53 protein-coding genes are annotated in these 55,872 nt (G+C 66.1%); 23 read left to right on the top strand and 30 right to left on the bottom strand.

Translation table 11 applies throughout. The features are described 5' to 3' along the window. Positions 1 to 66: 66 nt before the first annotated feature. Positions 67 to 486 carry a nucleoside triphosphate pyrophosphohydrolase family protein gene (locus tag HA052_RS17550; protein WP_081545066.1) on the top strand — a complete coding sequence of 140 codons (420 nt, stop codon included), beginning with the start codon at positions 67 to 69 and terminating at the stop codon, positions 484 to 486. A gap of 181 nt (positions 487 to 667) precedes the next feature. Here HA052_RS17550 and HA052_RS17555 read toward each other — a convergent pair whose 3' ends face one another. Both HA052_RS17555 and HA052_RS17560 read right to left on the bottom strand, forming a co-directional pair. Then, positions 668 to 1,300: a class I SAM-dependent methyltransferase gene (locus HA052_RS17555; protein WP_081545065.1), complete on the bottom strand. Its 633-nt coding sequence runs from the start codon at positions 1,298 to 1,300 to the stop codon at positions 668 to 670. A gap of 144 nt (positions 1,301 to 1,444) precedes the next feature. Continuing rightward, complete coding sequence (locus tag HA052_RS17560) at positions 1,445 to 2,074, bottom strand: LysE family translocator (RefSeq protein WP_081545064.1); 630 nt, start codon at positions 2,072 to 2,074, stop codon at positions 1,445 to 1,447. Between the two features lie 208 nt (positions 2,075 to 2,282). Between HA052_RS17560 and HA052_RS17565 the strand changes: the two genes are divergently transcribed. Next, positions 2,283 to 3,704: an aminotransferase-like domain-containing protein gene (locus tag HA052_RS17565; RefSeq protein WP_166452878.1), complete on the top strand. Its 1,422-nt coding sequence runs from the start codon at positions 2,283 to 2,285 to the stop codon at positions 3,702 to 3,704. A gap of 1 nt (position 3,705) precedes the next feature. Here HA052_RS17565 and HA052_RS17570 read toward each other — a convergent pair whose 3' ends face one another. Continuing rightward, positions 3,706 to 4,680, bottom strand: coding sequence for a L,D-transpeptidase (locus HA052_RS17570; protein WP_166452879.1), 975 nt, complete (start codon positions 4,678 to 4,680; stop codon positions 3,706 to 3,708). Positions 4,681 to 5,015: 335 nt separating this feature from the next. On the opposite strand from HA052_RS17570, the gene HA052_RS17575 reads away from it, so the two are divergent. The 3 genes from HA052_RS17575 to HA052_RS17585 all read left to right on the top strand — a co-directional run bounded on the left by HA052_RS17575 (position 5,016) and on the right by HA052_RS17585 (position 8,235). Further along, positions 5,016 to 5,237, top strand: coding sequence for a hypothetical protein (locus HA052_RS17575; protein WP_166452877.1), 222 nt, complete (start codon positions 5,016 to 5,018; stop codon positions 5,235 to 5,237). 16 nt (positions 5,238 to 5,253) lie between these two features. Then, positions 5,254 to 6,792 (top strand): 23S rRNA (uracil(1939)-C(5))-methyltransferase RlmD, encoded by a 1,539-nt coding sequence (rlmD, locus tag HA052_RS17580; RefSeq protein WP_166452880.1) that lies wholly within the window; start codon positions 5,254 to 5,256, stop codon positions 6,790 to 6,792. 258 nt (positions 6,793 to 7,050) lie between these two features. Continuing rightward, positions 7,051 to 8,235 carry a NupC/NupG family nucleoside CNT transporter gene (locus HA052_RS17585; RefSeq protein ID WP_081545060.1) on the top strand — a complete coding sequence of 395 codons (1,185 nt, stop codon included), beginning with the start codon at positions 7,051 to 7,053 and terminating at the stop codon, positions 8,233 to 8,235. 42 nt (positions 8,236 to 8,277) lie between these two features. Here the strand turns inward: HA052_RS17585 and HA052_RS17590 are convergent, their stop codons facing one another. Continuing rightward, on the bottom strand, positions 8,278 to 9,174 hold the full coding sequence (locus tag HA052_RS17590) for a LysR family transcriptional regulator (protein ID WP_166452881.1): 897 nt from the start codon (positions 9,172 to 9,174) through the stop codon (positions 8,278 to 8,280). Between the two features lie 95 nt (positions 9,175 to 9,269). On the opposite strand from HA052_RS17590, the gene HA052_RS17595 reads away from it, so the two are divergent. The 3 genes from HA052_RS17595 to HA052_RS17605 all read left to right on the top strand — a co-directional run bounded on the left by HA052_RS17595 (position 9,270) and on the right by HA052_RS17605 (position 13,087). Then, complete coding sequence (locus HA052_RS17595) at positions 9,270 to 10,460, top strand: M20 aminoacylase family protein (RefSeq protein WP_166452882.1); 1,191 nt, start codon at positions 9,270 to 9,272, stop codon at positions 10,458 to 10,460. A 64-nt stretch (positions 10,461 to 10,524) separates the two neighbouring features. Then, positions 10,525 to 11,703, top strand: coding sequence for a porin (locus HA052_RS17600; protein WP_166452883.1), 1,179 nt, complete (start codon positions 10,525 to 10,527; stop codon positions 11,701 to 11,703). 76 nt (positions 11,704 to 11,779) lie between these two features. Further along, the gene (locus tag HA052_RS17605; protein WP_166452884.1) at positions 11,780 to 13,087 is read left to right on the top strand and encodes an MFS transporter; all 1,308 of its coding nucleotides are present in this window, start codon (positions 11,780 to 11,782) and stop codon (positions 13,085 to 13,087) included. A 49-nt stretch (positions 13,088 to 13,136) separates the two neighbouring features. On the opposite strand, the gene HA052_RS17610 is transcribed toward HA052_RS17605, so the two are convergent. Continuing rightward, complete coding sequence (locus HA052_RS17610) at positions 13,137 to 14,354, bottom strand: 6-phosphofructokinase (protein WP_166452885.1); 1,218 nt, start codon at positions 14,352 to 14,354, stop codon at positions 13,137 to 13,139. A gap of 302 nt (positions 14,355 to 14,656) precedes the next feature. Between HA052_RS17610 and HA052_RS17615 the strand changes: the two genes are divergently transcribed. Further along, positions 14,657 to 15,418 carry an alpha/beta fold hydrolase gene (locus HA052_RS17615; RefSeq protein WP_166452886.1) on the top strand — a complete coding sequence of 254 codons (762 nt, stop codon included), beginning with the start codon at positions 14,657 to 14,659 and terminating at the stop codon, positions 15,416 to 15,418. A gap of 38 nt (positions 15,419 to 15,456) precedes the next feature. Here HA052_RS17615 and HA052_RS17620 read toward each other — a convergent pair whose 3' ends face one another. From HA052_RS17620 to HA052_RS17640, 5 genes are all read right to left on the bottom strand, one after another. Beyond that, entirely contained in the window at positions 15,457 to 15,966 is a 510-nt protein-coding gene (locus tag HA052_RS17620) for a GNAT family N-acetyltransferase (RefSeq protein WP_166452887.1), read from the bottom strand. Between the two features lie 63 nt (positions 15,967 to 16,029). Then, a complete protein-coding gene (locus HA052_RS17625; protein ID WP_166452888.1) occupies positions 16,030 to 16,782 on the bottom strand; it encodes a LytR/AlgR family response regulator transcription factor in 753 nt (250 codons plus the stop codon). A 29-nt stretch (positions 16,783 to 16,811) separates the two neighbouring features. Continuing rightward, the gene (locus tag HA052_RS17630) at positions 16,812 to 17,717 is read right to left on the bottom strand and encodes a sensor histidine kinase (RefSeq protein WP_166452889.1); all 906 of its coding nucleotides are present in this window, start codon (positions 17,715 to 17,717) and stop codon (positions 16,812 to 16,814) included. After that, a complete protein-coding gene (locus tag HA052_RS17635) occupies positions 17,710 to 18,012 on the bottom strand; it encodes a hypothetical protein (RefSeq protein ID WP_166452890.1) in 303 nt (100 codons plus the stop codon). The genes HA052_RS17630 and HA052_RS17635 overlap by 8 nt, the downstream gene beginning before the upstream one ends. A gap of 153 nt (positions 18,013 to 18,165) precedes the next feature. After that, positions 18,166 to 19,881: an ABC-F family ATP-binding cassette domain-containing protein gene (locus HA052_RS17640; protein WP_166452891.1), complete on the bottom strand. Its 1,716-nt coding sequence runs from the start codon at positions 19,879 to 19,881 to the stop codon at positions 18,166 to 18,168. 509 nt (positions 19,882 to 20,390) lie between these two features. On the opposite strand from HA052_RS17640, the gene HA052_RS17645 reads away from it, so the two are divergent. The 5 genes from HA052_RS17645 to HA052_RS17665 all read left to right on the top strand — a co-directional run bounded on the left by HA052_RS17645 (position 20,391) and on the right by HA052_RS17665 (position 24,394). Further along, positions 20,391 to 21,119 carry an IclR family transcriptional regulator gene (locus tag HA052_RS17645; protein ID WP_081545053.1) on the top strand — a complete coding sequence of 243 codons (729 nt, stop codon included), beginning with the start codon at positions 20,391 to 20,393 and terminating at the stop codon, positions 21,117 to 21,119. A 25-nt stretch (positions 21,120 to 21,144) separates the two neighbouring features. Then, on the top strand, positions 21,145 to 22,086 hold the full coding sequence (gene hutG, locus HA052_RS17650; RefSeq protein ID WP_166452892.1) for a formimidoylglutamase: 942 nt from the start codon (positions 21,145 to 21,147) through the stop codon (positions 22,084 to 22,086). Between the two features lie 76 nt (positions 22,087 to 22,162). After that, on the top strand, positions 22,163 to 23,368 hold the full coding sequence (gltS, locus tag HA052_RS17655) for a sodium/glutamate symporter (protein ID WP_166452893.1): 1,206 nt from the start codon (positions 22,163 to 22,165) through the stop codon (positions 23,366 to 23,368). An 8-nt stretch (positions 23,369 to 23,376) separates the two neighbouring features. Further along, positions 23,377 to 23,961 carry a HutD/Ves family protein gene (locus HA052_RS17660; RefSeq protein WP_166452894.1) on the top strand — a complete coding sequence of 195 codons (585 nt, stop codon included), beginning with the start codon at positions 23,377 to 23,379 and terminating at the stop codon, positions 23,959 to 23,961. A gap of 67 nt (positions 23,962 to 24,028) precedes the next feature. Then, the gene (locus HA052_RS17665) at positions 24,029 to 24,394 is read left to right on the top strand and encodes a VOC family protein (RefSeq protein ID WP_166452895.1); all 366 of its coding nucleotides are present in this window, start codon (positions 24,029 to 24,031) and stop codon (positions 24,392 to 24,394) included. A 28-nt stretch (positions 24,395 to 24,422) separates the two neighbouring features. Here the strand turns inward: HA052_RS17665 and HA052_RS17670 are convergent, their stop codons facing one another. Both HA052_RS17670 and HA052_RS17675 read right to left on the bottom strand, forming a co-directional pair. Beyond that, positions 24,423 to 24,794: a VOC family protein gene (locus HA052_RS17670; RefSeq protein WP_166452896.1), complete on the bottom strand. Its 372-nt coding sequence runs from the start codon at positions 24,792 to 24,794 to the stop codon at positions 24,423 to 24,425. A gap of 79 nt (positions 24,795 to 24,873) precedes the next feature. Next, entirely contained in the window at positions 24,874 to 26,193 is a 1,320-nt protein-coding gene (locus HA052_RS17675; protein WP_166452897.1) for an MFS transporter, read from the bottom strand. Positions 26,194 to 26,347: 154 nt separating this feature from the next. Between HA052_RS17675 and HA052_RS17680 the strand changes: the two genes are divergently transcribed. Next, positions 26,348 to 27,262: a LysR family transcriptional regulator gene (locus tag HA052_RS17680; protein WP_166452898.1), complete on the top strand. Its 915-nt coding sequence runs from the start codon at positions 26,348 to 26,350 to the stop codon at positions 27,260 to 27,262. Between the two features lie 12 nt (positions 27,263 to 27,274). Here the strand turns inward: HA052_RS17680 and HA052_RS17685 are convergent, their stop codons facing one another. The 6 genes from HA052_RS17685 to HA052_RS17710 all read right to left on the bottom strand — a co-directional run bounded on the left by HA052_RS17685 (position 27,275) and on the right by HA052_RS17710 (position 32,168). Further along, on the bottom strand, positions 27,275 to 28,054 hold the full coding sequence (locus HA052_RS17685; RefSeq protein WP_166452899.1) for a PhzF family phenazine biosynthesis protein: 780 nt from the start codon (positions 28,052 to 28,054) through the stop codon (positions 27,275 to 27,277). After that, complete coding sequence (locus tag HA052_RS17690) at positions 28,051 to 28,770, bottom strand: helix-turn-helix transcriptional regulator (protein ID WP_081545165.1); 720 nt, start codon at positions 28,768 to 28,770, stop codon at positions 28,051 to 28,053. Before HA052_RS17690 ends, HA052_RS17685 begins: the two co-directional genes overlap by 4 nt. Before the next feature lie 11 nt (positions 28,771 to 28,781). After that, a complete protein-coding gene (locus HA052_RS17695) occupies positions 28,782 to 29,207 on the bottom strand; it encodes a DUF2000 domain-containing protein (RefSeq protein WP_166452900.1) in 426 nt (141 codons plus the stop codon). Continuing rightward, positions 29,200 to 29,745, bottom strand: coding sequence for a GNAT family N-acetyltransferase (locus HA052_RS17700; RefSeq protein WP_166452901.1), 546 nt, complete (start codon positions 29,743 to 29,745; stop codon positions 29,200 to 29,202). The genes HA052_RS17695 and HA052_RS17700 overlap by 8 nt, the downstream gene beginning before the upstream one ends. A 95-nt stretch (positions 29,746 to 29,840) precedes the next feature. Continuing rightward, positions 29,841 to 31,034 (bottom strand): serine hydrolase domain-containing protein, encoded by a 1,194-nt coding sequence (locus HA052_RS17705; RefSeq protein WP_166452902.1) that lies wholly within the window; start codon positions 31,032 to 31,034, stop codon positions 29,841 to 29,843. 114 nt (positions 31,035 to 31,148) lie between these two features. Continuing rightward, positions 31,149 to 32,168: a threonine aldolase family protein gene (locus tag HA052_RS17710; RefSeq protein WP_166452903.1), complete on the bottom strand. Its 1,020-nt coding sequence runs from the start codon at positions 32,166 to 32,168 to the stop codon at positions 31,149 to 31,151. 249 nt (positions 32,169 to 32,417) lie between these two features. On the opposite strand from HA052_RS17710, the gene HA052_RS17715 reads away from it, so the two are divergent. Beyond that, positions 32,418 to 33,680 carry a hypothetical protein gene (locus HA052_RS17715; RefSeq protein WP_166452904.1) on the top strand — a complete coding sequence of 421 codons (1,263 nt, stop codon included), beginning with the start codon at positions 32,418 to 32,420 and terminating at the stop codon, positions 33,678 to 33,680. Between the two features lie 41 nt (positions 33,681 to 33,721). On the opposite strand, the gene HA052_RS17720 is transcribed toward HA052_RS17715, so the two are convergent. The 4 genes from HA052_RS17720 to HA052_RS17735 all read right to left on the bottom strand — a co-directional run bounded on the left by HA052_RS17720 (position 33,722) and on the right by HA052_RS17735 (position 37,838). Next, entirely contained in the window at positions 33,722 to 34,666 is a 945-nt protein-coding gene (locus HA052_RS17720; RefSeq protein WP_166452905.1) for an ornithine cyclodeaminase family protein, read from the bottom strand. Further along, entirely contained in the window at positions 34,663 to 35,628 is a 966-nt protein-coding gene (locus HA052_RS17725; protein ID WP_240937414.1) for a threonine/serine dehydratase, read from the bottom strand. Before HA052_RS17725 ends, HA052_RS17720 begins: the two co-directional genes overlap by 4 nt. Continuing rightward, entirely contained in the window at positions 35,625 to 36,230 is a 606-nt protein-coding gene (locus HA052_RS17730; protein WP_166452906.1) for a helix-turn-helix transcriptional regulator, read from the bottom strand. The genes HA052_RS17725 and HA052_RS17730 overlap by 4 nt, the downstream gene beginning before the upstream one ends. A 168-nt stretch (positions 36,231 to 36,398) precedes the next feature. Continuing rightward, entirely contained in the window at positions 36,399 to 37,838 is a 1,440-nt protein-coding gene (locus tag HA052_RS17735) for a PhoPQ-activated protein PqaA family protein (protein WP_166452907.1), read from the bottom strand. 259 nt (positions 37,839 to 38,097) lie between these two features. Here HA052_RS17735 and HA052_RS17740 point away from each other — a divergent pair, with 259 nt between their 5' ends. The 3 genes from HA052_RS17740 (at position 38,098) to HA052_RS17750 (ending at position 40,998) form a co-directional block, all read left to right on the top strand. Next, positions 38,098 to 39,099: a substrate-binding domain-containing protein gene (locus HA052_RS17740; RefSeq protein WP_166452908.1), complete on the top strand. Its 1,002-nt coding sequence runs from the start codon at positions 38,098 to 38,100 to the stop codon at positions 39,097 to 39,099. Beyond that, positions 39,096 to 39,854, top strand: a complete 759-nt coding sequence (locus HA052_RS17745; protein ID WP_166452909.1) for a transporter substrate-binding domain-containing protein — start codon at positions 39,096 to 39,098, stop codon at positions 39,852 to 39,854. Before HA052_RS17740 ends, HA052_RS17745 begins: the two co-directional genes overlap by 4 nt. A 298-nt stretch (positions 39,855 to 40,152) precedes the next feature. After that, positions 40,153 to 40,998, top strand: coding sequence for a glycoside hydrolase family 16 protein (locus HA052_RS17750; RefSeq protein ID WP_166452910.1), 846 nt, complete (start codon positions 40,153 to 40,155; stop codon positions 40,996 to 40,998). 190 nt (positions 40,999 to 41,188) lie between these two features. On the opposite strand, the gene HA052_RS17755 is transcribed toward HA052_RS17750, so the two are convergent. Both HA052_RS17755 and HA052_RS17760 read right to left on the bottom strand, forming a co-directional pair. Next, positions 41,189 to 41,818 (bottom strand): LysE family translocator, encoded by a 630-nt coding sequence (locus HA052_RS17755; protein ID WP_166452911.1) that lies wholly within the window; start codon positions 41,816 to 41,818, stop codon positions 41,189 to 41,191. A gap of 294 nt (positions 41,819 to 42,112) precedes the next feature. Further along, positions 42,113 to 42,559, bottom strand: a complete 447-nt coding sequence (locus HA052_RS17760) for a GNAT family N-acetyltransferase (RefSeq protein ID WP_166452912.1) — start codon at positions 42,557 to 42,559, stop codon at positions 42,113 to 42,115. 199 nt (positions 42,560 to 42,758) lie between these two features. On the opposite strand from HA052_RS17760, the gene HA052_RS17765 reads away from it, so the two are divergent. The 4 genes from HA052_RS17765 (at position 42,759) to HA052_RS17780 (ending at position 47,135) form a co-directional block, all read left to right on the top strand. Next, a complete protein-coding gene (locus tag HA052_RS17765; RefSeq protein ID WP_166452913.1) occupies positions 42,759 to 43,073 on the top strand; it encodes a DnaJ domain-containing protein in 315 nt (104 codons plus the stop codon). Positions 43,074 to 43,203: 130 nt separating this feature from the next. After that, positions 43,204 to 44,652 (top strand): alkaline phosphatase, encoded by a 1,449-nt coding sequence (locus HA052_RS17770; RefSeq protein ID WP_166452914.1) that lies wholly within the window; start codon positions 43,204 to 43,206, stop codon positions 44,650 to 44,652. A gap of 188 nt (positions 44,653 to 44,840) precedes the next feature. Continuing rightward, positions 44,841 to 46,202: an alkaline phosphatase gene (locus tag HA052_RS17775; RefSeq protein WP_240937415.1), complete on the top strand. Its 1,362-nt coding sequence runs from the start codon at positions 44,841 to 44,843 to the stop codon at positions 46,200 to 46,202. 267 nt (positions 46,203 to 46,469) lie between these two features. Then, entirely contained in the window at positions 46,470 to 47,135 is a 666-nt protein-coding gene (locus HA052_RS17780) for a hypothetical protein (protein ID WP_166452915.1), read from the top strand. Positions 47,136 to 47,252: 117 nt separating this feature from the next. Here HA052_RS17780 and HA052_RS17785 read toward each other — a convergent pair whose 3' ends face one another. From HA052_RS17785 to HA052_RS17810, 6 genes are all read right to left on the bottom strand, one after another. Continuing rightward, positions 47,253 to 47,786 carry a GNAT family N-acetyltransferase gene (locus HA052_RS17785; protein WP_166452916.1) on the bottom strand — a complete coding sequence of 178 codons (534 nt, stop codon included), beginning with the start codon at positions 47,784 to 47,786 and terminating at the stop codon, positions 47,253 to 47,255. Between the two features lie 352 nt (positions 47,787 to 48,138). After that, positions 48,139 to 49,239: a type VI secretion system protein TssA gene (gene tssA, locus HA052_RS17790; RefSeq protein ID WP_166452917.1), complete on the bottom strand. Its 1,101-nt coding sequence runs from the start codon at positions 49,237 to 49,239 to the stop codon at positions 48,139 to 48,141. Between the two features lie 31 nt (positions 49,240 to 49,270). Then, complete coding sequence (locus HA052_RS17795; protein WP_166452918.1) at positions 49,271 to 53,122, bottom strand: type VI secretion protein IcmF/TssM N-terminal domain-containing protein; 3,852 nt, start codon at positions 53,120 to 53,122, stop codon at positions 49,271 to 49,273. Further along, a complete protein-coding gene (locus HA052_RS17800) occupies positions 53,119 to 53,883 on the bottom strand; it encodes a DotU family type IV/VI secretion system protein (protein ID WP_166452919.1) in 765 nt (254 codons plus the stop codon). Before HA052_RS17800 ends, HA052_RS17795 begins: the two co-directional genes overlap by 4 nt. Continuing rightward, entirely contained in the window at positions 53,873 to 55,219 is a 1,347-nt protein-coding gene (tssK, locus tag HA052_RS17805) for a type VI secretion system baseplate subunit TssK (RefSeq protein ID WP_346774572.1), read from the bottom strand. Before tssK ends, HA052_RS17800 begins: the two co-directional genes overlap by 11 nt. A 24-nt stretch (positions 55,220 to 55,243) precedes the next feature. Next, positions 55,244 to 55,699, bottom strand: coding sequence for a hypothetical protein (locus HA052_RS17810; RefSeq protein WP_206118947.1), 456 nt, complete (start codon positions 55,697 to 55,699; stop codon positions 55,244 to 55,246). Positions 55,700 to 55,872: the final 173 nt, after the last annotated feature.

Genomic DNA, 55,872 nt, shown 5'->3' on the forward strand with positions numbered 1-55,872 from the left:
TCGCTTGCATCCCGCCCACCCATAAAACACAATATATGGATTATAAATACACAAAGAACCCACATCATGGAAAACTTCTTCACTCTTCGCCGCCACTTCATGAGCCAGTTCGACATTCCCAGCCCGCAGCGGCCGCAATGGCAGCCGCAACAATTGGCGATGTGGGAAACCATGCTGGGCGAAGAACTGGCGGAATTCCAGCAGGCGCTGGCCGATTACAAACGCCAGGACGGCGACGAAACGGAACGAGCGCGGCGAATGGCGGAACTGCTGGCTGAAGGCGTGGACGTACTCAATGTGCTCAGCGGCCTGTTGATGTCGCAAGGCCTGCCGCTGGAGGACATGACGCGGGAAATCCACGCCGCCAATATGCGTAAATGCGTGGACGGCAAGATTGTGCGCCGCGAAGACGGCAAGGTGCTGAAGCCGGCCGGCTGGCAGCCGGCCGACAAGGAGGGGGTGATACGCCGGGCGCTGGAGTCCTGAGAACCTGTTCAAAGTCTGCTGCGCTTCAGCGGTACGGCGTTGAAAACGACTTCAGAATGCTCATGTACCACCTGTACATTCCGCTTCTTCAGCCGTTTCCGCCTTGTCTCGCCCTTGCTCGCGAGACTTTGAACAGGCTCTAAGAGCCTGTTTACGATCTGCTGCGCGGGCGATGCGGCGCTCAATGATCCCGCCGCGCAAACAGCCTGGCAATGCCATGGTAATGCGGCTGGCCATGGCCGACGTCCAAGGCATACTCCTCCTGATAGGCCAGCAGGCTCAACGTCGAGAATTGACCGCGCAACTCTCCCGGCTGGTAGTAATGCTTGACGTAGGAGGCCGTCTCGCTGGCCACCCGGCCCCCGGCGTCGCAGCCCGGATCATCAACCATGAACACCGACACGAACAGATAACCGCCCGGCTCCAACGCGGCGGACATCTGGCGCGCCAGCGCCTCGCCCTCGTCCATGCCCAGGTGATCCAGCGAAGTATTTGCGACGATCAAGCGATAGCGCGCTGGCTCTAGTTCCAGGCCAGCCAGGTCCGCCACCCTGCCGCTCACGTTCAGCCTGCGCTCGTCCGCCGCCTCGCCCAGGCTCGCGATCGCCTCCGCGGAGCCGTCCACCGCCGTCATCGCGAAACCCCGCTGAGCCAGATACAAGGCGTTGCGGCCCTGGCCACAGCCCAGATCCAGGCCGGCTCCGCCGCCCGCCACATGATATTTTTCCAGATACTGGACCAAGGACGGAGACGGTTTATCCCCGTAAAAAGACGTGCTCGAACGATACACGCCGTCAAATCCCGCTGCTGTCATGATGATGCCCCCGTCTCGGCTGCCCGCCTACGACCTACCCCGGCCCGGGTGCGCCCCAGGATACCTGTACGATAGGCCACCTACCCTTTTGGACAGCATAGACAATGTCTGCAGCAAGAACATCCCTATCGATTTAGCTATTCATCAAATCATTTGCGGCAGCGCGTGCAAGGACTGCGCCGGCAGCATTTCCAGCAGCAGCCAGATCGCGGTTCCCGCCAGCATTGCCGCCATGCCGCAATTGAAAACCCGCAACCGGCGCGGCGACGCCAGGAAACGGCGCGCAGCCACGCCGGAGCCCGCCCACAAGGCAATGCACGGCAGGCCGATAACGAAAGTCAGCGCCGCGAACAGCAGACCGGCGTGCCAGGCATTCATCTTGGCCGGCAGAAACACCATCGCGATATTGAAACCCATCAGCCAGACTTTGGGATTCAACCAGTTGAACAGCACCCCACCCCAAAAGCCCATGGGCGCGCCGCCGGCTTCTCCGCTAGCAGGCCCGGAGCGCGCCATGCCCCAGGACAGCCACAGCAGATACAGGCAGCCGGCCATCGCCAGATAAAGCTGCACCGAGGCGATGACGGCGATCAAGCCGCCCAGAAACACCGTCAACAAGCCCACCTGCACCGACAGGCCCAGCGACATGCCCAGCAAGGCCGGTACCGTGCGGGAAAAGCCATGATTGACCCCGGACGAGGCCAACACCAGATTGTTAGGCCCCGGCGTGATCGACATCACCAACAGATAAGTCACCAACGCAACAAAGTTCATTACGGCTCCAAGCCATAACCGGCAGCCGGACAATCCGGACGCGGTTTGTTTTCAATGGTGGCCATGATAACGCCTGGCCCACGATGAATACAGATTCAGAAAAATTGAATTGGAACCATAACAGTTTTATAATTTCAAAACTGTTATGGTCGTTTTTACGGGAAATTGTACCGATGGCGATCCTCACATCTGTCAGCGAGGCCTCTGCATGAGCGACGAACCCCTATACCAGCAGCTAGTCAACGAGTGGATCACCCTTATCCAGACCGGCGTGGTGCAGCCCGGCGAACGGCTGCCCTCGGTGCGCAAGGCCTGCGAAATGCACAAGGTCAGCCCGTCCACCATCCTGCTGACTTACCGCACGCTGGAGGACCGCGGCCTGATCGAGGCTAGGCCGCAGTCCGGCTTCTACGTCAAATCCGCCGCCACCCTGCCGCTGCCGCGCATGCGCCGGCAAAGCGCCGCCCATCACGCAGGCGAAGTGGTGGACCAGATCGAAGCGGTGATGACGGCGCAAACCCGGGAAGATTTCATCGACCTGTCGCTGGCCAGCCCGCGCGGCAGCGACTTCTATCCCACCACCCGCTTCAAGCACATCATGGGACGGCTGCTGCGCCAGCATCCGGAACTGACCACCGACTACCCCTTCCCGCCCGGCTCGGAACGCTTGCGCCGCCAAATCGCCCAGCGCGCGGTCAGTTGGGGCTGCGTACTGGCGGCCGAGGACTTGGTGATCACCAACGGCTGCACCGAGGCGCTGCAACTGGCCTTGCGCGCCTGCTGCAAGCCGGGCGACACCGTGGGGCTGGAATCGCCCACCTATTTCGCACTGCTGCCCACGCTGAAGAATCTGGGCCTGAGCGTGATCGAGATCCCCACCCACCCGGCCAACGGCCTGTCGCTGGACGCTCTGGAATTACTGCTGTCGGAGAAACGGTTGAACGCCGTCGTGGCCATGCCCACCGTGCACAACCCTTTGGGCTGCACCATGCCGGCCGAGGCCAAGCAAAGGCTGGCGGCGCTGGTCAACGAACACCAGGTGCCGCTGATCGAGGACGTGCCGCACGCCGACCTGCACTACGACGGCGCCACCCCGGACGCGGTCAAGGCCTACGACCGCGACGGCTGGGTGCTGCTGTGCTCCAGCTACAGCAAGACGCTGGCCCCGGGCTTTCGCATCGGCTGGATCGCGCCCGGGCGCTTTTTGCGCGAAGTGACGCGACTGAAGTTCGCCAGTTCGCTGGCCCAGCCGCGGCTATTGGAGGAAACGCTAGCGGAATACCTGGAAACCGGCGGCTACGACCACCACTTGCGGCTGATCCGTCGCCATTTCATGAGCCAGATGGAAAGGCTGCGCGGCACCGTCGCCAGTTGTTTTCCGGCGCAGACGCGAGCCACTTCGCCTTCCGGCGGTTGCCTGCTGTGGGTGGAATTGCCCAGCGGAGTGGACACGATGGAGTTGTTCCAGACAGCGCTGGCCGAGCGCATCACCGTCGCGCCCGGCACGCTGTACTCGGCCAAGGGCCGCTATCGCAACTGCGTGCGGCTGTCCTGCTGCTATCCGTGGAACCCTGCGTACGAACGCGCCTTGCGGCGCGTTGGGGAATTGGCGGGAGAGATGGCCGATTGAATCAGGCTGGGCGGCCGTTTCGCGGCGGCTGTCCGCGCACGGCGGCCCGCGAGGAGGACGGGGCCGAGGACGGAGCGACCGCCGGCGCGTGCTGCGGCGCGGATGCCGGCGGCGCGACCTGGGTCGGCAAGGGACCGCCCGGCTCGCGGCTCGCCGGTTCATGCGCAAATTGGGTGTCGTCGGCCTTGCCCGGCGACAACCAGCGCACCACCGCCAAATCGCCGTCCACCTTGGCCTTGGCCACATCCTTGCAGGTCAGGCACACCGGCACGCCCTTGCGCGCTTTCAAGGCTTGATCCACCCGCGCGCCGTACACCACTGCGGACCTCTGCTTCTGCCAGGCCAGCAGCGTTTCCGCCAGCATCGGGAAAGAGGGATCGTCCTGCTTGTAATGGTTGCGATAAGCGGTCAGCCACAGTTCGCCGGCGGCGTCCTGGTTCAGCAGCACGGTCTGATAAGCCACCGTCACCGCGTCGCCGCGGCCCACTGTCCTGGAGAGCAGCAAGGCGTCGTCGTTTTTCATGCGCACGCAGCCATGGCTGCGAAAGCCGGGCACCGAGCCCGGCGCATTGGTGCCATGAAATCCCAAACCCAACTTGGCCTCGCCGAAGCGGATGAACACCGGCCCCAAAGGATTGCTTGGCCCCGGCGGCACCACGGTCTGCACTTCCTTGCCGCTGCGGCGCATTTCTTCCTGGATGGAACGTGGCACATGCCAGGCCGGCGCCTTGTAAATGCCGGTAATGTCGAAGCTGCCGGTCGGCGTCTGGGTCAGCATCTTGCCCACCGCCACCGGATAGATTTTGGACAGCCTGCCATCCTGGTACTGGAACAACCTGGCTTGCGGCAAATTGAGCACCAAATGCAGACCGGTGGGGCTGACTTGCACATCAGGCTCGGGAATCACCGCCGCGCCGACGCCCGTCGCCGCGCTCAATCCCAGCACACCCAACAGCCCAAAACATCGCTTCAACATACCGCACCATATTTGAAATCACTATTGTTCGATTCTAACAGAAAGCGTGAAAAAGCAAGATTCTGACTATTACCAAACGCCTAGCCCCGCCCGGGCCGTCGCTAATATTGTCGGTTTTACGCCAGCATAGCCGGCTTTGGCTCAAAGTTCCGGCCAATGCGCCAAGGGCCAGGCCGTCGCGTGCAGACCAAAGCCGAAACTCGCATGCGCCACAAGGCTGCGGCGTTTTCGCGGCGAAAAAGCCCGCGCCCATCGCCGGCTGCATCCGTAAAAAGAGCGCCGCCGCGCTGGCAAGACCAAACAACAACGCCGATCAAGTATCGCCAGTTGAGCGATTGGTCGAGCAGGCCAGCCTGTCCAACGCCAGCGCCGAAATCATCGCCTACCGCCGCAGCCCTTACCGCGTGCTACTCACCCAGGCGGTGACCGCCTTGCGCACTCGCGGCCTGAACGCCAGGCCGCCGGGCTGGAGGTGGAAACCGGCGCGCCGGCCGGCGCCGACAAAAAACCCCTGCGCGCCGCCGGATAATTTGAGAAAATCGCCGCTTTCCGTTTGATTTTCCAAGCAACACCATGACGCACAAACAGACTATCGCTCAGGTCGAATCGCTGGACCACGAAGGCCGGGGAGTCGCCCACGTCGACGGCAAGACCATCTTCATCGATGGCGCGCTGCCGTATGAAACCGTGGTCTACAGCGCCTACCGCAAGAAGTCGTCCTACGAGAACGCCAACACCAGCCAGGTGCTGAAGGAAAGCTTTCTGCGCACGCAGCCGCGCTGTCCGCATTACGGCACCTGCGGCGGCTGTTCGATGCAACATGTGGAGTTCTCCGCCCAAGTGGCGGTCAAACAAAGGGTGCTGGAAGACAATCTGGCCCGCATCGGCCGGGTCAAGCCGCAACAGGTGCTGACGCCCGTCGCCGGCCCCGCCTGGCATTACCGCCACCGCGCGCGGATGTCGGCGCGGCTGGTGGAGAAAAAGGGCGGCGTGCTGGTGGGCTTCCACGAGAAGCGCTCCACCTACATCACCGACATGAGCGAATGCCACATCCTGCCGCGTCATATCTCTGACCTGATCGTGCCGCTGCGCGAGATGATCTACAAATTGTCGATCAACAACCGCATGCCTCAGGTGGAGCTGGCGGTGGGCGACAGGGTGGACATCCTGGTGTTCCGCAATATGGAAGCCATCAACGACGCCGACCACGCCTTGCTGCGCGCCTTCTCCGACACCCACGGCAGCAAGGAGCGTCCGCTGCAGATGTGGCTGCAGCCCAAAGGCCCGGATACCTGTTATCCGGTCTATCCGCTGGACGCGCCCAAGCTGACTTACAGCCTGCCGGAATTCCGCGTGGAAATGCCCTACTACCCCACCGAGTTCACCCAGGTGAACCCCGAGATCAACGCGGTGATGGTGGCGCGCGCGCTGAAATTCCTGGACCCGCGGCCGGGCGAGCGCATCGCCGACATGTTCTGCGGCATCGGCAACTTCACCCTGCCCATCGCCCGCTCCGGCGCCGAGGTGCACGGCATGGAAGGCAGCCAGCCCCTGGTCAAGCGCGCGGTGGAAAACGCCACCCACAACGGCCTGCAGGACAAGGTCAGTTATGAAATGGCCAATTTGTTCGAAGTCACCGAGGAATCCTTCGCCGCGCTCGGCCGCTTCGACAAGATGCTGGTGGACCCGCCGCGCGACGGCACGGTGCAGTTGTTGAAAGCCATCACCGAAGACACCGCGCCCAAGCGCATCGTCTACGTGTCCTGTAACCCGGCCACGCTGGCGCGCGACGCCAATGTACTGGTGCACACCAAGGGCTACACGCTGAAGGCGGCCGGCATCATCAATATGTTCCCTCACACCGCCCATGTGGAATCCGTGGCCTGGTTCGAAAAGACCGGCCCGTGCAAGAGCCGCAGCGAAATCGCCGCGATCGAAGCCGCCGAGGAAGCCGAGCGCGAAGCGGTGAAGGCCGCCCAGCGCGCGGAGGCGGCGGAGGAAGCCGCCAAGAAAGAGCGGGAATTGGCGGAAAAGGCGGCGGCCAAGCAAGCTCGCCGCGATTATTATTTTGCCGAGCAAGCTCGTCGCGAAGCGGAACAACAAGCGCAGTAGCGCGGAATGAAACAAGCCTCCGGCCATGGCCGGGGGCTTTATTTTTGCCGTCGCCGCGCAGCTTGTTTGATCAAACCGGCTAGTTTGCGACGACGGATAAGCGCACAGTGGCGGGCGAATGCGTTTTACATGGAAGCAGCAATGGCTTCATGTCAAAATTCATCGTTCGCCTCGTCAACAATACCAAGCACACACAGCGGGCGCGCCCGCCAAACGTCGCCGTTCCTGCCTGAAGGACGGCCCATCAAGGCAATAAATATGCACATACTTCAATTCGTCTTCGGACTGCTGGTTGTCTTTCTACTGACCCAAGTGGTGGCGCGCGACCGCAAAAACATCAAGATCCGCTACGTGCTGCAACTGATCGTGGTGGAGTTGGCGCTGGCCTACTTCCTGTTGCACTCCAGCTACGGCCTGACCCTGGTGGGCGGCGTGGCCGGCGTGTTCGACAAGCTGATGAGCTACGCCGGCGAAGGCACCAACTTCGTGTTTGGCGGCCTGCTCAATCAGGGCGAGTTCAGCTTCTTCCTCAAGGTGCTGATGCCCATCGTCTACATCTCGGTGCTGATCGGCATCCTGCAGCACATCCGCGTGCTGCCCTGGGTGATACGCGGCATAGGCTGGGTGCTGGCCAAGATCAGCGGCATGGGCAAGATCGAGTCCTTCAACGCCGTGGGCTCCATGATCGTGGGCCAATCCGAGAACTTCATCGCCTACAAGAACATCATCGGCAGCTTCTCGGAAAAGCGCATGTACACGCTGGCCGCCACCGCGATGTCCACGGTGTCGATGTCCATCGTCGGCTCCTATATGCAGATCATCCAACCGCGCTTCGTGGTCACCGCGCTGATCCTCAACCTGTTCAGCACCTTCGTCATCCTGTCGCTGATCAACCCCTACGACGCCAGCCAGGACGACGACGAGCTGATCAGCGCGGAAGCCTCCCACCGCATGTCCTTCTTCGAAATGCTGGGCGACTACATCATGGCCGGCTTCAAGATCGCCGTGATCGTCGGCGCGATGCTGATCGGCTTCATCGCGCTGATCACCACCGTCAACCATATCTTCGACGCCGTCTTCGGCGTGAACTTCCAGTACGTGCTGGGCTATGTGTTCTACCCCTTCGCCTGGCTGATGGGCATCCCGGCCGCCGACATCATGCCGGCCAGCAGCATCATGGCCACCAAATTGGTGACCAATGAATTCGTGGCGATGATGGAATTGAAAAAGCTCACCGCTCAGCTGTCGGAATACACCATAGGCGTGATTTCCATCTTCCTGGTGTCCTTCGCCAACTTCAGCTCCATCGGCATCATCGCCGGCGCGGTAAAAGGCCTGGACGAGGAACGCGGCAATATGGTGTCCCGCTTCGGCCTGAAACTGGTGTACGGCTCCACCCTGGTCAGCATTCTGTCGGCGCTGATCGGCGGCCTGGTGCTGTAAACCCTTCTCCCGCCAACGGGCCCGGCCGATGCCGGGCCTTTTTCATGCCAGCGCCGCGCGAATGCATTCCATCATGCGATCGGCCGCCCGGCTCATGATCGCCCCCTCCCGCTCCAAAAGCATCAAGGTCAAGCCCGGCGGGCGTACTTCCAAATTCAGCTCCGAGAAGCGCTGAGCGGTCAAGGTGGCGCGCATGCCCAGGGAAGACATCGGCACCACCATGTCCATCGCCATCAGCAAACCGCAAAAAAGCACATTGGACGTGCAGCAAGTGATGCGCTCCGGCGGCGGCAGCCCCTCCTGCGCAAACAGCGACTGGACAAAACGCGGATACATTCCGCTGGCGTCGGCGTGCATCCATTCCGCGCCTTGCAGCTCCGACAGGCTGCGCGCCTGGCTCAGCGGGCTTTCGCTGCGCACCGCGAAGGTGGTGGCAAACTCGTAAAGCGAGGTGCTCAGCACATGGGCGCTCTCCGGCGGATCGACAAAAGCGCCCAACGCGAAATCCAGCTGGCCGCTGCGCAGGCCGTCCAGCATTTGCACGGTGTCCAACTCCAGGAAACTCACCTGCACATCCGGATGGAAGCGGCGAAAAGCGAGAAAAGCCGCCGGCAACAGCTCCAGCCCCGCCAATGGCGTCATCCCTATCCGCAAACTTCTCTCACGCCCAAAACGCAAGCGCTCCATCTCCTGCTGCGCCCGTTCCAGCTCTCGAATCACCAGCCGCGCATACCCCAGCAACACCTGGCCGGCCTCGGTCAACGCCGCGCCTTGGGCGCTGCGCAACAACAAGGGCACGCCTTGCTCCATTTCCAGCTCGCGCAAGGCCTTGGTGATGGCGGGCTGACTGACGCACAAAGCTCGCGCCGCCGCATTGATGCTGCCCTGGTCCGCCACGGCGGCCAACGCTCGCAATTGATGTTGCTTCAACAGGCTCATGGCAATAACCCCTATTTATAACCATCAAGATTCGTGCTTATACACGTGAGAAAGTTTTGCTTAGGATCGAGTGCGTTCCCACTCAGGAGTTCGTCATGGCTCACGCATCCTCCCGTTTCATCCTCCCGGAAATCCTGCAACATAAAGACGCCTTCATCGACATCCGCCGTCAGATCCACGCCCATCCCGAGCTGGGCTTTGAGGAGCAACGGACCAGCGAGCTGGTCGCCGCGCGGCTGCGCGAGTGGGGTTACCAAGTCACAAGCGGCGTCGGCAAGACCGGCGTCGTCGGGCAATTGCGCGTTGGCGACGGCCCGCGCTCGCTGGGCATACGCGCGGACATGGATGCGTTGCCCATCCAGGAGGCCACGGGCTTGAGTTACGCCAGCCTCCATGCCGGCAAAATGCACGCCTGCGGCCACGACGGCCATACCGCCATTCTGCTGGCCGCAGCCCATTACCTGGCGCGCAGCCGCAACTTCAACGGCACGCTAAACCTGATTTTCCAGCCGGCGGAAGAAGGCTTGGGCGGTGCGCTGGGCATGCTGGAGGACGGCCTGTTCCAACGCTTTCCCTGCGACGCCGTCTTCGCGCTCCATAATGCTCCCGGCTTGCCCGTGGGCAGCTTCGCGCTGAAAGAAGGCCCCATGGCCGCGTCCTCCGACAGCGTGGACATCCGCCTTTCCGGCAAAGGCGCCCACGGCGCCATGCCCCATTTCGGCCGCGACCCCATCATGGCCGCCGCCGCCATCGCCATGGCCTTGCAAACACTGGTCTCGCGCAACATCCCCGCCACCGAAGCCGGAGTGGTCAGCATCGGCGCCCTGCACGCCGGCCATGCCCACAATGTGATCCCGGAGCACGCCGACCTGAAACTCAGCGTGCGGGCGCTCAGCCACGACACGCGGCACATCTTGCAACAACGCCTGCACGAGTTGGTTCAGCTGCAAGCCCAGAGCCTGGGGGTTCGCGCCGACATCGACTATCGCCGCATCTCTCCGGTACTGGTGAATACGCCGCGGGAAACCGGAATGCTGGCGGATTTGATTCGCGAGCAGGCGGGCGCGGAATGCCTGCTCCAACCGCCGCAGGGCATGATGGGCAGTGAAGACTTTGCCTGGATGCTGGAAAAAGTGCCCGGCTGCTATGTGCTGCTGGGCAACGGCGTCGACAGCCGCGGCGGCTGCATGGTGCACAACCCCGGCTATGACTTCAACGACGCCGCCTTGCCTATCGGCGCCTCGCTATGGGCGCGGCTGACCGAAAGCTATCTGCGCGTCCAATAGCGCCGCCGAGGCCCCTATCGCTCCTGACCGACCACCGTAGCACACCCTACTCGGGAGAAACGTGATGCCAAGACTTCCTCTGCTGCCAGGCCTGGCGGCAAGCTTGCTCCTGCCCGCGGCCTACGCGGAGCCCTTCCTGCTCTCCCGTCTCTACGGCCTGCCTCAATATAACGGCATGCTGAAGAACGGCGGCGTGGCCATGTACGGCGCCATGGATCTGGGCGTCAACTATCAACAGGCGGGCGGCCATCGCAAGTGGCAAGTGCAAAGCGGCGGCGAATGGACTTCCAAGATCGGCATCTTCGGTCGCGAACTGCTGGGCAATGGCTGGAAGGCGGAGTTCAACCTGGAGGCCGGCTTCAATGCCGGTACCGGCGAACCGCAATTACCCGGCGTCACCTTCAACCGCGAATCCTGGCTGGGCCTGGAGGTTCCCGGCTTGGGCACAGTGCGGCTGGGCCGGCAACTGGCCGCCGGCCTGCCGCTATTCGTCGATGTGTTTGGATCGGTGGGCACCAATTCCGCCTACTCCTGGGCCGGCATGGGCGCGGTGCAAACCCCCGGCGGCTTGCGCTTCAACGGCGACCTTGGCGCCGGCTCCACCCAAGCGGAGCCTCGGGTCGGCAACGCCATCAAATGGATATCGCCACGCTGGCGCGGTTTCAACATCGACGTGCTGCACGCCGCCGCCGAACAAAAAGAGCGCCCCGCCCTCGCCAGCCGCAGCATGGTGCTGTCCCACCTGAGCGGCCCTCATTATCTGGCCGCCAGTTACAACCAGACCTGGCAGCCGCTAAGCCGCGGCAGCCCGGACAGCGTGCGCAACGACTTCTATGGCCTGGGCGCGGTCTACGACAGTGGCAGCCTGGTGCTGTCCAGCTCCTTCAACCTGAACCTGCCTCGTCGCCAGGAAAACGGCATCGCCAGGGTCTACACCTTGGGCGCCATCTTGCCGCTCCAACGTCACGTCTACCGCCTCTCCGTCGTCTATCGGGACACCTCCGGCGCGCGCGGCGCGCAACAACAAGCGATGGACAGCTCCGCGCTGGGCCTGATGCTGGGCTACGACTACAACCTGTCCAAGCGCAGCGCGCTCTATTTGCGCGCCGGCGGCATCCGCAATTACGGCGGCTCCACCCTCGTGCTCAACGGCCAGCCGCTGCCCACCGATCCGGCGGGGAATCCCGCAGCCGGCGCCAGCCCAATAGGCCTCTCCATCGGGATGTATCACAACTACTTTTAGACGCCGCCGCCGTCCACACGGCTCCGCATAAGCGAATCACACGGCTTGAAAATAAAACACCAGAGGAGAGCAATAGATGGATAAAGCCACAACCGCCCACGGCGCGCCCCCCAATTCCGCCGACTCAACGCGCGCCCACGGTCATTCACCGCGCCGCACCATCATTGCCGTCTCGCTGGGCAATTGGCTGGAGTTGTACGACTTCACCGTCTTCAGCTTCTTCGCCGTGCTGATCGGCAAGCTGTTTTTCCCGTCCAGCAGCCAGTACGGCTCCTTGCTGATGGCGCTGGCCACCTTTGGCATCGGCTTCGTGATGCGACCGCTGGGCAGCGTGGTGATTGGCCGACTGGCGGACCGAAAAGGCCGCAAACCGGCGTTGACATTGACCATCTGGCTCATGGCGGCCGGCACTTCGCTGATCGGCCTGGCGCCCACCTATGCCGACATCGGACCCGCCGCCCCGCTGCTGATCGTCGTCGGCCGCCTGCTGCAGGGCTTTTCCGCCGGCGGCGAAGTCGGCGCCGCCACCAGCTTCTTGATGGAATCCGGCCCCAGCCGGCGACGCGGCTTTATGGTGAGCTGGCAAATGGCCAGCCAGGGCGCGGCCGTTCTGGCCGGGGCGCTCAGCGGCGCACTGCTGAACCACTTTCTCAGCCAGGAGGCGCTGGAAAGCTGGGGCTGGCGCTTGCCCTTCCTGTTAGGGCTGTTGATTGCCCCGGTCGGCCTGTATATCCGCCGCCACCTGGATGAAACCCATCATCAGGACGCGGCGCCGCAACAAAGCCTGGGCTCCTTGATCCGCGCCCAGCGCCGCACCCTGCTGCTGGGCGGCCTGCTCATCCTGGGCGGAACCGCCAATATGTATGTGGTGGCGCACTATATGCCGTCCTACATGATCAAGGTGCTGGGCCTGCCGCCGGCCAACGCGCTGATCACCGGCTGCAGCGCCGGTTTGGCCCTCATGCTGCTGTCCCCTCTGGCCGGCCGCCTGGCCGACCGCTTGCGCCGCCGCAAACCGCTGCTGCTTGGCGTCAACCTGCTCAGCCTGCTAGTGGTGTGGCCCTGCTTCGCCTTGATCCAGGCCCAACCCGGCCTGCCCAGCGCGCTGCTCACCGTCGTCCTGCTCACCAGCTTGCTGACGCTCAGCAGCCCGGCCGGCCTCCTATTGATCATGGAAGCCTTTCCGCGCCGCAATCGGGCCACGGGGCTAGCCATCATCTACGCCAGCGGCGTCACCCTGTTCGGCGGCTTCGCCCAGTTCATCGTCACCTGGCTGATCAGCGTCAGCGGCAGCGTGCTGGCGCCCTCCTGGTATCTGATGTTTTGCACCAGTATCAGCCTGCTGGCCCTGCTCGCCTTCCGCGAACATGAGCGGCGGGATTAAGCGCCAGCAAAAACCCGGCTTCCGCCGGGTTTTTGCTGAATAAGGCCGCTCAAACCTTGGGCCAGGCGATGGGTCGGTAATCCGGCAACCCGTCCTTGAACGGCGGAATCCGCTCGCCCTCCATCAAGGGACGCACATAATCGAGGAAGGCCGGCGTCACGCTGAAACCGTCGGCGCCGATGAACTCCGGCGGCAGCCGCTTCTCCTGATCGCCCACCACCGCCAGCGGCACCTCCTCCACATCCCAGCAATAGGGATGGTTCTGGATGCGCTTGATGCCGGCCATCACCCCGCTTTTGCCGGCCAGCAGCCACTCCACCGCCCGCTCGCCCATGATGTAGGCCTGGCGCACATCCATGCTGGACCCCAAGTGACCGCCGGCTCGCTGCAGATAATCCACCTGCGCCACATGCGCGGAAATGCCGCGTTCGCGCAACAGCAGCTGGGCGATCCAGTGGCCGGCCCCGCCCAATTGCTCATGGCCGTAGACCTCTGATTTCTTGGCCTCGGCGACAAAGCGGCCGTCGGCGTCGGTGATGCCCTCCGCCACAGCGATCGCGCATTGACCAAAGCGCGCCAATCTATCGTCCACCGCGGCGAGGAAACGCTCGGCCTCGAAAGCCACCTCCGGCAGCAGCAGCAAGTGCGGCGCTTCGCGTTCGTTGCGCGCCGCCGCCGCGCAGGCCGCCGCCAGCCAACCGGTGTGACGGCCCATGGTTTCCATGATGAACACCCGGCCCCAACCCATGCTGGTCATGTCCAGGCCCACCTCTCGCATCGCGCTGGCCAGGAATTTGGCTGAGGAGCCGTAGCCGGGGCTGTTGTCTGTGCCCACCAAGTCGTTGTCTATGGTCTTGGGAATGCCCACCACCTTCAGCGGATAGCTCATGTGGCGTTCGAACTCCGCCAGCCGTTCGGCGCAGCCCAGCGAGCCGTTGCCGCCGTTGACCAGCAGATAATGGATGTCGTGCCGGGCCAACACCTCGCGCAGCCGCCTCCAATCGTCGCCGGCCTCGGCAAAGCTCCCTATCATCCGCCGGCTGACGCCGAAGCTGCCACCGGGCATGAAGGCGAGTTGGGCGATGGCTTCGTCCGATACCGCGTCGGTATCGCACAAGCGGTCCTCCAGCAAGCCGGCCAGACCGTCGAAAGCGCCGTACATCGACAGGCCGCGCTGGCGCGCGGTTTCAATCGCGCCCTGCGCGGAAGCGTTCAACACCGCAGTCGGGCCGCCCGACTGCAAATATACGGCACGGGGTTTGGACATCATCGCCACCAGGAGAAATGGAGAATCAAACGGCGCGGCGCGCGGCCGGGCCGGGAATACCACAAACATACCACTGGCCGGAAAGCCGCCTCAAGCCGGACGGCGCCGCCATTCTCCATTTCCTTGACCGACGGCAAATCCGCGCGCAAGTTGCCGCCGCGCTACAGACGGCGGGCTGACCCCGCTTCCCTGTTGGCGCTGGAAAATTCGCGCCCATAATGACTATCAGGAACTGAATTAATTTTTTACTTACAAAAACAATTGGATAGACTACTTTTCGGCGACCGCCGCCGGCTTGCCCCATGACCACCCTGCCCCCAAAGCTCATCGCCGCCATCGACGGCGTCGCCATGGAGTACATCGCCGTCGGCGACGCGACGCCGCCCATCGTGCTGATCAACGACGCCGGCGCCCCGATGGAAAGCTGGTACAAAGTGCTGCCGGCGCTGGAAGCGCTCAGCGGCGTGTTCGCCTACAACCGCTGCGGCATCGGCAACAGCGGCAACGTCCGCGAAGCGCAGACCGCCGCCGCGATGATGGAAACCTTGCGCGCGCTGCTGTTCAAGGCGAACCTGGCTCCGCCCTATGTACTGGTGGCCCACGCGCTGGGCGGCCTGATCGCCAATCTGTTCGCCCGCAGCTACGCCGGCGAAGTGGCCGCCTGCGTGTTGCTGGACGCCGCGGCGCCGGAAGACATCAGCGCGCTGGACGCACGCCAAGGGCGGCTGGGCCAGCTGCTGCGCCGGGCCTTGGACTTGGCCCAGGACCGCGACACCCTGAACGAAACCGGGCACCTGAGACGCAGCGCGGAACAGATCGCCGAAGCGCCGCCCTTCCCCGACATCCCCTTGTTCGTGATCAGCGGCGGCGCGCCGGGTTTGTCCTGGCTGAGCTCCAAAGCAGTGCTGGACGCGCGCGCCGAAGGCCAGCGCCGGCTTGCGGCGCTGTCGCCGCGCGGCCGTCACGTCATCGCCGCCCGCAGCGGCCATTTTCCACAATTCTCCGAACCGGAGCAGGTCATCTCCGCGGTGCGCGACGCGCTGACGGCTATCGCCCCAAGCTAAACACCCCATGACGACGTTGGCGAACACTCCCCGCCGCATCACAAGCGCTTGAAGTAATAGGCGGTGGGACGCAGACGTCCGTCCGGGCTGGCGGCGTAATCCGGGATCTCCCCGCTCTTGCTCCAGCCCAGCTTGCGGTAGACCTCTTCCGCGCCGGAGCCGGCCTCGGTGTCCAGCACCAGCAAACGGATGCCCTGTTTGTGTGCATGATCTTCCAGCGTCGCCATCAATTGGCGCGCCACGCCGCGGCCGCGGCAGGCGGAATGCACCAGCAGTTTCTGCACCTCGGCGCGGTGACGGCCGTTCCCGCGTTGGCAAGGCGCCAACTGCACGCAGCCCAACAACGCCTCGCCCTCCTCCGCCAGCCATAATTGCAAGCCCGCGCCCAGCAGCGCGTCCACCTGCGCCCAATACGCGGCGGCCTCAGCCACCGGCAAGGGCGCGAGAAAGCCCACCGAAGCGCCGCCGGCCACGTTGTCCGCCAGCAGGACGCTCAAGCGCGAGTAATCGCCGGCCGCCAGCGCCGGCGCGAGTCTGATACGCATCATTTCGATCTCCCATTGAATCATGGGCATGGACAAGCAGCTTTCATGCCGGCTGCGACGACCCATTCACATACGCTGGAATAGATGGGCGTAGCTGCGGCTGACTTCCAGCGGCTCCGCATAGCCGCGCAATTGCAGCAGCAGGCCGCGTTGGCCGTCGTCGCGCTTGATTTGTTCGATGGCGTCCACCCGCACCAGGGTGGAGCGGTGAATCTGCCAGAATTCGTCCGGGTCCAGCGCCTGCAACAGCTCCTTGATCGGCATGCGGATCAAGGCCTCGCAACCGACGGCCTGCACCCGGGTGTATTTTTCGTCGGACTGAAAGAACAACACCTCGCCGGTGCTGATCATGCGCAGGCTGTTGCCCACCGAGGCCTTGATCCAACGCAGATAGTCCGGCCGCGCCAGTTGGCGGCTCAACTGCTGCAAGGAGGCCTGCCAGTGCGACGGCAGCGTCAATTGCCGTTGTTCCCAGCGCTGACGCGTGCGCAACAGCCGCTCGTCCTCCACCGGCTTGAGCAGATAATCCACCGCGCCTTCCTCGAAGGCCTTGATCGCGTACTGGTCGTAGGCGGTGACGAACACCACCGGACACAGGCCGTCGATCTCCATCGCGGCGGCGATGCCGTTCTGCACCGGCATGGTGATGTCCAGGAAGGCGAGGTCGGGCCGGTGCTCGCGCACCCGTTCCACCGCCTCGGCGCCATCGTGGGCCTCGGCCGTTATCCTCAACTCCGGCCACACTCTCTGCAAGGCCATGCGCAGTTGCTCGCGCATCAGGCGCTCGTCGTCGGCGATCACCGCGCTTAGTTTCGTCATCAATCGCTGTCCTCCGCCAGGCTAACCGCTCACACCAGCGCGAACGGCAAGGCTATGGTGGCGCGGGTGCCGCCCTCCGGCAACACTTCCAGCAGCAAATGCGCGCGCTCGCCGTGCAACATGGCCAGCCGCTCGCGGATATTGCTCAACCCCATTCCCTGCCCCGGCTGCTCCGGAAAACCGACGCCGCTGTCGCTCACCGACACCAATAATTCGCCGGTCAACACCTTGGCGCCGATGACGATGTCGCCGCCCTCGGCCTTGGGCTCCAGGCCGTGCTTGATGGCGTTCTCCACCAGGGTTTGCAGCATCATCACCGGAAAGCGCGCGTCCAGCAGCGACTCCGGCACCTCCAGCCTCACCCGCAACCGGTCCTCCATGCGCAACTGCATGATGTCCAGATAGGCTCGCGACAGCTCCAGTTGCTGGCCCAGGCTGGTTTCCGCCGGAGATTCCCGCCACTCCGGCAGCGAGGAGCGCAGGTAGCGGATCAGCGCCTTCTGCATCAGCAAGGCTCGCTCCGGCGCGGTTTCCATCAATTGGCACACCGAGGACAGGGTGTTGAACAGGAAGTGCGGCTCGATCTGCGCCTGCAGCGCCCCCATCCGCGCTTCCGCCAACTGGCGTTGCAGCGCCTCCACTTCGGCCAGCTCCTCTGCCTGCTGGCTGCGAACCACCGCCTCGTCGGCGCGCAGCTCCGCCCGACGCTTGCCGCCGGCCACGATCTTGACGACGCAGACAGTCACGCCAAGGAAAAAGGCCAGCACCGGCACGCCGATGACGCCGCCCATGATCAGCCCCAGAAAGCAGATCAGCAGCAACCGCCCCCAGCCGACGATGGCCAGCCAATCGAAAAACAGCCACCAGTAGATGGAGGTTTTGTGGCTGACGAGGTCAATGCCCGCCAGCGCCTCCGCATGTCTTTGCCTATCCATGATACGCCCCCTGGTCTTGCTTCATTTCTTCCTCGGTCCTCTCCGTCAGCGCCGCCGGCTTCGACGGCTTCGGCGCAACGCAGGCCTTGACCAGGAAGGACATCAGTATCAAAAAAACCACGGCCCCGCTCAACGCCAGCACGCCGCTCAAAATCAAGGCCAGCAGCGAGATCAGCGCCAGCCGCCCCCAGCCGAGGCCGGCCAGCCAGTCTACATAAAGCCGCCAGTAAATGGCGATCTTGTGCTTGACGCCGCTCAGTCCGTCCAAAGCTTCCGCGTGTTTTTCCCGGTCCATGTCTAGCTCCTAGTGATGCGTTGTGGTTGACGCTGCTCACTGTAGCCAGCGCCAAACGCGGCCGACAGCGGCTTGCGACGAAACGCCCAGGGCGATGGACGAAACGGCCGAGCAGGCGATGAACGGGCGGCGTTTTTAACGCCGCCCTTCGCTTTACAAGCCCAGCTCCCGTTCCAAGGCGCCCATCTCCCGCCGCCATTGCTGCTGCAATTGCGGCTTCTGATGCTTGGGCTTGCGCGCCAGGTCCGCGCTCAGCAGCGCCTCCAGTTGGTACAAACGCTCCAACTGCCGCTCCGCGCCGCTAGGAGCGGACGCTTCTCCCACTGCCGGCGGCGGCTCGGTCGCGGCCGCGACGGCCGGCGGGGTGAACAGCTGGGCGTAGGTGCCGGCGGCGTCCGGCCACTCTCGCAGCCGGCCGTCGCTAACCACCCAGAAGCGGTTGCACGATTGCTCGATCAACTCGCGGTCGTGCGACACCAAGAGGAAACCGCCGGCGAAGCCGGCCAGTTCCTCGGCCAGCTCTCGCTTGCCGTCCAGGTCAAGGTGGTTGGTCGGCTCGTCCAGCCACAGCAGATGGTAGCTAGCCAGCGACAGCGCCAGGAACAACAGCCGCGCGCGCTCCCCGCCGCTGAGGGAGGCCACGGTCTGGCCGTGGCGCGCATAGGCGAAACCAGCGGAAATCAGCGCCTGCCTCCGCTCCGCGTCGCTCAACGGCGCGAACGGATACAGCGCGTCCGGCAGCGTAGCCGCATCATCCAGCCGACGCAGCGACTGGTCGTAATAAGCGATGCTCGCCGCCGGATGCGGCCGCCAACCGGCGCCGGCCTCGCCTTGCAGCCAGTCCCGCCAGCACTGGCGCAACAAGGAGGACTTGCCCGCGCCGTTGGCGCCGAGCAGAGCGACTTTGTCGCCGCTGCGCAAGCTCAACTCATCGACCTCGAACAGCGTCGGCAGGCCGGGCGCGGCGCGCACCTGCAGGCCTTCGAAGGCCTGCAAGCGGTCCGCCGCCAAGGGTTGGCCTTGCAGCCGCAAGCGCCATGGGCTGCCGCGGCTGACGAAGGCTTGCTCCTCCTTCAGCCTCTCCACCCGCTTCTGCATGGACTTGGCCTTGCGTACCAGTTTTTCATTGTCGTGCTCGCGGCCCCAGATCGCCAGGCGCTTACTGCTGACGTTCAGGCGGTCGATCTCTTTCTGCTCGCCGGCGCGGCGCGCGCGAGCGGCGTCGTCGGCTTCCGTCAGCGCGGCCCGCGCCTGGCTGCACGGCAGCTCAAAGCGGTACAAGCGCTGGTCGCGCAGAATCCAGCTGTGCGAAGTCACCGCGTCCAGCAGCCGCGCGTCGTGGGACACCAGGATGAAGCCGCCCTGCCAGCGGCGCAGAAAGTCTTCCAGCCACAGCAGCGACGGCAGGTCCAAGTGGTTGCTGGGCTCGTCCAGCAGCAATAGATTGGGCTGGCGCAGCACCGCGCGCCCCAGCAGCAACCGGGTGTGCTGACCCCCGCTGAGGCTGGCCGCCGGGGTATCCGCCTCGGCCGACAACTCCAGCTCGTCCAGCAGGCTGTCCACCCGCCAGCGCTGCTCCGGCTGGCGATCCACCGCCTCCAGCAGCGCGGCGCGCGCGCTTAAGGCCGCCAGCCGCGCCGGCAGGTGTTGCTCCACATATTGCAACCGACATAGACCGGCGTATTGCACCATGCCGGCATTGGCTTCTCGCTGGCCGGCCAACACGCCGAGCAAGCTGCTCTTGCCGCAGCCGTTATGGCCCAACAGGCCGATGCGGTCGCCCAGTTTTACGGTAAAGGAAAGGTCCTGGAACAGCGGGCCGTGACCGGCGTCCAGTTGCAAAGATTGCGCGGAAATCAGGGTTGTCATGCTCTTGCTCTCGTTTTTTCGGGACGTGACAGTCCCTGTCAACAGGAGCGCTGGCGACAACGTGGGAGTCGGAAAAGACTCGGTGAGTGAAACTCGAAATGAAGAGTGGCTTTGCTCCGACCCGGTTATCGCAGCGCGATGGAACTCGGGCAAGAGCCGGCAAATGTGCCATACAAGCGAGCCAACATTTCTGGGCGCGCAAACTGAACCATACAACCTCCTTTCTTTAATGATGGCGCGGAACCGTTCCAAAGTCGGCGCGTTCCGCATCGCCGCCGCTTCGCCTAGAGGAAACGGCTTCTCTTTCATCCATAGCGGATACAGGCCGGCAGTGTAAACCATGCCCGCCGGTCCGCGCCAGCCGCCCCCGCTCTCCGTCCAAAGCCGCATTTCCCGCAATACGGGAATGAAAAACAAAAATCTCCTGACAATTACCGCCAGATGAGAAACCAGGCTTCTTCGCGACAGTCGCAATAGATAAGGTTAGAAAATCCTAATAAGGACTGGACATGCCCACCCTCAGCTCTTCCTCCGATCGTCTGTTGCAAACCCTGCAGCTGGTGGCGGCCTCGCCCCAGCCGCTGAGCGCCAAGGAAATGGCGCGGCGGCTGGCCTTGCCGCCGTCCACGCTATACCGCCAGCTCACCCATCTGAGCCAGTGGGGCCTGCTGCAGCCCGGCGAGGACGGCGCCTACCACGCCGGCCCGCTGGGCCTGCAGTTGGCGATGGGGTTTCAGCAACACAACACGCTGGCGGCGCAAGCGCGTCCGGAAATGCAGCGTCTGGCGCGGCTGAGCAATGAAACCGTGGCCTTGATGGTGGCCACCCGCCAACAGGTGATTTGCATTGAAATGATGGAGAGCCAGCAGACGCTGCGCTGCGCCTTCGCCGCCGGCAAGGGGCAGCCGCTGGCGCGCGGGGCGTCGGCGCTGGCCTTGTTGGCCTTCATGCCGGCAACGCAAAGCCAGGCCTCCCTGGACAGCATGCTGCCGCCGGAGGAACACGAAACCTTGCGCCAGGCCCTGGCCGAGGTGCGCCGCCAAGGCTACGCCACCAGCGACAGCGCCATCGACCCCGGCATCTGGGGCGTCAGCGCCCCCTTGCTGCAGGGCCGGCGCAAATTGCTGGGCGCCCTGACGCTGATGGCGCCCTCCGGCCGCGCCCAACGCCGCGCCCAATTGGTGGAGCAAACCCGGCAGGCCGCGCGCAACATCAGCGCTTATCTGGGCTGCGACTGAGCGGCCCCAAACCGAAAGACCGAGCATGACGCAATACACTCCTCCCGCGGCCTGGAGCGGCCGCATCGACGCCGAAGGCGAACTGGCGCGCCGCTGGCATCAACGCGTGCGCCCATGGCAGCCCGGCGCCGCCGCCGGCTTCGCCCTGCTGGGCTTTGCCTGCGACGCCGGCGTGCGCCGCAACCAGGGCCGCCCGGGCGCGGCCGGAGCGCCGAGCGCCATCCGCCGGGCGCTGGCCAACCTGGCTTGGCATCAGCCGCAAACCGCCTACGACGCCGGCGACGTCCATTGCTTGGACGACGAGCTGGAGGCCGCTCAGGTCGAACTGGGCCGGCAGGTGGCCGGCCTCTTGGACGCCGGACAGTTCCCCATCGTGCTCGGCGGCGGCCACGAGGTGGCTTACGGCAGCTTCCTTGGGCTGGCCCGGCACCTAGAAACCGCCGGGCGCGCGCCGCGCGTCGGCATCGTCAACATCGACGCCCACCTGGACCTGCGCCAAAGCCCGCTCGCCTCCTCCGGCACCCCCTTCGCCCAGATCGCCGCCGACTGCGAGCAACGCGGCTGGCCCTTTCATTACTTGTGCGCCGGCGTGGCGGAAACCGCCAATACCGCCGCGCTGTTCGCCACCGCCCAACAATTGGACGCCCAACTGCTGTTCGACGAGGAGTTGCAGCCGTGGCGGCTGGAACAGCCGCTGCAAAAGCTGCGGGACTTCATCGCGCCCTGCGACTGCCTGTACCTGACCATAGACCTGGACGCGCTGCCGGCGTCGCAAGCGCCCGGCGTCAGCGCGCCGGCGGCGCTGGGCGTGCCCTTGGCCACGCTGGAAACGCTGATCGACGTCATCCGCGCCAGCGGCAAATTGCGGCTGGCCGATATCGCCGAACTGAACCCGGAACTGGATCAGGACCAACTGACCGCGCGGACGGCCGCGCGGCTGATACACCGGCTGACGAAGCCAATCTAAATACCCGCCAGGCCCAAGGCTTGGCGCAACAAGCCGCGACACAGCGGCAAGCCGCACTTTTGCAAAGGAGAAACCCATGCAGCAATGGAAACTGGATTTGATCGCCACCACCGCGCTGGCGGTGACGGCCCTGCTGGCCGGCTACCGGCTAAAGCGCCACGTGCGCTTCTTCGAACGCTTCTGCATCCCGGCCCCGGTGATAGGCGGATTCGCCGTCTCCATCGCCGTCTTGCTGCTGCGCGAGAGCGGCATCGCCGCCGTCAGCTTCGACACCACCTTGCAAACCCCCTTCATGGTGGCTTTCTTCACCACGGTGGGCATAGGCGGCAGCCTGGCGCTGCTGCGCACCGGCGGCAGCACTCTGCTGATCTATCTGGGCATCTGCTGGGCGCTGGCGGTGTTCCAGAACGTATTCGGCGCCAGCGCGGCGGCCATGTTCGGCCTGGATCCGACGCTGGGCGTGATGGCGGGCGGGGTGTCGTTGGAGGGCGGCCACGGCGCGGCGGCGGCCTTCGGCCCGATGGCGGAGCAACTCGGCACCCAGGGCGCCACCGCGGTGGCGCTGGCCTCCGCCACCTTCGGCCTGATCGCCGGCGGCGTGCTGGGCGGACCGCTGGCCAGCTGGCTGATCCGCCGCCACCAATTGCCGATCCAGGCCGAGGCCAGCGCCATGCAAGCACCGGCTTATCACGACCACGAAGCCAACATTACCGTCAACAGCGACTCCCTGATCTCCTCCATGGGCCTGATATTGGTTTTGATGACCGCCGGCACCTTGCTCGCCAATCAAGTGCAACAACGCTGGGACTTCGTGCTGCCCGCCTATGTCGGCGCCATGTTCGCCGCCATCGTGTTCCGCAATCTGAACGACCGCGCGCGGCTGGTCCGGCTCAATAGCCCGGCCATCGACGCCATTGCGGACATTTCTCTGGGCGTCTTCCTGACCATGGCGATGATGAGTTTGAAAATCTGGGAGCTGTACGATCTGGCGCTGCCGCTCTTGGGCGTGCTGTCCTTGCAGGTGATCGCGCTGATGGCGATCAGCGTCTTCATCGCCTTCCGCCTGCTGGGCAAGAACTACGACGCGGCGGTGATGTGCGCCGGCCTGATGGGGCACGGCCTGGGCGCCACGCCCAACGCGGTGGCCAATATGAGCGCGGTGTGCCAGAAGCACGGCGCCACCTCGTACAAGGCCTTCCTGATCATCCCGCTGTGCGGCGCGGTGCTGATAGACTTGGTGGCGATTCCCTTCCACGCCTGGATCATCAACTACCTGCATTGAGGCCCGCCATGACGCTCATCCGCCTGCAAGACTGCCCGCCCAGCCCTTGGAAAAACGGCGGCGGCAGCACTCGGCAATTGCTGATCTCCCCGGCCGGGGCCGGCCTGGACGATTTCGACTACCGCCTCAGCCTGGCCAGCGTGGCCAGCGACGGCCCGTTCTCGCGTTTCGACGGGGTGGACCGGCAGCTGTTGATCCTGCAAGGCGCTGGGCTGGAACTGGAACTGGACGGCCGGGACAGCCTGCGGCTGATGCCGGGCGGCGCGCCGCTGGCCTTCGCAGGGGAAACTCCGGCGCAAAGCCGGCTGCTGGACGGCCCGCTAACCGATTTCAACGTGATGACGCGGCGCGGTCGCTACCAATCGCGACTGGACTATCTGACAGTGGACGACACGCTGGAACTGCGCGCCGATGCCGAGCTGAGCTTGCTGCTGGCGCTGGAGGACGGCGCGCAACTACTGCAAAACGGCCATCCGCTGCCGCTGGCGGCCTGGGACGCCGCCGTCGCCCGACGCGGCGAAACGCTGCGACTGCGCACCGCGCGCCCGCTCGCGCTGTTGCGAGTGGAATTGGAAGCCATCGACCCAAGCTGATGCGATCTATAATCATTTAGGCCGTTGAAATAGGCCGATAGGCTTTTTAACTCCCAAGGAGATTCCCATGGCATCACCTGTTTCCTATATCGAGATCGGCGCCGAAGACGCGGCCCCTGTCGGAGCCTTCTTCGCCGAACTGTTCGGCTGGAGCTTCCATCCTATGGGCACGGACGGCGGCGGCTGGTTTCAGGCCGGATCGATTAAAGCCGGCCTGCACGGGGGAGATACCGCGCCCCGAATTGATCTCTTCTTCCAGGTACCGGACCTCACGGCCGCCGTGGAGCGCGTGCGGGCCTTGGGCGGCCAAGTCGACGGCGGCATCGCGGAGGAGCCGGGCTTCGGCAAATTCGCCCAATGCCATGCGCCGGGCGGCCTGAGCTTTGGCTTGCATCAGCCCGAGGCCTCCTCCACGGTATCCAGTTCAAGCTAAGCGGCGGCGGGGCCGTTCCCCGCAGCCTTCAATCCCGTTGGCACACCCGGATCTGATGCCCGTCCGGGTCCAGCGCCACAAAGGTACGGCCAAAGACTTCGCTGCGCGGCGGCTGCGCGATGCTCAGATCGGGATTGTCGCGCCAGACCTGATAAAGCTGGTCCACCGCCTCGCCGGAGGGCAGCATGATACCGGCTTCGACGAATCTCGGGACATCGGCATGCGGCGCGTCCCCGCCGCTCCACAGGGCGAACAGCGCCTCGCCGCCGGCGCTGAAGGCGACGTAACGCGGGCTGACGAATACCGGATCGGCGGCGAACAAACGGCGGTACAGCGCGGTGGAGCGCGGGATATCCGTCACATACAGCAATTGCAGATTGGGTTGGGGGGCCAAGGTCATGGTTTTTTCCTTTTCGCTGAGATGCGGCTTGCGCCGCGAATAAGCAACAGTCTGCCTACCCCCTGCTGACAGCGTGGCGTCAGCAGAGCGCCGCTTTTCTGCGCCCATGCGCCGACGCCAACAGCGCCAGCAGCATCAGCACCGCCGCCAGCCCAAAAGCGGCGCGCGCGCCGGCGGCCACTTGCTGCGGCGCGGCGGCGGCGATGTCCGCGGCTCCGCTGGCCGCGGCGAACACCGCGCCCATCAAGGACGCGCCGGTGATCAAACCCAGATTGCGCGACAGATTGAGCAAGCCCGACACCAGGCCGCGCTGCCGCGCCGCTGCGCCGGTCAGCGCCTGAGTGTTGTTGGCGGCCTGGAACAAGGCGTAGGCCGCGGTCATCAGGGTCAACGGCAACAGATAGCCGGCCAGGCCCAGGCTGGACGGCAGCAGGGCCAGCGCCAACGCGCCGACGCCTATGCCCGCCAGACCGGAGCGCGCCGAAGCGTCCGCACCGCAGCGGTCCACCATCCGCCCGGCCGGCACGCCGCTCAAAGCCGCCACCAACGGCCCCGCGGACATCGCCAGGCCGACGCCGGCGGCGTCCAACCCCAGACCGCGCGCCAGATAGAACGGGCCCACCACCAAGGTGGCCATCATCACCGTGGACACCAAGGCGTTGCAAAACAGCCCGGCGGCCAACGCCGGATCTCTTAGCAGGGCCAGGTTCAGCAAGGGCGCGGCGGCCTTGGACTCGGCCCGGACAAAGGCCCCGCAACCGATGGCGGCCACCAGCAACAAGGCGGCGTTGAGCGCGCCGAAGCCCCCCTGGGCGTGGTCGAGCTTCAGGGTCAAGGCCAGCGCGTAGGCGGCCAGGACCAGCGCCAGCCAGCCGCTGCCGGCGACGTCGAAACCCGGGCGCTCGGCGGCGGGGCCGCTTGGCGCCGGCACGCTGCGCCAGACCAGGCCGAAAGCCAGCGCGCCCAGTGGCAACATCGGCCAGAACATCGCGCGCCAGCCAAAGCCCGCGATCAGCGCGCCGCCCAGCGACGGCCCCAACGCGGTGCCGACGGCGGACATGGCCCCCAACAGCCCCATCGCCCGCCCCACTTTGTCGCTAGGCGCGATGTCCGCGACAAAAGCCATGCCCAGGGCCAGCATCAAGGCCGCGCCGAAGCCCTGCAAGGCGCGCCGGCGGCCAAACTGATCGCCCAGCCGGCCGACGTTGACGCTGGCCAGCGTGATCAGCAGCAGATAAGCCAGCACCACCCATTGCGCCTGCTGGAAGCTGATCCGAAAGGCCGCGGCCAAGGCCGGCAGGCCGACGTTGGCCACGCTGGCGCCCAGCGAGGCCAGCAGAATCGCCAGCGCCAGGCCGGCCAGCGCGGCGACGGAAGAAGAGGATGGAGAAACAGGCATGACGGCGACTCCCCACCGCGTCCGGCCCCGAAACGCCGGGGCCGTCGACACGGACTCGACACAGGCTACGCCGCCGCCATAGCGGGCGGAAGACGCATGGTTTGCACTGAATAGTTGCGTTTGACGCCATGTATTGCTGTGCTAAGGTAAGGCCATGTCCACGCCCGACCTCAATCTGCTGATCACCCTGGACGCGCTACTGAACGAAGGCAGCGTGGCCCGCGCCGCGCGGCGCCTGCGGCTCAGCCCCTCGGCGATGAGCCGGGCGCTGGCGCGGCTGCGCGAGGTCACCGGCGACCCGCTGCTGGTGCGCGCCGGCCGCGGCCTGACGCCGACGCCGCGCGCGCTGGAGCTGCGCGAGCGGGTGCACGCGCTGGTGCTGGACGCCGAAAGCGCGCTGCGCCCGGCCGGGACGCTGCGGCTGGACAATTTGCAACGCAGCTTCACCCTGCGCTGCAGCGACGGTTTCGCCGAGAACTTCGGCCCGCGGCTATTAGAGCGGCTGCAAGGCGAGGCGCCGGGCGTGCGGCTGCACTTTCTGCCCAAGCGCGACAAGGACAACGCGCCGCTGCGCGACGGCGCGGTGGATCTGGACACCGGGGTGGTGGGCCACGAAGCCGGGCCGGAGTTGCGGGTGCGCATGCTGTTCCGCGACCGCTTCGTCGGCGTGGTGCGCGCCGGCCATCCGCTGACGGCCGACGCCATAGACGCCACCCGCTATGCCGCCGGCCGTCATGTGTTGGTGGCCCGCCGCGGCGGACTGCTTGGACCGGTGGACCAGGCGCTGAGCATGCAAGGCTTGAGCCGCGATGTCGCGGTCACCGTGGGCGGCTTCGCCGCCGCGCTGGCGCTGGCGCGCGCCAGCGATTTGATCGCCACCGTGCCGGAACGCCACACCGGCCATCTGCGCACCGGCCTGCACAGCTTCGCGCTGCCGCTGACGGTGGCGGAGATCACCATTTCCATGATTTGGCATCCGCGCTTGGACGCGGACCCGGCGCAGCAATGGCTGCGCGCCTGCGTCAAGGCGGTATGCGATGAACAATTGGCGGCGGAGACCGCCGTGTGAAACACGCCGTGCCTAAACGTAAATCTCGCCCCTCAGATACAAGCTCGCCTGCCCCAGCAAAGCCACTTCCGCGCCTTCCAGCCGGCATTCCAGGCTGCCGCGACGGGCACCGCCCTGGCGCGCCAGCAGCCGGGTCTTTCCCAGCACGCCGGCCCAGTACGGCGCCAGCCAGCAGTGCGCCGAGCCGGTGACCGGATCTTCGTCCACGCCCACGCCGGGGCCGAACCATCGGCTGACAAAATCGCAGTCCGCGCCACGCGCGGTCACCGCCACCCCGCGCTTGGGAAAACCGCGCAGTCGCTGAAAATCCGGACGCAGCGCCGCCAGCCCCGCCGCGTCGTCCAGCACCACGATGTAGTCGTCGGCGGCCAACACCTGGCCGGCGTCCAGGCCCAGCGCCGCCAGCAGGCCGGGCGGCTCGGCGCAGGGGCGCGGCGTCACCGCGGGGAAGCGCAGTTCGATGCGCTCACCATCGCGCCGCGCCGTCAATTCGCCGCTGCGGGTCTGGAAGACGATGCGTTCGCCGCTCCAGTCCAGCTCATGGAACAAGACCCAGGCGCTGGCCAGCGTGGCGTGGCCGCACAGGTCCACCTCGGTGGTGGGCGTGAACCAGCGCAGCGCCATGCGTCCGCCCTCCGCCACCAGGAAGGCGGTTTCGGACAGATTGTTTTCCATGGCGATGGCTTGCAGCGTGGCGTCCGGCAACCAAGCCGGCAAGGGGCACACCGCAGCCGGGTTGCCGTGGAACACCGCGTCGCAGAACGCGTCCACCTGATAGATTGGAATCCTCATGTTTCGTCCCCCTCCGCCGCGCCGCGAATTTCGTCCAGATAGTTGTAGATGGTGTAACGGCTGACGCCCAAGGCCTCGGCCGCGCGCTCCACCCCGCCTTTGACGATGAACAGGCCCTGCTCCAGCATCTGCGCCACCGCCCGCTTCTTGTCCGCCTTCTTCATCCGCGCCAGCGGCTTGCCGCCGCGTTCCAGCGCCTGGGCGATGATGTCCTGCATCGCCTCGTCCATGGCCGGCGGCTCCGGCGCCGCCCGTTGCGGCGGCGGCGCGCGGCCCACCAGCGCCTGCAGGCAGGCCAGCGCCGCTTCCAGCTGACTGCGGTCGCTGTTCAGGCACAGCGCGGCGAAGGGTTCGCCGGCGGCGGTCTTGAAAACGGCGCTGGCGGACAGCAGCCTCCGGCCGTCGCGGCTCAGCGTGTGGTAGCCGGACACCAGCGCCGGCTCGGCACCGCCCTGACGCATGGCCTGTTCGATGGCGGCGAAGCCCCGATCCCCTGCCGGCCCCCCCAGGATGGCATCGCCTAGCCGGCGGCCGGATACATGGCCGTTCTCGATGGCGACGATGGAACATTCCGGCCGGCTCAGATCATGCAACACCACCTCGGTGTGCGCGTCCACCATGCCGCCCGCCAGCTTGACCACGGCGCTCAGCGCGCGCAGCACCGCTTGTTTTTCCGCCAGGGACGGATCCGCCGTCCGCGCTTGCTCTTCTGCCATTTCGCCGCCCTTCAACGATAAAGGCTGAACTTGCGCGTCAGCGCGCCCAGCTCCGCCTCGGAGCCGCACAAGGCCACGCCCCAGTATTCCAGCGCGGTGGCCGGAGTGGCCGCGGTGCGCCGCAGTTGTTCTGCGCTGCCGCCCTCCTCCATGGTGTCGGTGAAATCCACGCAGGCCACGCCGGCCTCGGCCGCGGCCTGGCGCAGCTGGGCCAATTTGGCGGAGTTGTCGGCGCGCAGCACGATGAAGGGATCCGCCGAGATCGCCGGGTGCACGCCGCCGTCGGCGTCCACATAGTCCACGTGGCTTGTCGCCGCGTCCGCGCGCCGCAGCCGGCAGGCCAGAGCCAACGCCAGATGGCCCAGCACATTCATCGCCCGGCCCGGCTCCAGCCGCTTGTGAATCACCGCCACGTATTTGCGTGCCGTCTCACTCATCGCCGCCGCCCTCCGCCTCATGCTCGGCGCGCAACAAGGCGTAATTGGCCAGCGACAGATAGCGGCCGTCTTTCCATTCGCACTCGCGGCTGACGCCTTCCAGGGTAAAGCCGACGCTCCGCAACAGTTTGCCGGAACCCAGATTGTCCACCTCAACTTGCGCGTAGACGCGGTTGAGCGGGAAGCGACGATAGGCCAGCCTCAGGAAACCACGCAAGGCTTCCTGCATATAGCCGCGGCCCCAGTGTTCCGGCAGCAGCCAATAGCCCAGTTCGGCGCAATGGTGCTGCTCCGACCGGGAACTGATGCCCACCGCGCCCAGGAAGTGCCGGTCCTCCAGCGTTTCCAGCGCCAGCCACAAGCCGCTGCCGTCGGCGCGGATGTCGTCGAACCAGCGCATCTGCGCGCGGCAGTCCTCCTCGCTGGCGTATTGGATGCCGTAATGCTTGATCACCTCCGGGTGTGACAGCCCGTAAAACACATTGGGCAAATCCTCGGCGCGAAATTCTCGCAGCGTCAGCCGTTCCAATGGCAACATCGTTTCCCCTTCATGCCAGCGGCCCAAGCGCGAATCTCTCCGGGCTTGGGCCGCTTAAATTCAACAATATGTTGAAATTTACATTTTTGGTTGAATTATTGCAAGCGCGGCTCCACGCCGTACACCGCGTCGCGCAAATCGGCGACGAAGCGCCCGGACATGCCTTCGTACAAGGTATTGGTGAAGGCCACCACGCTCAGGCCGCGCGCGCGGTCCACAAACCAGGAGTGGCCGTAAGCGCCGCCCCAGCGCCAGGTGCCGGGCGATTCCGGCGAGGCGGCGGCGGCGGGATCGCGCAGCACCGAGAAGCCCAGGCCGAAACCGAAGCCGGGGATTTCCGGCAGTTCCAGCGTTCCGGTGTGATTGCGCGCCATCTCCTCCACCCACTCCGGCGGCAGCAAGGGCGCGCCGCCCTGGCGCAGCGCCTCCAGCAGGCGCAGGAAATCGTCGGCGCTGCCCACCATGCCCGCGCCGCCGGACGGGTAGGCGCCGGCGTTCAGCGCCCGCTGCGGCGCAAAGCGTATGCCCACCGTGCCTTCGAACGGCGCCACGATCGCCGGCTGCTCCATCCGCCACGGTTCGGCCTCGCCGTTGACGTAGACCGCGGCCAAGCGGCCCGGCTCCAGCGCGTGAAAATCGGTGTCGTCCATGCCCAGCGGCGCAGTGACCCAGCGGCGCACCGCCTGCGGCAGCGGCTGGTCCGCCACCCGCTCCACCAGTGCGCCCAGCACGTCGGTGGCCAGCGAATAGCCCCAGGACTGGCCCGGCGTATACAGCAGCGGCACGCTGGCGATGCGGCTCAGGTTCTCCGTCAAGGTGAGCCCGTCGGCGTCCATGCCGTCGGACACTCCGGCGCGGGCGTAGGGTCCGTCGCCGTCTTCCTCGAAAAAGCGATAGCCCAGGCCGGCGGTATGGCTGAGCAGCTGCCGCGGCGTGATCCGCGCCGGCGCGCCGTCCGCCAGCCGCGGCCGGAATGCCGGCAGCCAGCGGGCGATGTCCTCGTCCAGGTCCAGCCGCCGCCGCGCCGCCAGCGCCATCGCCGCCGTGGAAACAATGGGCTTGCTGACGGAGGCGAGCCGGAACAACGCGTCCTCCCGCATCGGCAAGCCGGCCTCCCGGTCCGCCCAGCCGGCCGCGCGGCGGTAAGCCGGCGCGCCGTCCTTGGCCACCAACACCACCGCCCCCACCAGCCGCCGCTCGCTCAGCGCCTGTTCCAGCACCGCGTCCACCCGCGCGTCCAGGCCCGCTTCCAGACAGCTGGGCCGCACGCCGCATTCCACATTCGACATATCGCTTCCTTTGGCTTCAAAACAGCCACCACGATAAGCGACGGCCGCGCCGGGAAAAAGCGGGCGGCGCTCCGCGCTATCGTGAGAAATTGTCCGGAATGGGAGACCGGCGCTTCAGAGGCTGGCGCGTATGATGTCCGCCGCCCGCTCCACCTGCCCGCGCGTCACCAGGCTGCTGCTGATGAAGCGCACCAGATCCGGCTTCCAGGCCAGCGCCAGCACGCCCCGCTCCGCCAGCCTGGCCACCATGGCCTTGGCGTCCGCCGCTTCGATGAACACCATATTGGTCTCCACCGGGTACTTCAGCCGCGCCGCCGCGCTCAATTTGTCGCCCAGGATGCGGGCCTTTTCATTGTCTTCCTGCGTCACCTGCTGCCAGCGCCGCATCTTGTCCAGCGCGATGCCGGCCATCAGGCCGGATTGGTGCAGGCAGCCGCCGTACCATTTGCGGAAGACCTTGGCCGCCTCTATCTTGCGGGCCGGGCCGGCCAGGATGGAGCCGAAGGGCGCGCCCACGCCCTTGGAGAAGCAGAAATTCAGCATGTCCGCCGGCCCCAAGTAACGCGCCGGCGACAGGTCCAGATGGCTGCAAGCGTTGAGCACCCGCGCGCCGTCCAGGTACAGGCTCAGCCCCATTTCGTCGCACAGCGCGCGCATGCGCAGCATTTCCGCCGCCGGATAGACGATGCCGCCGTAGGTGTTGATGCTGCTTTCTATCGCCACCACCTTGGGCGCCGCGTAGAGATTGGACCAGCGCGCCTTGGCCTGGATGGCGATGCGCGCGTCGGCGGCGGTGAGAATGCCGTCCGCGCTATGGTAGGGGTTCAGCACCAGGCCGCTATTGGCGCTGACGGCGGAGGATTCGAAGAAATTGATGTGGTAGCCCACCTCGGTGACGATCTCGTCGCCGGGCCCGGCCAGGCAGCGCAGCCCCACTTGATTGCTCATGGTGCCTGAGGGCATGAACAAGGCCGCTTCCTTGCCGAACAAGTCCGCGCAGTAGGCTTCCAGCTCGCGCACATAGCGGTCTTCGCCGTAGCAATCGTCGCCGATCTTGGCGAAATCCAGCGTCTCCACGTCGCTCTTGCTGACCCGCGTCAGGGTGTCGCTTCTCAAATCGATGATGTCCGGCATGTCTGGTCCCGTTCCTGAAGAGAGGTTGGAGGAGGCGGCAAGGGAGGCGTCCGGCGAGCGGCGGCGAGGACATGCTTGCGCCTTGGCGTGCCAATGAAATGCGAAGCCGATGCTAGGGGCCGGACATCAATGATTCAACACGACTTTCGATAAGGTTGACGCTGCCCAAGCGGCTAGTTATTCGTACGGAGTGCGATTTTATGCTGGAGAACTAACATGGTAGCCACGCCGTCAATCAGCGAGGCCATCATGAGAAACCTGAAATATCACGGCTTGTGGATAGGCCTGTTGCTGCTGGACGTCGCCACGCTGTACGGGCTGTCGCTGCTGATGACGCCGCCCTTTTCCCGCCCGCAGCGCGCCAGCCATTTCGCGCTGGGCCTGCTAACCACCGCGCTGGCGGCCGCGCCGATGATCCGCTTTCTGGTCATAGGCTGGGGCGCCCGTTACGAGGAATTCCGCAACCGCCTCAACAACGGCGCGCTGATCTATTACCTGCGCCAATTCTGGCAGCCGCGAACCGACAAGCACCCGCAGCTGAACGCCTGGCCTCTGCCGGAAAATGGAGAAGTGGAGGCCGCCGCCGAGCAACTGTTCGAGCAGATCTACCGCGAGCACTACGGCCGCGCCGCCTTTCTCACACCGATGGCGCTGATGCTGATCGCCACCCTGTGCATGAGCATGCTCTACCTGCTCGCCGCCAACGGACAGCTGGTCATGCCCTTCAGCACGCAGATCGTCTGCGCCGCCATCGCCGGCGCCTATCTGTTCGTGGTCAGCGATATGGTGCTGAGCGTGCGCAAGCGCAGCCTCAATGTGGCGGACGTGTACTGGTACGCGCTGCGCATGATGCTGGCCATTCCCATCGGCGCGGCCGTCAGCGCCGCCGGGTCCGCCGAGGCCGCTTCCGCCGCGCAGACCGTGTCCGCCTTCGCCGTCGGCGCCTTTCCGATGGACACCCTGTTCAAGCTCTTGCGCCGGCTGGCGACGCTGAACCTGAACGCCAAGGAACAACCGCAGGAAAACGACCAGTTGATCCAGCTGGAAGGCGTCACCGCCAATATCTCCGCCACGCTGGCGGCCGAGGGCGTCAATTCCATAGAACAATTGGTGTGCCTAGACCCGGTGCTGCTCTCCATCCGCACCGGCTTTCCGTTCAAATTCGTGCTGAGGCTGGGCTCCCAGGCCATCGTCTGGCGGCACTTCGGCCAGCACGCCGCCGCCCTGTCCGCCATGGGGCTGGCGGACGCGCCCGCCATCGTCACCCTCAACGAGATGCTGAAAAAAGAAGCGGGCTCAGCGCTGCGCCAGCAGGCGGACAATGTGATTGCCGACATCGTCGCCCAGCTGCAAGCCAAAGACGGCGTCGCGCTCTCTGCCGACACCGTCAAATTCAACTTCCGCCAGATAGGCAAGGAAAACTACACCCGCTTTCTGATGGCGGCGCAAAAACAGGCCGGCCACGCCCGGCCGCCCTTGCGGCCGGTGCACGGTTTCCCGCACGCGGCCTGAGAACCTGTTCATAGTCTGCCGCGCGTCGGCGATACGGCGTCTCAGGCCTGGGCCTCCAGCACGCATTTGGCGATCTGCGCGTCCTGCACCGCCAGTCCGGTCAGGTCCGCCAGCGTGATCTCGTCCTCGCTTTGCCGGCCCGGCCGCTCTCCGGCCAGCACCTGGCCCAGCTCCGCCAAGCATTCACGGTCCAGCAGGCCGGCGGCCAGCGCGTGCGACGCCTCGCCGTAAGCCGCGCACTGCGCGATGGAATCCACCACCACGCGGTCCGCTCCGGCCACCAGTTCCACAGCTAATTCCTGCTTGCCGGCAGCGTCCGCGCCCACCGTGGTGACATGGGTGCCGGGCTTCAACCAGCCTGCTTGCAGAATGGGGCGAGTGGACGGCGTGCAGGTGACGATCAGCCGGCAGGCGCGCGCCAGCGGCTCCGCGTCCAGCGTGGTCCGCACACGGTAGCCCAGCGGCTCGAACTCGGCGGCGAAAGCCGCCAGCTCGGTCTCGGAACGCCCCCACACCCACGTCTCCCGGCACGGCGTGACCGCCTGCAAGGCGCGCAATTGCAAGCGCGCCTGCAAGCCGGTGCCGACAATGCCTATCGCCTCCACCCGGCGCGGGGCCAAGACCCGCGCCGCCAGCCTGCCGGCCAGCGCGGTGCGCCAGGCGGTGAGCCAGCCCTCGTCCCGCAGCAGCGCCAGCGGCGCGCCGGTATGGGCGCAGAAGCACAGCACCAGGCCCTGATTGCTGGGCAGGCCTCGCTTGGAATTATCGTAAAAACCGGACGACACCTTGACCGCGAACAGGCTCTCGCCCTCCACATAGCCGGATTTCACGCAGCAATCGCCGTTGGCTGCGGCAAAGGCGAAATGCTGCACCGGCGGCAGTTGTGTACGCCCGGCGGAATAGGCGATGAAGCCCTGCCGCAGCAGCGCCTCCGCCCGCTCCAGATCCAGCCGCGCCAGAATCTCGTCCTTGTCCAGCGTCCTCATGCCGCCACCGCGCTCAGGAACTTATCCAGTACGATGTTGCGGCCGCACAGCACCACCGCCACCTTCTTGCCTTCATAGCTCGGCGCCAGTTGCAGCAAACCCGCCAACGCCACCCCGGCCGCGCCCTCCACCATCCAGCGTTCGGTTTGCGCCAGCAGCCGCAGCGCCGCGCGGATGTCCGCCTCGCTCACCAGCGCGCCATGACGGATCAAGTCCCGGCACAGCTCGAAGGTCACCGCGCCCGGCTCCACCCCGCCGGCGGTGCCGTCGGACAGGGTGTCGCCCTCGTCCACCTCGACGATGCGGCCGGCTTGCAGGCTGGCGTGCATGGTGGCCGCCGTCTCCGGCCAGCAACCCACCATTTCCGCGCCCGGCGCCAAACGCCGCATGGCCGCGCCGATGCCGGAAATCAGACCGCCGCCGCCCACGGAGACGAAAACCGCGTCCAGCTCCGGGCATTGCTCCGCCAGCTCCATGCCCACCGTGCCCTGGCCGGCCACCACCTCCAGATCGTTGTAGGGCGACACAAAGGGCAGACCCGCCCGCCGCGCCGCCTCGCCGGCGCTCAGTTCCGCCGCCAGCGCGTCGCCGTCCACCAGCTTCAGCTCCGCGCCCAAAGCGCGGATGGCGTCCAGCTTCACCGCGGCGGCGGACGCCGGCGCGTACACCGTTACCGGCACACCCAACAAGCGGCCGGCCAGCGCCACCGCCTGGCCGTGATTGCCGGTGGACGCGGCGATCACCCCGTCCCGCCGCGCCACCGGGTCCAGCAGCCGCAGCTTATTGCTGGCGCCGCGGAACTTGAACGAGCCGGTGCGCTGCAGATGCTCGCACTTCAGATACACCTCGCAACCGGTCAAGGCGGACAAGGCCAAGCTGTGCTCCAACGGCGTGACCGACACCTGCGGGCGGATGGCCAGGTGGGCGGCGGCGATGTCGTCAAACAGGGAATCCAGTTTCATGCTTGCTCCTTCAGCTCTTTCAAATGCTTGAAAACCGTGGCGCGGCCCATGCCCAACACATTAGCCACGTAGTTGGCGGCGTTCTTGCCGCGAAACGCGCCCTCGTGCAGCAACGCCTCCACCAGCTCGCGCTTATGCTCGCGGTTGAGGATGGACAGGCTGAGCTGGCGCTGTTGCAGCCAGCCGTGGATGAAGCGGTTGATGCGTTCCTGCCAGTCGTCCTCGAACAACAAAGCCGGCTGCGCCACCAGCTTGCTGCCGGACAGGAATAGATCCAGCGCCGCCCGCGCGCCCTCGAACACCGAGATGTCCAGGTTCACGCACATCATTCCGAGCGCGGCCCCGGCGTCGTCGCGCAGCACCACGCTGATGGAGCGCAGTTTGCGGCCGTCCCAGTTCAGCTTTTCGTAAGGGCCGATCACCGTCGCGTCCGGCGTGTTTTCCAGCTCGTCCAGGCCGGAATCGTCGCCCAGCTCGCGCTTGGAGAAATTGTTGGCGATATAAGCCACGGACTGGGTGGCCAGGTCGTGCAACACCACCTCGGCATAGGGATAGAACAAGGTGGCGATGGCGTCGGCGATGGACTGGTAACGGGACAGCATGGCGGCACTCGCATTGGATCGATGAATCCATCGTAGACTTAACAATCCAAAATGTAAACAAAAAAGTCCATATTGGACTAAAAAATACAAATAATCGTAAAAATAAAAGCCGGCTCAGCCGGCTTCGGGATCAGGCGCAGGCGGTCAAATCGCCCGCCCCAAGCGCGATCAGCGCCCCAATTGCAAACGCGGCGCGCCAAACGGCACCGGCTCGCCGTTGGGATAGGCGTGCGGCCACACCAGCGGCGGCGTGCTCCAGGCGAAGTCCTGGCCCTCGAACTCAATGAAATAAGCCTGCCAGCCCGGCTGCGAGGCGTCCGGCTTGAACTCGAAGCGGCAGCTGCCGCGGCGGCACTGGCCCTCTATCCCCTTGGGCTGATAACGAATGCCGGAGTTAAAGCGGAAATCCCGGCTCGCGGGGTTATGCGCCAGCCACAGCGTCGCCTTGCCCGCCTCGCGCTCTGCCACGCTAACGCGCAGCCTGCCGCTGGCCGGGTCCGCGTCCACCTGCGCCCGTGGCATGGGCTTGCCGGCCAGCCAGCGGCGCATGAACTGCCGCAAGGCCTTGCCGATCTGATCGCCCTTCACATAGTGCGACTGATTAGGCAGATAGCGCAGCTGGGTGGGACCGGTAAAGGCCGGCAAATAGCTCCAGGCGGAATCCGGCACCGCGAAATCGTCGCCGGAGGCGGAAATCATGTACTTGCTCAAACGCGCCATGTCGGCGCGGTAATTGACCACGTCCTCGAAGCGCAACAAGGCGTCCAGGCCGGCCCCGCCCTGCAATACGTCCTCGGTGATGCCGTTGCGCTGATAATCGCGCAACGCCGCCGGCCACTGCTGACCGTAGCTGTTGTAAACATGGGTGAAGTTGTCTCGCACATTCCAGAAATCCGCCACCACCGGCACGATGGCGCTCACCCGCTTGTCGTTCAAGCCGGCCAACCAAGTGGCCCAGCCGCGCTTGGACGCGCCGGCCACCACAAAACGCTCGCTGCCCGGCAGGCTGCGCTGCAAGGCGTCCATCGTCGCGCTCACCGCCTGCGTCATCGGCAGATGCAGGGAGCTAAAGCGCTCCGCCTGCGGCTGATCCACCGTCTTGCGCCAGGTATAGGCCACCAGCGCGTCCTCGCGGCCGGTGGGCTGCTCGTCCAGCTGCAGCTCCTGATTGGGCACGAAATACAGCTCGGCCACCGGCACGCCCAGATCGCGCGCCAGCGCCTCCGCCGGCAAGCGGTCCGGCAGCTTGGGCGGCTGCGCGTGATTGCTGCCGCCGTTGACGTACAGCAACACCGGGGTGCCCGGCTTGCGATTCAAAGGCAGGGCCAGCTTGTACTGCTGTTCCCACAGCGGCGCGTTGCTGCTAATGCCGCTGCCGGCCCCCGGCCATTGCTGAGACACCATCCGGTACATGCGCACCTCCACCCCGTCCTCCACCACCGAGCTGAGCAGTTCGGCCGGCTGCTGGCTGGCCTTGGCCTGTTGCAGATAGTCGGCGACCACGGTGGAGGCGGGTTGAACCGGCAAGGACTTGGCCGGCGCGACGGCGGGCCATGACAAGCACAACGCGGCGCAGGCGCGCAGCGCAAGGGGGAGAGAAATGTTCATCGGCGGAATGTATTAATTGTTAGAGAGTAGGTGCTAGATTTTGCAGGGATTAGGGTAAACACTCAAGCGTCACTCCACACGCCCGCGCCAAGCGTCCTTTACGGCCATGTTTCCATAACAGCCGCCGCTGCGGCAGAGCTTGGCCTGCCCCCATCATGACGACGCCCATCGATGACTAGGGTGAGGCCAAACCCCTCAAACGCATGGATCGGCCGCTCCTGCCGCCCTCCCCGCTGTGCTCTATAAAGAAGCCATATCCTTGAGCCTGGCCGCGCGGCCGGGCCTGGCCGGCGGCTTGCCGGCGCATTCATTCGACAGGCGGGGGAGCTCCATGCGGCGGCGCGCGTTTTTACTGGCATCTCTGGGCCTGCTGGCCTGGCCCCGGCTGGCGGCGGCCGCGACGAAACCCGCGGTGACCCTGGTGCTCAAATCGCTGAAAAACCCCTTCTTCAGCGTGATGACGGCCGGCGCGCGCAGGCACCACTCCCAGCACAGCGGCGACTATCAGCTGACGATAGACGGGGTGCAGGGGGAGACCGACCTGGCCGGGCAAATCAAAATCGTTGAAGCCTGCATTGCCCTCCGCGAGCAGATCCTGCTAATCACGCCGGCGGACTCCCGCGCCATCATCCCGGCGCTGATCAAGGCGGTGCGAAGCGGCCTGCTGGTGATCAACCTGGACAACAAACTGGACGACCGGGCGCTGGCCAGCCACGGCGTCAACATTCCCTTTGTCGGCCCCAGTAATTTCAGCGGCGCGCGCGCGGTGGGGGACTATGTGCTGCGCGCCTTGAAGCCGCGCAGCAAGGTGGCCATCATCGAGGGCCTGCCCGGCTCCATCAACGCCAAGGCGCGTAGCGACGGCTACCGCGAAGCGATAGCCAGCGCCAATATGACGCTGACCGCCCTCGCCTGGGGCGACTGGGAACGGGAGCCCGGACGAGCGGCGGCGCTGAAGCTGATGAAACAGACGCCGGACCTGGCCGCGCTCTTGTGCGGCAACGACAATATGGCGATTGGCGCGGCGCAGGCGGTGACGGAATTGAAGCGGGACGGCAAGGTCTTGATAGGCGGCTACGACAACATCCCGGAGATGGCCGCGCTGCTGGCGTCCAAGCGCATTTACGCCACCGCGGACCAGCACCCGGCCTTGCAGGCGGAGTACGCCATCCGCCTGGGGCTGGAATCCTTCAACAAGCGGCTGACGCAAAGCGAGATGCAGAGCATTGTGCGCACGCCGGTGGATCTGGTGAAGTCTTGAGCCCGCCGCCCGCGTTCAGACGGCTGGCGGCGGCGCTGGCCGGCGCCGCCTGCCTGACCCAGGCCCAGCCGCTGCTGACCGTGGTGGCGGACGCGCATCCGCCCTATCTGACGCCGGCCCGAGACGGCCTCGGCGGCCCCTACGCCGACGCCTTCCGCTACCTGACGACCAAGGCCGGACTGGAGGTGGCGCTAAAAAGCGTACCGGCCAAGCGCGCGTATTTCCTGGCCGCGGCGGAGAAGAACACTTGCGCGCTGGATGTGAACTTCGACCAGGGCAAGGCGGAAACCGTCAGCTATGTGGCCGCCATCTCGCCGGTGGTCTTGCAGGCCTACGTGGCCCGCGGCAACGCGGCGCCGTTCAAGAATCTGCGCGATATGCAGGGCATGACCCTGGGCACAGTGGACATCGCGGAAGCGCGCGATCTGCTCAGTTCCGCCCAACTGAGCTACATCCCCATCGCCAAGCCGGCGCTGGGTTTCAAAATGCTGGCGGCCAAGCGGCTGGAGGTCTTCGTCAGTGACACCCCGCCCGCGGCGGAAGACGGCCCGCCGCCGCGCAAGGCCTTGGCGCTGACGCCGGCCGAACGCTGGTTGATTTGCCATCCGGACACGCCGCCGGCCATCCTGGCCAAGCTCAGGCAAGCCTTGCGCGCCGGCCTGTTCGCCAAGGAAACCGCCTTCATCTGGGACAAATACCGGCTGCACGACTTGTTCCTGGAAACCCAGGCCTCCTGGGAGCGGAGCCGGCCGTAGCAAGCCGCGCCCACGCGGAAAACGCCCTCCAACGCATCGCCGGGCCGCCTGTCCCAAAGCGCAGGCACGCCCCATGACCAATGCATTAATCTTCAACGATAAATCGCGCCCAGCCCTGTTGGCGCAATAACTTACAGCCGCCCGCTTTTAAAACTTCAAGCCGGGCCGATAAAGGCCCCTACTCTCCGACAGCGCGTCTGTTTCCGCGGCGCTTGGTAAAACTGCCAAGCGCGGCCGCGCTGCGCCGCTCTCGCTTCCGGCTATGCTGGACGCTCGACAAACTTGCGCGAGATGAGCGATGAAAAGCAAGATGGCGGCAGCCGCCGCGATCACGGCGCTGCTGAGCGGCGGCGCCGCGGCGGCCAATTGGCAGTTGGCATGGCAGGACGAGTTCAACGGCGCGGCGCTGGACAGCGCCAAGTGGCGGCTGGAATCCGGCCCCGGCCCCTGGGGCCTGCACGAACTGCAGTATTACACCACCGGGGACAATGTCACGGTGCGCGACGGCGCCTTGCATATTGCCGCGCGGCGGCAGGCTTACGGCGGCCGCGACTATACCTCGGCGCGCCTGCGCAGCCAGGCCGCCTGGCGCTACGGCCGGATTGAGGCGCGCATCAAGCTGCCTTACGGCCAGGGCATGTTTCCGGCGTTCTGGATGCTGAACCAGCGCTGGGATCAGCCCGCGCATTACGGCGAGATCGACATCCTGGAAATGGTGGGCAGCGAGGCCGGCGCGGAAAACGCCACCGTCTGGGGCAGCGCGCACCGGCCCAAGCCCGGCGCGCCGGCCGGGACGGTGCAAACGGCGTCGGCCTCCTATGTCACGCCGGATCTGGGCTGGTTCAACGACCGTTTCCACGATTTCGCCGTGGAGTGGTCGCCGGCGGCGATCCGCTACTTCGTCGACGGCCGGCTCTATCAGACGGTGACGATGAAAACCGACGGCGGCGACGGCTGGAGCGCCTTGCAAGAACCGGCCTTCATCGTGCTGAATCTGGCGGTGGGCGGGGATTGGGCCGGCGCGCCGGACGCGTCCACGCGCTGGCCGCAGGAGATGGTGGTGGACTATGTGCGGGTGTACCGGGACGCGGCGACAAGCCCAACGCGCCGCGCGCCGGCATCGGCGGCATCGCCGCTGCGCTGAGCCGTCATCCCCCTGTCACAGGCGGCGGGTAGATTGGCCGCAGGGTTCAGGAACCAGTCCTCCCCTCCTTTGTATCTATCGATGTCCTCTTGCCGCCCCCAGGGGCGGCTTTTTGTCGCCTCCGGCGACACGCCTGAATAAAAAAACCCGCCGATTCCGGCGGGCTTGTTCTCGCGCAACGGCGACGCGCTCAGCTCATATCGCTACGGCGGTAGAGGCTGAGGCCGATGGCCAACACCGCCAACATGCCGGCGCAGCTGCGGTTGATCCAGCCCATCACGCGGGCGGAGAAGGTGCGCATCGCGTGACGACCGCCGTAGGCGTAGATGAACATCATCACGCAATCCACGCTGGCGGTGACCACGGCCAGAATCAGGTATTGCGGCACCGCCGGCTGGTCCTGGCGGATGAACTGCGGCAGGAAGGCCGTGAAAAACAGCAGGCCCTTGGGATTGGACAAGCCCACCACCAGCGAACGCAAAAACGTGCCGCGCCCGCTAGCCTCGCCGCCCTGCTCGCTGGCCGCCAGCGCCTGGGTGGGCGCGCGCCACATCATCCAGGCCAGGTAGACCAGATAGGCGGCGCCGCCCCATTTGACGATGGAAAACAATTGTTCCGACGCTTGCAACAACGCGCCCAGGCCGCAGCCCACGGCCGCGATCAGCAGCAGATCGGACAGCACCGCGCCGGCAAAGCCGTAGCTGGCGATGCGCATGCCGTGACTGGCGCCGTTGTTGAGCGCCAGCAACATGGACGGACCGGGGGTGATCATCACGGCGCTGACGGCGACGATGTACAGCAATAAGGTGGCGAAACTCATTCAAAACTCCAGGACGGCTATCATCTATGACTTGGCGCGGCCACCCGAAAACAGTCGACGACGAAGGCGCGCGCGAAACGCGGCGTCTTGGCATGAAACAGGGAACGGGGTGTTGCGGACAGGGGCGGCAAACAACGCAGAGCCGGCATCATAATATAAAAGCCGGCGCGGCTGTAGTGGCATATTGGCTTATGCTTATGCGCTTAAAGAAGAAGCGCTCCCTCTTTACCTGCCAGTCACGCGTATCCGGCACGCCCCCGGCTCTTCAGTCTCGTCGCCGGAGGCGCGCCTCGCTCAGCCCTCGCGCCGCTTCTCGTACAACAGGTCCCCGCCCTCGGCCGGGCCGGCCTGCCGCCAGCCCTGGCGCCGATAAAAACCGTTGGCGCGGATGGCCGCGTCGCCGTCGGTGGTCAGCCGGATCACCGGATGGCGTTGAAACAGCGCGGCCTCGGCCTGGCTCAGCAGTTGCCGGCCCAGGCCCAAGCCCTCGAACTCCGGCTTGATGAACAAGGCGAACACTTCGCCGGCGTCCAGGTCCGCCATGGCGAAGCCGGCCGGCTGGCCGTCCTGTTCCGCGATCCAGGCGCAGGGCGCGTCGGCGATGGTTTCGGCTATCGTCTCCGGCGTGATGCCCAGACCGGCCAGTTGCTCAATGGAAAGGTGGTTTTGCCGGACGCTGGTGCGGATGTCGAACAGCGCGGCGATGTCGGCGCGAACGGCCGGACGGATGGTGGAACGCATGCTTTTCCTTGCGAGCCGCGGCCCCCCGGATCGGCAGGCGGCTCTAAATTAAAGAACATAACCGGGCTGGGTGGGACCGCCCGCCGGCGGCATAGTTCACCCACCGTGGCCCCGCGCCGGGAACCCGCGGCCGGCCCGCCGCTCCATATTGCTATGCCGTCCGCAAGCGCGGGCGGCCCCCTACCAAGGAGCCGTGTTGATGCGATTGATTGCGCTGCTGTTGTTTGCCCTGTTGGCCTACTGGCTGATCCGCCGGGCGTTGAGTGCTTCTCGGCCGGAGGCGCCGCCGACCAACCCCGTCTCCGATACCGAACGCGCCTGCCAGGTGCTGCAAATCGCCTGGCCCTGCTCCACGGAGGAGCTGAAAGCCGCTTACCGGGCGCGGATGGCGGAATACCATCCGGACAAGGTCAGCGCTCTGGGCCTGGAGCTGCGCGAACTGGCGGAACGCAAAAGCAAGGAAATCAACGCCGCCTATCAACGGCTGCTGCCCTTGTGCGCCAAGCGACGCTGAGCGCGGCTCTCCAACGCTCAAGCCGTCCTTCCGGTTGACCCCGCAACAAAATCTTCATCAAAACCTCTCCTGGCCGAAACATGCGCCCACTATGCTGGGCCGGTTTTTTTCATGCCCGGAACATATCATCATGCGCACCCTCAGCCTGACCCTGGCCGTGACGGCCGCCATCGGCCTGGCCGCCTGCGGCAGCAACGGCGGCCCCGCCAGCGGCTCCGCCAACAACAACCAGGGCCTACGTCCCGTCGCCAAGAACGTGATCTTCTTCCTGGGCGATGGCATGGGCATCAACACCACCACCGCCGCCCGCATCTACTCCGTGGGCGAAGACGGCGAACTGACCATGGACACGCTGCCGGAAAGCGGCTTCGTCAAAACCTTCTCCAACGACGCCCAGGTCACCGACAGCGCGCCGTCCATGTCCGCCTACATGACCGGCGTGAAGATGAACAACGAAGTCATCTCCATGTCCACCAACACCCAGGCCAAATCCCCCACCGCGGACTTCACCTCCAACTGCGGCAGCGGCAACGGCCAGCCGGTCAGCACCCTGCTGGAGCTGGCCAAGGCCGGCGGCAAGGCCACCGGCGTGGTCACCACCACCCGCGTCACCCACGCCACCCCGGCCGCCACTTACGCCCACGTCTGCCACCGCGACGCCGAATCCGACATCGCCGCCCAATTGGTGCCGGGCGGCGCGCTCTTCAACGCCAAGCTGCAAGACGGCGTGGACGTGGTCTTCGGCGGCGGCCGCCAGTTCTTCCTGCCCAAGGCCGCCGGCGGCAAGCGCGCCGACGGCCGCGACCTGGTGGCGGAGCTGAAAGCCAAGGGCTACGGCTACGCCGCGGACAAAACCGGCTTCAACGCGCTGGACCCGGCCAAGACCACCCGCGCCGTGGGCCTGTTCACCAGCAGCCATATGAGCTACGACCTGGACCGCGACGCCGCCAAGGAACCCAGCCTGGCCGAGATGACCGCCAAGGCCATCTCCATGCTGGCGGACCGCAAGGACAAGCAGGGCTTCTTCCTGATGGTGGAAGGCGGCCGCATCGACCACGCGCTGCATGAAACCACCGCCAAGAAAGCGCTGCAGGACACCGTGGCCTTCGACCAGGCGATCAAGACCGCCATCGACGCGATGAAACAGCGCGATCCGGACCTGAAAAACACCCTGATCGTGGTCACCGCGGACCACGACCACACCCTGGTGCTCAACGGCTACGCCCAGCGCACCGGCAAGACCACGCCCAGCAACCCCGGCGTGCTGGGCCTGGTGAAAAACTACAGCAACGGCAGCGTGGCCACCGACGCCGACGGCATGCCCTACTCCATCATCGGCTTCGGCAACGGTGAGAACCGCGTCAACGGCAACCGCAACGCCGCCACCGCGCTGACCGACGCCGCGGTCTCCGCCAACGATTACCACCAGGAAGCCGCGGTGCGCATGCCGGCCGGCGGCGAAACCCACGGCGGCACCGATGTCTTCATCGGCGCCATCGGCCAGGGTTCGGACGTCTTCCAGGGCTTCCTGGAGAACATCGACGTGTTTGGCCTGGTGAAGAAAGCGGCCGCGCTCTGAGAACCTGTTTACGATCTCGCGAGCAAGGGCGAGACAAGGCGAAAATGGCTGAAAAGGCGGAGTGTACACACGGTACACGAGCATTTTGAAGACATTTTCAACGCCGTATCGCTGACGCGTAGCAGACCGTAAATAGGTTCTGAGCCGCCGCCCCCAAACGCTACACAAACCCATACAAGAGAACCGCAATGAAACCGATGATGAAACCGCTGCTCAGCGCCGCCGCGCTGGCCGCCGCCCTGCACGCGCTCCCGGCCCAGGCCGCGGGCGAAGCCAAGAACGTGATCTTCTTCCTGGGCGACGGCATGGGCCCCACCACCGTCACCGCCGCCCGCATCTACAAATACGGCGAAGCCGGCAAGCTGAACATGGAGCAGCTGTCCCGCACCGCCCGCGTCAAAACCTTCTCCAACGACGCGCAAACCACCGACAGCGCGCCGTCCATGTCCGCCTATATGACCGGCGTGAAGATGAACAACGAAGTCATCTCCATGTCCGCCGACACCCGCGCCATCGACCCCAACAGCAACGGCACCGGCAACTGCGGCAGCGGCAACGGCCAGCCGGCGACCACCCTGCTGGAACTGGCCAAGGCCAAGGGCAAGGCCATCGGCGCGGTGACCACCACCCGCGTCACCCACGCCACCCCGGCCGCCACTTACTCTCACGTCTGCCACCGCGACGCCGAATCCGACATCGCCGCCCAGGCGGCGCCGGGCGGCGTCGGCTACAACGCCAAGCTGGGCGCCGGCCTGGACGTACTGATGGGCGGCGGCAGCAAATTCTTCCTGCCCACCGCCTCCGGCGGCAAGCGCCCGGACGGCCGCAACCTGCTGACCGAGATGCAAGCCAAGGGCTACACCCTGGTGAGCAGCGGCAGCGAGCTGGCCGCCTTCAACCCGCAGTCCGGCGGCAAGCTGCTGGGCATCTTCAACAAAGACCACATGGACTACGAGCTGGACCGGGTGAAGAACAATCTGAACCAGCCCAGCCTGGCCGACATGACCGCCAAGGCCATCGACACCCTGGCCCGCAACGGCAACGGCTATGTGCTGATGGTGGAAGGCGGCCGCATCGACCACGCGCTGCACGGCACCAACGCCAAACGCGCGCTGGAAGACACCATCGCCTTCGACAACGCCATCAAGACCGCGCTGGCCAAGGTGGACCTGAACAACACCCTGATCGTGGTCACCGCGGACCATGACCACACCATGACCATCAACGGCTACGCCAAGCGCGGCAACCCCATCCACGACATCGTGCGCGGCTACGCCGACGGCAAGGAATCCAAGGACGCGGACGGCGCCACCTACACCGCGCTGGTCTTCGGCAACGGCCCCAACCGCAAGGCCAGCCGCGTGTCGGTGGACTCCGCCACCGCGATGGGCGACGACTACCAGCAGGAAACCGGCATCCGCCTGTCCAGCGAAACCCACGGCGGCGGCGACGTGATGCTGATGTCCGGCGGCGCCGGCTCCAAGGGCTTCAAGGGCGTGATGGACAACACCAAGGTGTTCGGCCTGGTGAAAAGCGCGCTGGGCCTGTAAGAACCTGTTTACGATCTGCTGCGCGTCGTGAAGCGTTGCACGGTGAGTACCAGCTCAAAATGCTCATGTACCACGTGTACATTCCGCTTTTTCACTCGTTTTCGCCTTGTCTCGCTCTAGCTCGCGAAATCGTAAACAGGCTCTAAGCCCCCGCCCCCGCGACGAGCTCCGCGCCGGCGCCGCTCCAAGCCCGGCGCGGCCGTCCCGGAGGCACCCATTCGGCTTGCCCACGGGCAAGCCTACTTTTACGCACGAAGAAAGACCGCGATGAAAATCCTGCTGCCGCTGGCCCTGCTGACCCTGTCCCCGGCGCTGCGCGCCGCCGCGCCGGACCTGGTGGCCACCATCAGCTACGAAACCGTCACCATCGGCAACGACGGCGTGGAGAAAACCATACGCTATCGGGAAAAGCTGACCCGCCAGGGCAAACACGTTTGGCGCGAACGGCTGAACGCGAGCGCCGGTGGCCATGACCACGATCATGGCTCGGAAGACGGCCACGATCATATCGACTACGCCGCCGCCAGCCGCCACGTGTGGTTGGACGCCAAAGGCCAGCCGCGGCTGGAATTCGCCGTGCCGCAACAGCGGCTGCTGATACAGGTGGGCCAGCGCGAATGGAGCGACGTGGGTTTCGACGGCTCCTGGACCCTGGCCAGCCAGCTGGTGGACATTGAAAAACTGAAAGGCTTTACCGTCGGCCCCGGCGCGGACGGCAGCCGCTGGTATCGCAAAACAGCCAAGGGCCACAGCAAGCAATTGCAGTGGAGCGCGCGCTGGGCGCTGCCGCTGCGGGTGGAGTCCCGCTCGCAGGACGGCCGCCATCGCGAAAGCATGCGCGTGGACATCCGCCCGCTGGCCGCCGGCCAGCCGCTGCCTTGGGCGCAAACCGGGCGGCTGCGCGGCAAGGACTATATGGACACGCTGGACTGAGCCATTGCCCGCGCCGTCCTTCCGGGCCAGGCATCCTGGCCTTGGAGTCCGTTCGTGGGCCGCTGCGCGCGGCGCAGCGCGCCATGCGAGCAAGCCGCTTTCCCAAGCGGCCTCGCCCTAGGCAGAAGCGTGAACGCGCCCCAACAACTGGCAGGGCCAGCCGTCCACGTCGAATGCGGCGATGCGCTCATAACCGCAGGACTCGTAAAAACGCGCCAAGGCCCCCGAGCCCCCGCCATAGCAATCCACGCGCAAGCGCTTGACGCCGGCCAGCCTCGCCTGTTCGTCCGCGAAAGCCATCAAACGCCGGCCGACGCCCCGCGCGCCGGAGCGGCGGGAAGCGACCAGCAAGCGCACGTAGATTTCGGGCTCCGTCGCGGCCGGCGCATAGGGCATGGCCTCTCCCAGCACCAAGGCGGCCAATACGGCGCCGCCTTCATCCTCCGCCACCCACGCTCCCGGCAGCGAGCACGCCTCGACCACCCGCTCCACTTGTCGCGGCTGGCCTGACCACGGCTTGCTTCCCCATTGCTCCGAGTTGCCCATGGCGACGAACCAGGCAATGATTTCATCGAAAATTTTCAATACCGCGGGCGCGTCGGCCGCGCTCGCGCGGCGGATGACCAGCCCGTTCCACTCCACATTCGCCATATGGCCGTCCTTCACTGAATGCTCGTCAAGCGGGAGGCGGCTTCTCCGACTCAAGTCCCGTTTTTAAACGCCTGCTCAGAGTCTCGCGCACAAGGGCGAGACAAGGCGAAAACAAGCGAAAAAGCGAAGTGTACAAGAGACATATGAGCAAGTTGAGCTTGTTCTCAACGCCGTATCGCCGACGCGCAGCAGACTTTGCACAGGCTCTGAGAACGTGTTTACGATCTCGCGAGCTAAGGCGAGACAAGGCGAAAACGAGTGAAAAAGCGGAATGTACACGTGGTACATGAGCATTTTGAGCTGGTACTCACCGTGCAACGCTTCACGACGCGCAGCAGATCGTAAACAGGTTCTAAGGCAACACCCCCAGCAGGGACCACAACCGCCGCGCCTCGGCGTCGCTGTCTATCAGCTCCGCCAGCAGCTCCCGCAAAGGCTTCTCCCCCCACTCCACCGCGCGGTAGATCAGATAGGGCACCGGGCTGTGCGGCTCGGTGCGCGCCAGATAATCGGCGATGCCGCGCAGCTGGCGGTAAGCGTCCTCCCGCCCCTGCGGCTCGCGCTGGGCGAAAACGGGCGCGGACGCCGGCGGCGACGCGCTGTTGCCAGCTTCCACGGCGGCCGGCGTCGCGGCGGTCTCGGCCTGGTCGACGGCCGCGCTCTCCGGCTCCGGCGGCGGGCCGGGATGCAGGACGGCCAGCTCCTGCAAGGCCTGCGTCGCCTGCTCCAGCGCCTGGTTCAGCGGCGCGTAGGACGGCGCGTCCGCGCCCATGCGCTCGTCGCACCAGGCCTGCAGCCGCGCCAGCCATTGCCGGCTGCTCGCCAGCGCGCCGCGGCTATCCTCCAGCACAGCCGGCGGCAGCGCGCGCACCCAGTCGTTCAGCTTCTGCTGCTCGTGGCGCGCCTGCTCGCGCTCCAGCTTGCCCTCGTCGCCGCCGGCCAGCAGCCGGCGGTTGAGGTCCTGCCACTGCCGCAGGGTCAGCGGCTGCCGCTCCTGCGGAGGCGGCGCGTCCAGCAGCGGCACTTGGGCCGCCAGCGTGGCGGCATAGGTCTTGGCCATCCATTCCAGCGGGCCGGTGCGAAAGCTCAGATCGTCTTGCTGCGGCAAGGGGTGCAGGGTGTCCCAAAACTGTTCGCAACACTGCGCGCTCAGCGCCAGCGCCGCTTCCAGGCCGGGCAAGCCCAACAGGTGCAGCCAGGATTCGCCCAGCCAGCCGGCCACCATCAAATCCTTGCTGCGCTCGGCCAAGAGCGCGGAGGCGACGCGTTCCACGCCGGGCCAGTCCGCCCGCTTCAAATCGCTTTCCCAGATGCCGGCGGGCAGGCTGGGGTCGTCCTCGCGCCGCAGTTCGCGCAGTTGGTCGTATTCCGGCGCGTAGCGCAGCGATTCGCCGCCGGGGCTGTCCGCGGCGATGGGTTGCAACAGGGTATCCAGACGCGACGTGGCGCTCATGGCCGTTTCCTCATGGAGTTCAAAGCACGCATCAACTGCCCTCTATCGCGGCCAGCCGCGGGTTGGCTGCCATGCGGAACGGCGACGGCGGCGCGGTGTAAGGCAGGCTGGCTACGGACAGGCCGCTCTTGCCGCCCGGCGCTTGCAGCGTCAGCCGCAAAAACATCTGCGCGTTGCCGCTGCCTTGCAGCGCCGGGTTGCGCACCGGCAGCGCCAGCATCAGGCCCACGTCGTTGAAACCGTCCGCGTTGTTAACCCGCAGCGGTGAGTTGTTCTCGCGCAGCAAACGCAGCAAACCCCATTGACCACCGTAGTTCCAGCTGGCCAGCCGGTCGAACACGGTCAACCCGCTTTGCGTTGAATCCTCCTCCGGCGCCTGCTGCGACTCCTTGGCCCAGCGCAGGGTCGCCGTCACCGGCTGACCGATGTTCCAGTGCAGGCGCTGGCCATCGCCGCCGGGGTAGCGCAGGCGCTGGCCGCCGCTGGCCAGCGTCCATTCGATCACCTGGTCCGCCGCCTGCTCGTGCTCGCGGTCGGTGCGCCAGCGCACTTCCACGTCCACGCCCTGCCACGGCCCGCCGCCCTCGCGGGCGAACATCGGGCCCAGCCAGCCTCGCGCCGCCTTGGCCGCGTCCAGGAAGCGCCGCGCCGCCTGGGCCTGACCGGATTTGAGGTCCTGCAGGCCCGCGGCGGCCAATCCGCCGCTGTCGTCCATCAGCCGCATGAATTCCGCCACCCGCTCCGGCGCGGCGTCCGGCGCGCCCAGCTTGGCGGCGAAGGGAAAGCGGTTGGCCAGATATTGATTGAAGAAGGCGCTCAGCTTCTGGTAGGCGGCCGCCCCCGCCTGGGTCCGCAACGCGCCGCAGCGGTCGCTGGCCAGGCTGACCAGGGTCTGGGCGCGGTCGGAGAAGACGTTGCCGGCGGCCGGCAGTTCCACCTGGTCCAGCACCGCGCGGCAATTAGCCACGTCCATCTCGTTGAAATCCTTGACGATCATGGTTTCCAGCACTGCCGGCGCGCTGTTTGCGGCTTTTTCCTTGTAGTGGCGCAGTTCGATCGCGGCGTTTTGCCAACGTTGCTGCAACTGCTGATCGCTGACCGACATCGAGGACTTGTGCGAGGCCAGCCAGCTCAGCGCCGGCGCCTGGGCCTGGGTCAGATTGCCCACCAGCTCCAGCTGAGCGCCCAGGTATTGCTGCAGCTCGCGCGCGCCGCCGGCGCGGAAGGCGCGGGCGCCGGCGTTGCGCGAACCGTCCCACCAGCGGAAGCTGCCCTGCAGCGGCTGATACACCCCTAGCCCTTGCAGGCTGCGTTCCGCGTGGCGCAAAGATTGCAACGCGCGCCGGTCCATCTCGCGCAGCACGCTGTCGCGGAAAGCGGGCTGGGCCAGCTCGTCCAACGCCGCCAGCACTGGCGTGGCCGCCTTGGCCTGGGCGTCGAAGGCGTTGCCCTCGTCGATGGAGCCGCCGTTCAGGCCAACCGACGGCTCGGCGCGGCGGCCGCTCAGGGCGGCCCACATCGCCCGCGCCGCGCTGTCCTGCAAGGCGCGCTCCAGGCCCTTGCGGTAGGCCGGCGGCATCTGGCCGGCGCTGCCGGCCACGTATTTCTGGTAGCCGTCGTAATGGCGTAGCGACGCCGCCATCGCCTCCGCGTCCATATTCGCCAGCCCGCCCGCCGTCGGGCCGCTCTCGCCTTGCGCCCGCGCGCTGGCGACGAAGTCCTGTTTCAAGAGCGAGGCCAGGGTCACGTTCAGCTTGAGCACCTGGTCCTGCAGCTCCAGTCCGCCGGACGGCCCTTGCGCCAGCAGCGCCGAAGTCGCCCCCACGCCGCCCAGCCAGCGCTTGCGGAACTCCTGGCGCGCCACCGCGGAGTAGTCCGCCACCCGCGCCACCGCGTCGCGGCCTATCAGGCTGGATCGGCGCGCGCCGTCCAGCATCGCGCTGTAGCCGGGCACCAGGTCCTGGCCGGCGGCGCGGCTCCAGGCGCTGTTGGTGGCGTTGACCAAGCTTTGCAGCAGGCCGATGTGACCGGCCACGCTGTCCAGTTCCGGCAAGGAGTTGCCCTGACCAGACTCCAGCATCAGCAGCTGTTTCTGCAATTGCTGTGCGGTGAGGTCGAAGGTCTGGTTGGTGTAGAGCTGGCCGAGCCAGGCTTGCATTAGCGCGCTGAAGTGATCGCCTACTTGCGGGCGGATCTTGGCAAGGTCGATGGGCGCGGCCACCAGTTGATCGCTGGACAGCAGGATGCGGCGCAGATTGTCGCGCTGGGCGTTCTGCGGCGCGCGCAGGCTGAGGCCGAACAGGCCGTTGGCCAGCTCCGCCGCCTCGTCCAGCGTGGTGTTGCCGTCGTTCACCGCGTGGTTGAACTGGTTGACGCGCTGTTCCAGCTTGACCGCGTCGCCGGTCAATTGCCGCGCCAGCAAGTAGGCCGGCCATTTTTCCGGCGCGGCGGTGTCGTCGCTGACGCTGTCCGCGCCGGCTTCGCCCAGCCGCCGCAGTTGTTCGGCGTCGCGCAGCAGCCGCTGTTGCAAGGGCAGCATCACCGAGCGGCGCAACGCGTATTCGATGGTTTCGTCGATGCGGCCGTCCACCGGGGACATCAGGGAGGTGGGCAGCAGCAAGGTGCCGAAACGGCGCGACGGCGCGTCCTTGAGCGCGCGCCAGAAGGCGGCGACGCTTTGCCGCGCCGCGGCGTCGTTGCCCAGCTCCGGCCGCGGCCCGCCGCGGTCCAACTGCAGAATGCGTAGTTGGCGGCCCAGGGCGTCGGCGTCGTCGGTGGCCGCGTGCCAGTACCAACTGATGCCGGCCAGCCACAGGGCGGCGAACAAGCCCATGCCGAGCAGGGTCCAGCGATGCCAGCGCTGGCGCAGCCGCAAGATGCGCGGCACCGGCTGGGCCAGGCCCTGCTCCGCCAGCACGCGCTGACGCAGCAGCCTGCCGGCGAACAGAGGCAGCGCCGGCGGCGCGGCGGTGTCTTCCAGATCGCCTTCCGGCGCGGCCTGGGCGCCGGTGAAATAGATGCCGCGCAATTGCGGCGCCTCGCCCAGCGCGTTGCCGCGGAACACCGGGTCGCACAAGGCTTGCAAATTGGCCCGCACCGCCTCGAAGCTGCGCGGCAGCAGGTACAAATCCGTGGACACCCCGCCTTGCAGGGCGCCGAATTCGGCGATGGTTTCGCTCAGGGTCAGCCGCAGCCGCGTCAAGGCCTGTTCTATCCAGTCGGATTGATAGGCGGCGCTGGCGGCGTAGGGCGAGGACCAGCCCAGCATCGCGTCGCGCGCTTCGCGCGGCAGCGCCTGCGCCAGCTCCAGGAAACCCGGCGCCTGCTCGGTTTCGGTCACCACCAGATAGATGGGCAGGCTCAGGCCCAGCCGTCTTTGCAGATCGGCAAACTTCTTGGCGGCGGCCAGGCCGGCGCTCACCGCCAGGTGCTCGCTCCACAGCTGGCTGGCGGACACGGTCCAGATCAGCGCGTCCAGCGGCCGCGCGGCGCGGCTGCGCAAGAGCACGCCCAAGAGCCTCCGCCAGGCGGACAGCGGCGCCAACGCGCCTTCCGGATGGCTGAACATATCGTCCGGAATCACCAGCACCGCGCCGTCCCCGCCGTACCACCAACGGCCGAACCAATTGGCCTCGCCCTCGCTTTTCAGCTGCAGCGAGGCGCACAAGGCCTCCACATTGCGCACCCGGTCTCCCACCGCCAGCACCCAGGGGGTCTGGTAGCGGTCTTCCGCGCCGATCTCGCGCTCGAAACGGCGCACCGAGCCGCGGAAGCTGCGCCGCGCCGGATCGGCCTCGCGCCGCAACCACCAGATCAACGCCGCCAAGGCCAGCAGGATCAACAGGGTCAGCAATACAATGCCCACTATGGTCTGTATCGTCATTTGCTTTGCCCGTCCCCGTCCGCCCCGCGGTACAGCATGGGCTCCACTCTCGATACGATGTCATGCCAAAACGCATGTCCCACCACCGACATGCCCACCAGGATGGCCGCCACGCCCAGCGCCAGCCGGAAGCCGTCCGGCAGCATGCGCCGCACCGTCAGCCGCAGCGGCGGCACATTGCTGCTGCGCTCCAGCGCCGGCGCCAGGCTGCGGATGTCGGCGTCGCGCTGGTAGGCGAAGGCGAATAGCTCGCGCCGCCATTCCTCGTGCTGGGCCAGCCCGCCCGACCCGCGCAGCCGGCCGTAGAAGCCCAGGGTCAGCGTTTGCAGGCAGACATTGGCCAGATCGCGCCCGGCCGGATCTCGCTCGCGCAAGACCCGCTCTATCAGCGCCGGCACCTTGTCGCCGGCGGCGCGGCTGCCGAACAGCCGCTGCTCCAGCGGCGTGGCCTGCCACAGGCTCTGCCCCGGCCAGTCGTCGAACAGCAGGCGCTCGTCTATCAGGGCGACAAACAGATACTGCAAGGCCTCGATCTGGCTTTGCCCGGCCGCGCCCACGCGCGCGCCGGCGGCGCGGCTCAAGCGCCGCGCCAGCAGCCCGCCCTGCTCGGCCGCCAGTTCGGCGGCGGTTTCGGCCTTGTGGCCGCCGCCGGCCAGTTCCCGGAACACTTGCAGCCATTCGGCGTAAGCGTCTTCGAAAGTGGCGCTCAGCGGCGCTTGCGCCAGCGCCCCCAGCCGCTGGGACAGCGCGCTATCCAGCATGGCGTTCTCCATCGGCGTCCTCGCGCGGATCGGCGACGAAGAGCAGCGCCTCCCACGGCTCCAGCGCCGCGCCGCCGGCCGGCAGCGACATGCGCAGCGGCAGCTCCGGCTGCAACCAATCGCCGCTGGCCAGCAAGGCGAACAGCCGGGTGTCGTCGCCCACGCTATAAGCCACTTGCTCCGCACGGTCCAAGGGCTGGAAGGACAAGCCGCGCATGCGCTGGCGCGCCAGCGTGGCCACGTGCGGCTCCGAGGCGATAATGGCCTGGCCCAGCCATTGCTGGGCGGCGGAATCCGGCGCGCCGCCGGGCATGCGCAGGCCAACGATCAAGCGCCCGCTGTCGCGCGCGGCCTCCGGCAACGAAATCCAGAAACCTTCTTCGTCGCGGTTGAACGGCAGGCTGCGGTAGCCAGCGCGCACCCGGTCCAGCGCGGCGGACAGCCAGTTCAGCAACGGCTCGTAGCTGGCCAGCAGTTCCTGGTAATTGAAGGCGGGGAACACCGGCGCGCCGGCGCCCGGGTCCAGCGCGGTCAGCGAGCCGGCCATGCCGGCCAGCAAGCCGAACAGGGCGGCGGGATGGGCCACGCGGCTGCCCAGCGCGGCTTCCACTTCCGGCAGCCGCGCCCACAGCGCCGCCAGCTGGCGGCGGATTTCGTCGATATCGTCGTCCTTGCCGGCCTCCTTGGCCTGGCGCAGACGTCCGCTGAGGAACACGCATTTTTCGCGCGCCTTGGCGCACAGCGCCGCCACCTTGCGCCCCAGCAGGCTGTCCGGCAGCAGCCGCGGCGACGGCGGCGCGTAAGCGCGGCGGGCAAAGCCGCCGCCCTGCTGGGCGATGCGCAGCAAGGGCAGGCAGATCATGTCGGCGCGTTCGGCCTCGGTAACCAGGCGGATGTCCGGCCGCCACAGCGTCAGGCTGGCCGGGTTCTCCCCGCTGCTCAAATCCGGCACCCCCTCGCTGTTTTCCGAGCGAAAACGCCCGGCGGCGGGGTCCAGCCGGCCGGCGCGCCACAAGGGCGGCAGCGCCAGATAGACCGTCACCGTGCGGCCCGGCGCCTCCGCCGCGGCGGCGGTCACGTCGCAGCTGAGCGCCGCGCCGTCGCCGGCGTCGAAGCGCAGCGGCAGGCCGTCCGGCAACACCGCCTCCAGCGCGGACACCCGCGCCACGCCGCCGGCCAGCGCCGCCTCGTCCAGCTCCAGCTCCAACACGCCCCAATACAGCGGCTGGGCCGCCGCCGCCAGCGCCGCGGACACTCCGTCCGCCCTCAGCGCCTGCCATTGAAAATGCTGGGGCAGCAACTGCATCCCCTCGTACCAACACACTGCCTGTGGCACTGCTTTCAAACCGCTCTCCCCCCGCTACGGCTCCATCAGCCGCATATTCTTGCTTTCAAAACGCAGCCAGACCTTCTTGCGCGTATCCAGGCTCAGCCGGTGCATGCCCGGCCCGGCGTAGCCGGCGTACACCAGCAGGCCGGCCGCGGATTCGCCGCGTATCGGCACATCCTCGGTTTCCAGGTGCTGGCCCGGCACCAGCTCCAGCTCCCACACCTTGAGATCCGCCGAGTAGTCGCGCAGCAACTGCTCGCGCTGTTCAAACCACTTGGCCGCCGGCAAGCCCAGCAACAGCTTGTACAGCTCCGGGTCCTTGGCGGCGACGAAATCCACCGCCAGCGGCGTGTCGTCGTTGGCCATGCTGACCACGTCCAGCGTGGCCGCCTGCAATTTGACCGAAGGGCCGAAGCCCAGCGACGAGCATCCGCCCACGCCCAGCGCCAAACAGCAGAACAGCCCGGCCAGATACCCGTTGCGCATCCGCATCACCCCAACGCCGTTATCCATTGCAAATAATATTGGCAAAAAAACGCCGACAGTTCTATAGGAATTGTTAAGCCATGGTCATTGAAAAATGCAATTTGCAAGCATTTGTCAGCAAAAAGGACTTCCATGCAGCGGCTTTAGCCGGCTTCAATGGAAAAGAGCGACCA

Source organism: Chromobacterium fluminis (genome assembly GCF_011602385.1).
Classification (GTDB): Bacteria; Pseudomonadota; Gammaproteobacteria; order Burkholderiales; family Chromobacteriaceae; genus Chromobacterium; species Chromobacterium fluminis.

Coding starts and splice junctions, on each gene's coding strand:
- HA052_RS17550 (WP_081545066.1), top strand. CDS start 67: ATGGAAAACTTCTTCACTCTTCGCCGCCACTTCATGAGCCAGTTCGAC.
- HA052_RS17555 (WP_081545065.1), bottom strand. CDS start 1,300: ATGACAGCAGCGGGATTTGACGGCGTGTATCGTTCGAGCACGTCTTTT.
- HA052_RS17560 (WP_081545064.1), bottom strand. CDS start 2,074: ATGAACTTTGTTGCGTTGGTGACTTATCTGTTGGTGATGTCGATCACG.
- HA052_RS17565 (WP_166452878.1), top strand. CDS start 2,283: ATGAGCGACGAACCCCTATACCAGCAGCTAGTCAACGAGTGGATCACC.
- HA052_RS17570 (WP_166452879.1), bottom strand. CDS start 4,680: ATGTTGAAGCGATGTTTTGGGCTGTTGGGTGTGCTGGGATTGAGCGCG.
- rlmD (WP_166452880.1), top strand. CDS start 5,254: ATGACGCACAAACAGACTATCGCTCAGGTCGAATCGCTGGACCACGAA.
- HA052_RS17585 (WP_081545060.1), top strand. CDS start 7,051: ATGCACATACTTCAATTCGTCTTCGGACTGCTGGTTGTCTTTCTACTG.
- HA052_RS17590 (WP_166452881.1), bottom strand. CDS start 9,174: ATGAGCCTGTTGAAGCAACATCAATTGCGAGCGTTGGCCGCCGTGGCG.
- HA052_RS17595 (WP_166452882.1), top strand. CDS start 9,270: ATGGCTCACGCATCCTCCCGTTTCATCCTCCCGGAAATCCTGCAACAT.
- HA052_RS17600 (WP_166452883.1), top strand. CDS start 10,525: ATGCCAAGACTTCCTCTGCTGCCAGGCCTGGCGGCAAGCTTGCTCCTG.
- HA052_RS17605 (WP_166452884.1), top strand. CDS start 11,780: ATGGATAAAGCCACAACCGCCCACGGCGCGCCCCCCAATTCCGCCGAC.
- HA052_RS17610 (WP_166452885.1), bottom strand. CDS start 14,354: ATGTCCAAACCCCGTGCCGTATATTTGCAGTCGGGCGGCCCGACTGCG.
- HA052_RS17615 (WP_166452886.1), top strand. CDS start 14,657: ATGACCACCCTGCCCCCAAAGCTCATCGCCGCCATCGACGGCGTCGCC.
- HA052_RS17620 (WP_166452887.1), bottom strand. CDS start 15,966: ATGATGCGTATCAGACTCGCGCCGGCGCTGGCGGCCGGCGATTACTCG.
- HA052_RS17625 (WP_166452888.1), bottom strand. CDS start 16,782: ATGACGAAACTAAGCGCGGTGATCGCCGACGACGAGCGCCTGATGCGC.
- HA052_RS17630 (WP_166452889.1), bottom strand. CDS start 17,717: ATGGATAGGCAAAGACATGCGGAGGCGCTGGCGGGCATTGACCTCGTC.
- HA052_RS17635 (WP_166452890.1), bottom strand. CDS start 18,012: ATGGACCGGGAAAAACACGCGGAAGCTTTGGACGGACTGAGCGGCGTC.
- HA052_RS17640 (WP_166452891.1), bottom strand. CDS start 19,881: ATGACAACCCTGATTTCCGCGCAATCTTTGCAACTGGACGCCGGTCAC.
- HA052_RS17645 (WP_081545053.1), top strand. CDS start 20,391: ATGCCCACCCTCAGCTCTTCCTCCGATCGTCTGTTGCAAACCCTGCAG.
- hutG (WP_166452892.1), top strand. CDS start 21,145: ATGACGCAATACACTCCTCCCGCGGCCTGGAGCGGCCGCATCGACGCC.
- gltS (WP_166452893.1), top strand. CDS start 22,163: ATGCAGCAATGGAAACTGGATTTGATCGCCACCACCGCGCTGGCGGTG.
- HA052_RS17660 (WP_166452894.1), top strand. CDS start 23,377: ATGACGCTCATCCGCCTGCAAGACTGCCCGCCCAGCCCTTGGAAAAAC.
- HA052_RS17665 (WP_166452895.1), top strand. CDS start 24,029: ATGGCATCACCTGTTTCCTATATCGAGATCGGCGCCGAAGACGCGGCC.
- HA052_RS17670 (WP_166452896.1), bottom strand. CDS start 24,794: ATGACCTTGGCCCCCCAACCCAATCTGCAATTGCTGTATGTGACGGAT.
- HA052_RS17675 (WP_166452897.1), bottom strand. CDS start 26,193: ATGCCTGTTTCTCCATCCTCTTCTTCCGTCGCCGCGCTGGCCGGCCTG.
- HA052_RS17680 (WP_166452898.1), top strand. CDS start 26,348: ATGTCCACGCCCGACCTCAATCTGCTGATCACCCTGGACGCGCTACTG.
- HA052_RS17685 (WP_166452899.1), bottom strand. CDS start 28,054: ATGAGGATTCCAATCTATCAGGTGGACGCGTTCTGCGACGCGGTGTTC.
- HA052_RS17690 (WP_081545165.1), bottom strand. CDS start 28,770: ATGGCAGAAGAGCAAGCGCGGACGGCGGATCCGTCCCTGGCGGAAAAA.
- HA052_RS17695 (WP_166452900.1), bottom strand. CDS start 29,207: ATGAGTGAGACGGCACGCAAATACGTGGCGGTGATTCACAAGCGGCTG.
- HA052_RS17700 (WP_166452901.1), bottom strand. CDS start 29,745: ATGTTGCCATTGGAACGGCTGACGCTGCGAGAATTTCGCGCCGAGGAT.
- HA052_RS17705 (WP_166452902.1), bottom strand. CDS start 31,034: ATGTCGAATGTGGAATGCGGCGTGCGGCCCAGCTGTCTGGAAGCGGGC.
- HA052_RS17710 (WP_166452903.1), bottom strand. CDS start 32,168: ATGCCGGACATCATCGATTTGAGAAGCGACACCCTGACGCGGGTCAGC.
- HA052_RS17715 (WP_166452904.1), top strand. CDS start 32,418: ATGAGAAACCTGAAATATCACGGCTTGTGGATAGGCCTGTTGCTGCTG.
- HA052_RS17720 (WP_166452905.1), bottom strand. CDS start 34,666: ATGAGGACGCTGGACAAGGACGAGATTCTGGCGCGGCTGGATCTGGAG.
- HA052_RS17725 (WP_240937414.1), bottom strand. CDS start 35,628: ATGAAACTGGATTCCCTGTTTGACGACATCGCCGCCGCCCACCTGGCC.
- HA052_RS17730 (WP_166452906.1), bottom strand. CDS start 36,230: ATGCTGTCCCGTTACCAGTCCATCGCCGACGCCATCGCCACCTTGTTC.
- HA052_RS17735 (WP_166452907.1), bottom strand. CDS start 37,838: ATGAACATTTCTCTCCCCCTTGCGCTGCGCGCCTGCGCCGCGTTGTGC.
- HA052_RS17750 (WP_166452910.1), top strand. CDS start 40,153: ATGAAAAGCAAGATGGCGGCAGCCGCCGCGATCACGGCGCTGCTGAGC.
- HA052_RS17755 (WP_166452911.1), bottom strand. CDS start 41,818: ATGAGTTTCGCCACCTTATTGCTGTACATCGTCGCCGTCAGCGCCGTG.
- HA052_RS17760 (WP_166452912.1), bottom strand. CDS start 42,559: ATGCGTTCCACCATCCGTCCGGCCGTTCGCGCCGACATCGCCGCGCTG.
- HA052_RS17765 (WP_166452913.1), top strand. CDS start 42,759: ATGCGATTGATTGCGCTGCTGTTGTTTGCCCTGTTGGCCTACTGGCTG.
- HA052_RS17770 (WP_166452914.1), top strand. CDS start 43,204: ATGCGCACCCTCAGCCTGACCCTGGCCGTGACGGCCGCCATCGGCCTG.
- HA052_RS17775 (WP_240937415.1), top strand. CDS start 44,841: ATGAAACCGATGATGAAACCGCTGCTCAGCGCCGCCGCGCTGGCCGCC.
- HA052_RS17780 (WP_166452915.1), top strand. CDS start 46,470: ATGAAAATCCTGCTGCCGCTGGCCCTGCTGACCCTGTCCCCGGCGCTG.
- HA052_RS17785 (WP_166452916.1), bottom strand. CDS start 47,786: ATGGCGAATGTGGAGTGGAACGGGCTGGTCATCCGCCGCGCGAGCGCG.
- tssA (WP_166452917.1), bottom strand. CDS start 49,239: ATGAGCGCCACGTCGCGTCTGGATACCCTGTTGCAACCCATCGCCGCG.
- HA052_RS17795 (WP_166452918.1), bottom strand. CDS start 53,122: ATGACGATACAGACCATAGTGGGCATTGTATTGCTGACCCTGTTGATC.
- HA052_RS17800 (WP_166452919.1), bottom strand. CDS start 53,883: ATGCTGGATAGCGCGCTGTCCCAGCGGCTGGGGGCGCTGGCGCAAGCG.
- HA052_RS17810 (WP_206118947.1), bottom strand. CDS start 55,699: ATGCGCAACGGGTATCTGGCCGGGCTGTTCTGCTGTTTGGCGCTGGGC.